The sequence below is a fragment of the Armatimonadota bacterium genome (assembly GCA_039679645.1).
Classification (GTDB): Bacteria; Armatimonadota; UBA5829; order UBA5829; family UBA5829; genus UBA5829.
Map to the genome: position 1 here is coordinate 1 of JBDKUO010000013.1, position 57,671 is coordinate 57,671.

Annotated in this window: 56 protein-coding genes and 1 riboswitch (1 of these 57 running past the window's edge); of the genes, 17 read left to right on the forward strand and 39 right to left on the reverse strand. The window is 52.1% G+C overall.

Features of this window, described 5'->3' with window-relative positions; genetic code table 11:
- The first annotated feature begins 186 nt into the window (after positions 1-186).
- Positions 187-990 (forward strand): TatD family hydrolase, encoded by an 804-nt coding sequence (locus ABFD83_02525; GenBank protein MEN6355941.1) that lies wholly within the window; start codon positions 187-189, stop codon positions 988-990.
- Positions 987-1,784, forward strand: coding sequence for a tRNA threonylcarbamoyladenosine dehydratase (locus tag ABFD83_02530; GenBank protein ID MEN6355942.1), 798 nt, complete (start codon positions 987-989; stop codon positions 1,782-1,784). Before ABFD83_02525 ends, ABFD83_02530 begins: the two co-directional genes overlap by 4 nt.
- Here the strand turns inward: ABFD83_02530 and ABFD83_02535 are convergent.
- The 3 genes from ABFD83_02535 to ABFD83_02545 all read right to left on the reverse strand — a co-directional run bounded on the left by ABFD83_02535 (position 1,728) and on the right by ABFD83_02545 (position 6,204).
- On the reverse strand, positions 1,728-2,510 hold the full coding sequence (locus ABFD83_02535; GenBank protein ID MEN6355943.1) for a L,D-transpeptidase: 783 nt from the start codon (positions 2,508-2,510) through the stop codon (positions 1,728-1,730). The genes ABFD83_02530 and ABFD83_02535 overlap by 57 nt on opposite strands.
- A gap of 264 nt (positions 2,511-2,774) precedes the next feature.
- A complete protein-coding gene (locus tag ABFD83_02540) occupies positions 2,775-3,908 on the reverse strand; it encodes a hypothetical protein (protein ID MEN6355944.1) in 1,134 nt (377 codons plus the stop codon).
- A gap of 58 nt (positions 3,909-3,966) precedes the next feature.
- Complete coding sequence (locus ABFD83_02545; GenBank protein ID MEN6355945.1) at positions 3,967-6,204, reverse strand: hypothetical protein; 2,238 nt, start codon at positions 6,202-6,204, stop codon at positions 3,967-3,969.
- Positions 6,205-6,429: 225 nt separating this feature from the next.
- On the opposite strand from ABFD83_02545, the gene ABFD83_02550 reads away from it, so the two are divergent.
- On the forward strand, positions 6,430-7,386 hold the full coding sequence (locus ABFD83_02550) for an ATP-dependent 6-phosphofructokinase (GenBank protein MEN6355946.1): 957 nt from the start codon (positions 6,430-6,432) through the stop codon (positions 7,384-7,386).
- Between the two features lie 79 nt (positions 7,387-7,465).
- On the forward strand, positions 7,466-7,882 hold the full coding sequence (locus tag ABFD83_02555) for a bacteriohemerythrin (GenBank protein ID MEN6355947.1): 417 nt from the start codon (positions 7,466-7,468) through the stop codon (positions 7,880-7,882).
- Here the strand turns inward: ABFD83_02555 and pdxA are convergent.
- The 4 genes from pdxA to ABFD83_02575 all read right to left on the reverse strand — a co-directional run bounded on the left by pdxA (position 7,879) and on the right by ABFD83_02575 (position 11,907).
- Complete coding sequence (gene pdxA, locus ABFD83_02560) at positions 7,879-8,880, reverse strand: 4-hydroxythreonine-4-phosphate dehydrogenase PdxA (protein ID MEN6355948.1); 1,002 nt, start codon at positions 8,878-8,880, stop codon at positions 7,879-7,881. The genes ABFD83_02555 and pdxA overlap by 4 nt on opposite strands.
- Before the next feature lie 118 nt (positions 8,881-8,998).
- Positions 8,999-9,544: a hypothetical protein gene (locus ABFD83_02565; GenBank protein MEN6355949.1), complete on the reverse strand. Its 546-nt coding sequence runs from the start codon at positions 9,542-9,544 to the stop codon at positions 8,999-9,001.
- A gap of 26 nt (positions 9,545-9,570) precedes the next feature.
- On the reverse strand, positions 9,571-11,034 hold the full coding sequence (locus ABFD83_02570; GenBank protein ID MEN6355950.1) for a hypothetical protein: 1,464 nt from the start codon (positions 11,032-11,034) through the stop codon (positions 9,571-9,573).
- 42 nt (positions 11,035-11,076) lie between these two features.
- Positions 11,077-11,907: a prepilin-type N-terminal cleavage/methylation domain-containing protein gene (locus ABFD83_02575; protein MEN6355951.1), complete on the reverse strand. Its 831-nt coding sequence runs from the start codon at positions 11,905-11,907 to the stop codon at positions 11,077-11,079.
- Positions 11,908-11,922: 15 nt separating this feature from the next.
- Positions 11,923-12,113: riboswitch (cobalamin riboswitch) on the reverse strand.
- 327 nt (positions 12,114-12,440) lie between these two features.
- Between ABFD83_02575 and ABFD83_02580 the strand changes: the two genes are divergently transcribed.
- Positions 12,441-12,716, forward strand: a complete 276-nt coding sequence (locus ABFD83_02580; GenBank protein MEN6355952.1) for a hypothetical protein — start codon at positions 12,441-12,443, stop codon at positions 12,714-12,716.
- A 76-nt stretch (positions 12,717-12,792) separates the two neighbouring features.
- Here the strand turns inward: ABFD83_02580 and ABFD83_02585 are convergent, their stop codons facing one another.
- Complete coding sequence (locus ABFD83_02585) at positions 12,793-13,098, reverse strand: DUF5658 family protein (protein ID MEN6355953.1); 306 nt, start codon at positions 13,096-13,098, stop codon at positions 12,793-12,795.
- A gap of 134 nt (positions 13,099-13,232) precedes the next feature.
- Between ABFD83_02585 and ABFD83_02590 the strand changes: the two genes are divergently transcribed.
- The 3 genes from ABFD83_02590 (at position 13,233) to pheA (ending at position 16,539) form a co-directional block, all read left to right on the forward strand.
- Positions 13,233-14,057, forward strand: a complete 825-nt coding sequence (locus tag ABFD83_02590) for a glycosyltransferase (protein MEN6355954.1) — start codon at positions 13,233-13,235, stop codon at positions 14,055-14,057.
- A gap of 112 nt (positions 14,058-14,169) precedes the next feature.
- Entirely contained in the window at positions 14,170-15,366 is a 1,197-nt protein-coding gene (gene prs, locus ABFD83_02595) for a ribose-phosphate diphosphokinase (protein MEN6355955.1), read from the forward strand.
- A 108-nt stretch (positions 15,367-15,474) separates the two neighbouring features.
- Positions 15,475-16,539: a prephenate dehydratase gene (gene pheA / locus ABFD83_02600; protein ID MEN6355956.1), complete on the forward strand. Its 1,065-nt coding sequence runs from the start codon at positions 15,475-15,477 to the stop codon at positions 16,537-16,539.
- A gap of 1 nt (position 16,540) precedes the next feature.
- Here pheA and ABFD83_02605 read toward each other — a convergent pair whose 3' ends face one another.
- The 13 genes from ABFD83_02605 to ABFD83_02665 all read right to left on the reverse strand — a co-directional run bounded on the left by ABFD83_02605 (position 16,541) and on the right by ABFD83_02665 (position 30,326).
- The gene (locus ABFD83_02605) at positions 16,541-17,578 is read right to left on the reverse strand and encodes a hypothetical protein (protein ID MEN6355957.1); all 1,038 of its coding nucleotides are present in this window, start codon (positions 17,576-17,578) and stop codon (positions 16,541-16,543) included.
- 1 nt (position 17,579) lies between these two features.
- Complete coding sequence (locus tag ABFD83_02610; GenBank protein MEN6355958.1) at positions 17,580-18,209, reverse strand: prepilin-type N-terminal cleavage/methylation domain-containing protein; 630 nt, start codon at positions 18,207-18,209, stop codon at positions 17,580-17,582.
- Complete coding sequence (locus ABFD83_02615; GenBank protein MEN6355959.1) at positions 18,184-18,558, reverse strand: prepilin-type N-terminal cleavage/methylation domain-containing protein; 375 nt, start codon at positions 18,556-18,558, stop codon at positions 18,184-18,186. The genes ABFD83_02610 and ABFD83_02615 overlap by 26 nt, the downstream gene beginning before the upstream one ends.
- A 16-nt stretch (positions 18,559-18,574) precedes the next feature.
- Positions 18,575-18,976 (reverse strand): type II secretion system protein GspG, encoded by a 402-nt coding sequence (locus tag ABFD83_02620; protein MEN6355960.1) that lies wholly within the window; start codon positions 18,974-18,976, stop codon positions 18,575-18,577.
- Positions 18,977-19,012: 36 nt separating this feature from the next.
- Positions 19,013-20,164: a type II secretion system F family protein gene (locus ABFD83_02625; protein ID MEN6355961.1), complete on the reverse strand. Its 1,152-nt coding sequence runs from the start codon at positions 20,162-20,164 to the stop codon at positions 19,013-19,015.
- A 287-nt stretch (positions 20,165-20,451) separates the two neighbouring features.
- On the reverse strand, positions 20,452-22,164 hold the full coding sequence (locus tag ABFD83_02630; protein ID MEN6355962.1) for a GspE/PulE family protein: 1,713 nt from the start codon (positions 22,162-22,164) through the stop codon (positions 20,452-20,454).
- Between the two features lie 114 nt (positions 22,165-22,278).
- A complete protein-coding gene (locus ABFD83_02635) occupies positions 22,279-23,628 on the reverse strand; it encodes a hypothetical protein (GenBank protein ID MEN6355963.1) in 1,350 nt (449 codons plus the stop codon).
- Entirely contained in the window at positions 23,615-24,283 is a 669-nt protein-coding gene (locus tag ABFD83_02640) for a type II secretion system protein N (GenBank protein MEN6355964.1), read from the reverse strand. Before ABFD83_02640 ends, ABFD83_02635 begins: the two co-directional genes overlap by 14 nt.
- Positions 24,283-24,846, reverse strand: a complete 564-nt coding sequence (locus ABFD83_02645) for a hypothetical protein (GenBank protein MEN6355965.1) — start codon at positions 24,844-24,846, stop codon at positions 24,283-24,285. Before ABFD83_02645 ends, ABFD83_02640 begins: the two co-directional genes overlap by 1 nt.
- Before the next feature lies 1 nt (position 24,847).
- Positions 24,848-25,447: a PilN domain-containing protein gene (locus ABFD83_02650; GenBank protein MEN6355966.1), complete on the reverse strand. Its 600-nt coding sequence runs from the start codon at positions 25,445-25,447 to the stop codon at positions 24,848-24,850.
- A gap of 2 nt (positions 25,448-25,449) precedes the next feature.
- Complete coding sequence (gene pilM, locus ABFD83_02655) at positions 25,450-26,610, reverse strand: type IV pilus assembly protein PilM (GenBank protein ID MEN6355967.1); 1,161 nt, start codon at positions 26,608-26,610, stop codon at positions 25,450-25,452.
- Between the two features lie 417 nt (positions 26,611-27,027).
- Positions 27,028-28,077, reverse strand: coding sequence for an SUMF1/EgtB/PvdO family nonheme iron enzyme (locus ABFD83_02660; GenBank protein MEN6355968.1), 1,050 nt, complete (start codon positions 28,075-28,077; stop codon positions 27,028-27,030).
- Positions 28,078-28,259: 182 nt separating this feature from the next.
- Positions 28,260-30,326, reverse strand: coding sequence for an alpha-galactosidase (locus tag ABFD83_02665; GenBank protein MEN6355969.1), 2,067 nt, complete (start codon positions 30,324-30,326; stop codon positions 28,260-28,262).
- A 332-nt stretch (positions 30,327-30,658) separates the two neighbouring features.
- Between ABFD83_02665 and ABFD83_02670 the strand changes: the two genes are divergently transcribed.
- Positions 30,659-31,078 (forward strand): ATP-binding protein, encoded by a 420-nt coding sequence (locus ABFD83_02670; GenBank protein MEN6355970.1) that lies wholly within the window; start codon positions 30,659-30,661, stop codon positions 31,076-31,078.
- Between the two features lie 44 nt (positions 31,079-31,122).
- Here the strand turns inward: ABFD83_02670 and ABFD83_02675 are convergent, their stop codons facing one another.
- From ABFD83_02675 to ABFD83_02725, 11 genes are all read right to left on the reverse strand, one after another.
- Positions 31,123-32,088: a hypothetical protein gene (locus tag ABFD83_02675; GenBank protein MEN6355971.1), complete on the reverse strand. Its 966-nt coding sequence runs from the start codon at positions 32,086-32,088 to the stop codon at positions 31,123-31,125.
- Between the two features lie 12 nt (positions 32,089-32,100).
- Positions 32,101-33,222, reverse strand: coding sequence for a hypothetical protein (locus ABFD83_02680; GenBank protein ID MEN6355972.1), 1,122 nt, complete (start codon positions 33,220-33,222; stop codon positions 32,101-32,103).
- 2 nt (positions 33,223-33,224) lie between these two features.
- Positions 33,225-35,006 (reverse strand): glutamate mutase L, encoded by a 1,782-nt coding sequence (locus tag ABFD83_02685; GenBank protein ID MEN6355973.1) that lies wholly within the window; start codon positions 35,004-35,006, stop codon positions 33,225-33,227.
- A gap of 107 nt (positions 35,007-35,113) precedes the next feature.
- The gene (locus tag ABFD83_02690; protein ID MEN6355974.1) at positions 35,114-35,647 is read right to left on the reverse strand and encodes a hypothetical protein; all 534 of its coding nucleotides are present in this window, start codon (positions 35,645-35,647) and stop codon (positions 35,114-35,116) included.
- Between the two features lie 18 nt (positions 35,648-35,665).
- A complete protein-coding gene (locus ABFD83_02695) occupies positions 35,666-35,890 on the reverse strand; it encodes a type II toxin-antitoxin system HicA family toxin (protein ID MEN6355975.1) in 225 nt (74 codons plus the stop codon).
- Positions 35,890-36,090 carry a type II toxin-antitoxin system HicB family antitoxin gene (locus ABFD83_02700; GenBank protein ID MEN6355976.1) on the reverse strand — a complete coding sequence of 67 codons (201 nt, stop codon included), beginning with the start codon at positions 36,088-36,090 and terminating at the stop codon, positions 35,890-35,892. Before ABFD83_02700 ends, ABFD83_02695 begins: the two co-directional genes overlap by 1 nt.
- A 71-nt stretch (positions 36,091-36,161) precedes the next feature.
- Positions 36,162-36,794 carry a DUF4145 domain-containing protein gene (locus ABFD83_02705; GenBank protein ID MEN6355977.1) on the reverse strand — a complete coding sequence of 211 codons (633 nt, stop codon included), beginning with the start codon at positions 36,792-36,794 and terminating at the stop codon, positions 36,162-36,164.
- 53 nt (positions 36,795-36,847) lie between these two features.
- Positions 36,848-37,249, reverse strand: coding sequence for a HEPN domain-containing protein (locus ABFD83_02710; protein ID MEN6355978.1), 402 nt, complete (start codon positions 37,247-37,249; stop codon positions 36,848-36,850).
- Positions 37,239-37,556, reverse strand: coding sequence for a nucleotidyltransferase domain-containing protein (locus tag ABFD83_02715; GenBank protein MEN6355979.1), 318 nt, complete (start codon positions 37,554-37,556; stop codon positions 37,239-37,241). Before ABFD83_02715 ends, ABFD83_02710 begins: the two co-directional genes overlap by 11 nt.
- Positions 37,557-37,627: 71 nt before the next feature.
- Positions 37,628-38,839, reverse strand: coding sequence for an electron transfer flavoprotein subunit alpha (locus ABFD83_02720; GenBank protein MEN6355980.1), 1,212 nt, complete (start codon positions 38,837-38,839; stop codon positions 37,628-37,630).
- A gap of 1 nt (position 38,840) precedes the next feature.
- Positions 38,841-39,638 carry an electron transfer flavoprotein subunit beta/FixA family protein gene (locus ABFD83_02725; protein ID MEN6355981.1) on the reverse strand — a complete coding sequence of 266 codons (798 nt, stop codon included), beginning with the start codon at positions 39,636-39,638 and terminating at the stop codon, positions 38,841-38,843.
- A 150-nt stretch (positions 39,639-39,788) separates the two neighbouring features.
- Between ABFD83_02725 and ABFD83_02730 the strand changes: the two genes are divergently transcribed.
- The 3 genes from ABFD83_02730 (at position 39,789) to ABFD83_02740 (ending at position 43,094) form a co-directional block, all read left to right on the forward strand.
- Positions 39,789-41,180 (forward strand): sodium:alanine symporter family protein, encoded by a 1,392-nt coding sequence (locus ABFD83_02730; GenBank protein ID MEN6355982.1) that lies wholly within the window; start codon positions 39,789-39,791, stop codon positions 41,178-41,180.
- 39 nt (positions 41,181-41,219) lie between these two features.
- Positions 41,220-42,371, forward strand: coding sequence for a M48 family metallopeptidase (locus ABFD83_02735; GenBank protein MEN6355983.1), 1,152 nt, complete (start codon positions 41,220-41,222; stop codon positions 42,369-42,371).
- A gap of 117 nt (positions 42,372-42,488) precedes the next feature.
- Positions 42,489-43,094 (forward strand): hypothetical protein, encoded by a 606-nt coding sequence (locus ABFD83_02740; protein ID MEN6355984.1) that lies wholly within the window; start codon positions 42,489-42,491, stop codon positions 43,092-43,094.
- Between the two features lie 34 nt (positions 43,095-43,128).
- On the opposite strand, the gene ABFD83_02745 is transcribed toward ABFD83_02740, so the two are convergent.
- Both ABFD83_02745 and accD read right to left on the reverse strand, forming a co-directional pair.
- A complete protein-coding gene (locus ABFD83_02745; GenBank protein ID MEN6355985.1) occupies positions 43,129-44,106 on the reverse strand; it encodes an acetyl-CoA carboxylase carboxyltransferase subunit alpha in 978 nt (325 codons plus the stop codon).
- Positions 44,096-44,965 carry an acetyl-CoA carboxylase, carboxyltransferase subunit beta gene (gene accD / locus ABFD83_02750; GenBank protein ID MEN6355986.1) on the reverse strand — a complete coding sequence of 290 codons (870 nt, stop codon included), beginning with the start codon at positions 44,963-44,965 and terminating at the stop codon, positions 44,096-44,098. The genes ABFD83_02745 and accD overlap by 11 nt, the downstream gene beginning before the upstream one ends.
- A gap of 185 nt (positions 44,966-45,150) precedes the next feature.
- On the opposite strand from accD, the gene ABFD83_02755 reads away from it, so the two are divergent.
- Positions 45,151-45,468 carry a hypothetical protein gene (locus ABFD83_02755; GenBank protein MEN6355987.1) on the forward strand — a complete coding sequence of 106 codons (318 nt, stop codon included), beginning with the start codon at positions 45,151-45,153 and terminating at the stop codon, positions 45,466-45,468.
- A gap of 115 nt (positions 45,469-45,583) precedes the next feature.
- Here ABFD83_02755 and ABFD83_02760 read toward each other — a convergent pair whose 3' ends face one another.
- From ABFD83_02760 to wrbA, 5 genes are all read right to left on the reverse strand, one after another.
- The gene (locus ABFD83_02760) at positions 45,584-47,677 is read right to left on the reverse strand and encodes a hypothetical protein (GenBank protein MEN6355988.1); all 2,094 of its coding nucleotides are present in this window, start codon (positions 47,675-47,677) and stop codon (positions 45,584-45,586) included.
- A gap of 45 nt (positions 47,678-47,722) precedes the next feature.
- Positions 47,723-48,808: a stalk domain-containing protein gene (locus ABFD83_02765; protein MEN6355989.1), complete on the reverse strand. Its 1,086-nt coding sequence runs from the start codon at positions 48,806-48,808 to the stop codon at positions 47,723-47,725.
- Between the two features lie 147 nt (positions 48,809-48,955).
- Positions 48,956-50,197 carry an SLC13 family permease gene (locus ABFD83_02770; protein MEN6355990.1) on the reverse strand — a complete coding sequence of 414 codons (1,242 nt, stop codon included), beginning with the start codon at positions 50,195-50,197 and terminating at the stop codon, positions 48,956-48,958.
- Between the two features lie 92 nt (positions 50,198-50,289).
- Positions 50,290-51,507: a GNAT family N-acetyltransferase gene (locus ABFD83_02775; protein MEN6355991.1), complete on the reverse strand. Its 1,218-nt coding sequence runs from the start codon at positions 51,505-51,507 to the stop codon at positions 50,290-50,292.
- Between the two features lie 86 nt (positions 51,508-51,593).
- On the reverse strand, positions 51,594-52,226 hold the full coding sequence (gene wrbA, locus ABFD83_02780; GenBank protein MEN6355992.1) for an NAD(P)H:quinone oxidoreductase: 633 nt from the start codon (positions 52,224-52,226) through the stop codon (positions 51,594-51,596).
- 162 nt (positions 52,227-52,388) lie between these two features.
- Between wrbA and ABFD83_02785 the strand changes: the two genes are divergently transcribed.
- From ABFD83_02785 to ABFD83_02800, 4 genes are all read left to right on the forward strand, one after another.
- Positions 52,389-54,071, forward strand: coding sequence for a DUF3352 domain-containing protein (locus ABFD83_02785; protein ID MEN6355993.1), 1,683 nt, complete (start codon positions 52,389-52,391; stop codon positions 54,069-54,071).
- 192 nt (positions 54,072-54,263) lie between these two features.
- A complete protein-coding gene (gene melA / locus ABFD83_02790; GenBank protein MEN6355994.1) occupies positions 54,264-55,580 on the forward strand; it encodes an alpha-galactosidase in 1,317 nt (438 codons plus the stop codon).
- 46 nt (positions 55,581-55,626) lie between these two features.
- Positions 55,627-56,946: an alpha-galactosidase gene (gene melA, locus ABFD83_02795; GenBank protein ID MEN6355995.1), complete on the forward strand. Its 1,320-nt coding sequence runs from the start codon at positions 55,627-55,629 to the stop codon at positions 56,944-56,946.
- A 154-nt stretch (positions 56,947-57,100) separates the two neighbouring features.
- A protein-coding gene (locus ABFD83_02800; GenBank protein ID MEN6355996.1) for a PIG-L family deacetylase crosses the window boundary here: on the forward strand, positions 57,101-57,671 show its 5' portion. Its footprint extends 188 nt past the window's final position; the window shows 571 of its 759 coding nt (coding positions 1-571); its start codon is at positions 57,101-57,103; its stop codon lies off the right edge, out of view.

Genomic DNA, 57,671 nt, shown 5'->3' on the forward strand with positions numbered 1-57,671 from the left:
GCGCTGGAAGAGGCACGGAATCGAGACAATCGCACATTTGCGCTCTGCAGTGCTTAATAAAAGAACTGGCAATATATTAGAGGCTGCCAAAATTGCAGCGTGATTCCGTAAATCTGACATGCACCCCCCCGCGACTGACCACTTGCCTTTCGCTTACCCTCGCTTTATACTTTACTTGATATGGACTTGCCAGGACTTATAGATTCCCACATTCATCTTACCGACTTTGATCCGGGCACCGATATCGCTGCGCTGGTAAGCCAGGCATTTGAAAATGGCGTCACCCATATGGTCTGCAACGGGACGTCGGAGGCGGACTGGACACAAGTGCAGCGGGTGGCCGAGGAGTGCCCGGGCGTTATCCCATGTTTCGGGCTGCATCCCTGGTTTGTAGTGCGCAGGTCCAAAGAGTGGCTCTCTATATTGGAGAAGCTGGTACGGGACCATAAGTGCGGAGTAGGGGAGACGGGGCTTGACCGGTGTGCGGATCTGCTGGATAAGGACGCTCAGGAAGAGGCTTTTCGCGCTCAGCTTGATCTCGCATACAGATACGATAGGCCTGCAATGGTCCACTGTGTCAGGTCCTGGGGATGGCTTATGGACGTGCTCCGTAGCACGCAGAGGCTTCCCAGAATGGTGGTTCATGCCTTTGGCGGGTCGACTGACATGATAAAGTGCCTTGCTGATATGGGCGCGTACTTCTCATTTTCGGCGACAGTGTTAAACGATAACTTCAAACGCGCTCGCACTGCACTTTTTGCTGCGCCGCCGGACAGGCTGCTTGTCGAAACTGACGCGCCGAACATGGTCCCCCCAGAGCCGTTTCGCGTTTACAGGCTCACCGGCATCAGCGGTGAGATGAACCATCCGGCGAATCTGGCGACGATCACTAACGGAATTGCCGATCTGCTCGGCGAAGAACCTGATGCGCTCAGAGAACTATTATGGAGCAACGCCCGTGAGTTTCTGGGCGATCTTATTAAACAATGACTCAGCCGAATGAACGCTTTACAAGAATAGAACTGATGCTTGGGGCAGACGCCTGCGCCAGGCTCAGGGACTCGTCCGTAACTGTGGTCGGGCTGGGAGCCGTCGGCAGTTATGCCGTTGAGGGTCTCGCTCGAGCGGGAGTCGGCAGGCTCAGGCTTGTGGACTTCGACAAGGTCTCCACCAGCAATATCAATCGTCAACTGCTGGCCCTAACATCCACGCTTGGCCAGGACAAGTGCGAGGTCGCGCGCGAACGTGTGCTGGACATTAATCCTGATTGCAAGGTCGAGGCTATCTGTAATTTTCTGGACGGCGAGACGGCGCTTGACCTCATCGGTGAGTCGCCTGACCTTGTGATAGATGCGATAGATGCGCTGAACCCGAAAGTCGAGCTGATATCGGCAGTGAGAAACAGAGAAATTCCGCTTATCTGCTGCCTTGGAGCTGCGCTCAGGTCCGATCCGACCATGATCCGCATAAATACACTCGAACATGTGCATCACTGTCCACTCGGGCGCGCAGTCCGGCAGCGGCTAAGACGGCGGGGCATGCCGATTGACTTTGCATGTGTCTTCTCTGATGAGCCCCTGCCCAGACCGCTTCCCATAGCGCCGCCTATAGAAATAATTAATGAAGACCATATAATCAGTCGAGGCAGAGCCAGAAACACTCTGGGCAGCATGCCCACCATTACCGGCATGTTCGGTCTTACTGCTGCTAATTTGGCTATCACAATGCTAGCCGCCGGGCCCGATTACCTCAACACGTGTGCCGACAGGAGTCATTGCATATAGCGCGCGGGCGTCATACTCGGTCAAGCGGTTACAGCCCGATGATGCAGGTCCGCCTAGATACTCATACATGTCGGGGCTGGTGGCGTGGATAAAATGTCCACCGAGATATCGCATCGCATACGGCATCGGGACATCAAACAGGCGCGACCAGTAGTTAGGAATCTTATCCAGCACTCTGAAGACTCCGGCATGATCATGAGGTATGTTCAAATGCCTGCCGGGCGGCATCCACAAGTAGTTGCGCGATGAGCTGGAGATATACACATGGGTGATCCCATGATTGCTCTGTATATACAGTCGCTGGTCTGATCGGTCGTGCAGGTCGAGATAAATACCGTCGGCAAATCTATAAGCCATGACTGCAGGTCGAAAAGCATAGTTGCGTTCATCTGTCGCAGCAGGCTGACCCGACTCATCATATCCATCTATTGCGATAATCATTTCGATGGAGTCGACCCATGGCACTGTCCAGTTTACTCTGCTTTCATTTGCCGGGACGTTGTCTGCGATGACTATTTCAAAATCTCCTCTTGATGTTTCTCCGAGAGGCGTTCGAGTCCCATAGGCAATTACACGTATGCTATCAATTCCGATGGCATGCCAAGTTATCGTATATGTTACACCTTCGATCATTGCCTGGCGGTTCGGACCGGTTAATGACAGCACTTGTCCAAGCCCCGGAGCCGCTGATGCAATGATCCACAATAAAATCATCACGGCTCTCATCGCTGCACCTCCTATTAATTTTACCCGGAATCGGGCATAAATGCCGAAGCAGACAGACATATGCCGAAAAGACTGAACAATTTTTTATGTTAGCCTGCTAAAAATGCGAGGTTTGGCACGATTCTTGCCGATATAAAGAATGAGAAAATCATCTTTTCTCCTTCCTTAAAGTGTTGTGGCTTATATCCGCTTTGAGAGCATACAGCTCTACAAACGGCCCGTCAGCGATATTGTTGACGGGATTTCTTTTTGTACGGGGTAGTTTTAGAATGAAAGGTTAATTCCTATATCAATGGCTGCTGCCTTGGGTGAGCCGCCGCTCAGAAAATCCGCGGATGCGCCGATGTGCCAGGTCTGCGCATATGAGCCGATCTCCAGTCGACTTTCAGAGGGGTAATAACAACAATACGGGATCCAATTGCGCTGCTGAGGCCATGCAGCGCCAAACTTTGGAAGAGTCGTATATCCCTTTTGCCAGGTCAGTCCCATAATCTTGTACGGAGTTGTATGAGTCTGGACTACTCCGAGATTTATGACACGACCCACGCCCATGCTCTTGTCTTCTTTCCAACCGGCTCCCGACATAGCGAAGTAGTCATGCAGAAAACCATCAGGGTCTTCAAATACGTTTGGAGACGACACATAGTCATCTTCTACGACGGCCTGTCTCCACGATACCTGTCCCAAAAGACCTTCCACAGACATCAGAAACCGCATCTTGTTCTTAAGATTACCGGTTACCCGGCAGTCCAAAGCCCATCCACGGCCCGAAACTCCGTCCTTGGCGGCGCTCGCTCTCAGCGTCCTTATCATTCCTGTATAGTTGTCTCCGTCAACATTGCCGACAACACTGCGTGCGAGCATGTCTGATGTCGTGATGTAGCGCGCATAGACCTCGCATGTTCCTGAAGAGCCTCCTCGCTCATAAGAAAACGCCCGCCCGAGAGCATACCAGGAGGCCTGCACTCTGTATCCATTGGCTTCCGGCTCGTATGTGCGACCTGTAGCGTCAATTGAATGAAGGTCAATCCACAACTGTCCGGCATCCCTATTGCCGTTGTATTCACTGTATTGACCCTGACCGGCAGAAAAAATCCAGTCTCCCCGGTAAACTCGAACCCATTGCGAAAGTCCCCACCTCGCATATACCGAGCTTACGTCGAGATTGCGTGGAGCGTAGTTGTCATCATTGAACTGGCCTAGAGGAATGGCGTTGTTATCGGCAAAAGCGGAAGCGGCGCATTCGGTCCGACCGGTGTCATCGAGTCCGTTAACGCAAGAAAGCAAAAGATCGTCCCGGGCGAACACATTCGGGAGAGTCATATCAACTGCAGCGACACGGACCGGCATAAATACTAGTGCGATGAAGAAAAAACTCAAATGAAAATAGTAATGCATTATACAACTCATAAATGGGATGCCGGGCGATATCAAATCGCCCGGCATTTATAGCCTGTTACTCAGGTAGATATTCGTGCGTGTCGTCGGTAAATGTGATTTTGAGCATTCCGTTTTCTTTGCTTATATCAGCAACCTTTGCGGCGTCTACAGTCACTTCTCCGACAAGTCCCGCGCCAATTGTGAATTTGACTCCGTCCTGGTTTGTAAGTTCCAGAGTCGGGTTCTTGGCATCTCCTCCGGAGTCAATTTGTGTGGAGCCGCTGCCGGTCAGATATGCGGTTCCCCAACCCAGCTTGTTCACGGTGCACGTAGCGTTTCCGCCTCCGTCAAGGTTGAACTCCAGGTTTGCTTCATAAGCGCGGTAGCTATCTCGGGTAATCTCTCCCACTATTGTGACAGATCCTTGGGCGGTATTAACCGAAGCATCGGCTGTAGGATTATCGCACTTGCCTTCAATAGTGCCTGAGAAGTCAAGTTTGGTATCCGAGTTGTTGTAACCGCCGCTGAGTTTTACGTAATCAGGCACAGCCGCATTGCCTTTGCTGCCTGTCTTTATCTGTGCGGTCGCTGTAAGACCGCCTGATACGCCTACCGTTTGCGTGCCGTTCTTGATTGTCAGCGAAAGACCTGTGGCATTAAGGCCAGTGGGAAGAATGTCGCCATCATCTGTGACACTGCTGCTCACTGTTGCGCTGATATTTCCCTTGAGTTCGACCGACTTCGTTCCTGAACTGGCAGAAATCGATGCGCCGGAAAGACTTATTGTTTTGGGAATTGACTGTGCATATCCATTGATCGTTACCACCTGCATTGTCTCACTGAAGTCTCCAGACAGCGAAGCTGTTATCGACCCGCCTGTTACTGTACAAGACGCCCCACTCATCGCCAGACTGGTCGGGTAGTCATATATAGTGGTGTCTTTCTGGGCCCCGCTTGGAACTGCTGAAAGGAAGTTGGCGACAAAATTGCCTTTGGCGTTAACCTCAGCGGACGTCAACGTGCCGTTAAACTGAATAGCGGTATAGGCAGACTTGTTCGCGCCGGTAGCGCTCACAACGCCGCTAAAGGTGATCGGAGTTGTAATCTTGCTGTCCTTGATCGAAACAGAGACGTTGGCACTCGGATTTGTCACATCCAGTATGGATTCGTCCAGCCCGACCACCTTGTAGTACATCGTGCCGTCATTTGACGATGTCTGAACCACCTGCCAAGTGGTCGAAGTTGGCTGAGTCGCCACAACAGTATATGTGACGCCGCTGTCGGTCAACTTGATTGTAATCCTGCCGGTGGCGTCATATGCAGGATTTTTTGTGATCTCGATCCATGACCAGCCCCAGGCCTCCTCATGAAGTGTCGCCTGATAGCCTTTGCCCATTTCCAGATCAGTGATGCTCTTGCTGTCGTAGTCGTAGTCGGATGTGTATAGTTCGCCAAAAAACGCAGGCATGAGCAGCTTGCTCATTCTGCTGCCGAGCTGTTCATACTTTTCTGCAACCTCGTCGAGAGGAGCATAGTCAATGGCGCTCGCACATGCGTTATAGACGGATTTCAGGTTAGGGCTTTCCTCATTCAACAGCGTTGCCCAAGGCATAGCGACCTCTTTCATCTGCTGAACGGCATTCTTTGCCTTTACCAGTGCGTTATAGATCTTCTCAGCACCTTTGGCTATCAAGCCTGCGAGTTTCTCGCTGTCCAGATTGCCTTTGGCTCCAAAAGTTTCACCGGATATCAATCCCCCGCCCAGAGAGACGTCGGCATCGGAATGAGCAGCCAGATAAGACTCGGCCTCGGCTTTCACTGCATCGAATGTGTCGCTGTCGATTACAGTGCCTGTCTTGTAGTGCGCTTCACTGATTGCTTCAGAGGCTAACGTAGTCGCTGCGTCGGCTACGTAGGTTGCATTGCCCTGAGGAACCGTCGGGATAATAGTTGACATGCGATAGTTCTTGTCTCCTATCTTTCCGGTTATTACTACCACGACACTAAGCCCGGATGTTACATTTACAGTCCCGAACCCATTACTGTCGATTGTACCGGTATTAGGTAGAAGCTCGCCCGTCGCAAAATTATAGACCTGTATGGTAGCTCCCGCATCCAGCTTTGCGTTGATTGTAGTCTCTGCGCGGCTTTCCGCTGTAGTGCTTCCTATTGCTGTATCAGCTCCGATAGTCAATGTGACTCCCGGGTTTCCCGTGAGCGGAGTCGTCGATCCGCCTCCTCCACCTCCACCACATCCGGCAATTGCCAGTGCAACAATCAGCACCAGCGCCAATTTGAATCCATACATCTTCACAAACCAGCCCTCCATTCGTAATAGTTGATCGCATTTAGCTTACTAGCGAGTTATATACATGAGTAATTGTACACATCTATTGAGAATCCTTCATGCCGCTGATCTATTTGTGAAATGCATCGTGGCGAGTGTTGTCATCTCTTTGAACGCGTAGGTAAGCCATGTCCCTTCCACTTTCTTCAGCAGGCAAGGAGGTATTATGATTCTGTTCTATAATCATCCATTATGCCTGTCAAAACGATCGGTCTTCTAACCAGTGGGGGTGATGCCCCCGGAATGAATGCCTGCATCGCCACGATTGCAGCGCGCGCGGAAAAGCTTGGCTTGGATGTGCGCGGGATATTTCGCGGGTTCCAGGGACTCGTAAACGCCGATACTATTCCCGTAGGCGTCGAGCTTGAGGGTCTTGCCAGGCGCGGCGGGAGCTTCCTGGGCACATCCCGCAACGGCAAGCGGGAATCCAAGCTACTGGATATGGGGATCGAAGAGGCAATGAAGCACTGCAGCATCGACGGCCTGATAGTCCTGGGCGGAGGCGGCACTCTTGAAACGCTGGGCAGGTTTGCCGTGGGCGGCGCCCCCGTTATCGGAGTGCCCTGCACGATAGACAATGACATTTATGGCACCGACTACGCGCTTGGTTTCGACTCAGCCGTCAATAAAGCGCTTAGAGCAGCCGATGAGATCATGGACACCGCCGAGAGCCTGTCGGAGCGCGTGTTCGTGATAGAAACTCTCGGCGGCACAGCTGGCCACATGGCTCTTGAGACCGCATACTCTGCCGGAGCCGACGCTGTGTTTGTCCACGAAGTCAAACCGGATATCAATGCCGCGGTCCTGAAGATAAAGACCAAGATGGATGCGGGGGGCACTCATGGGCTCGTTGTCCTGTGTGAAAACCTCGGCCTTGAAAGTATCACGAAACAGCTTGAAGAAGGCATCGGCAGGCGTGTAAGGGTTACGGTCCTCGGACATATTCTACGCGGTGGCAACCCCACTTACTTCGACCGCAACCTTGCCCGCCGGTTCGGCGAGACGGCATTCGACCTGCTTGTCTCCGGCGAGACTGAGAAAATGGTCGCCTGCGCCGGCAAAGACATATCATCAGTTCCTCTGAAGCAGATAGCAGGCAAAAAGAGAGAACTCGATCTGCATAAATACGATTTTGTGAATCAGCCTTAATCCACCTATAGTCTGCCGTGCTTCTTCCCGATATATCTATGGGCCTATGTGTCCAAATGCAAATATGAGGTTACGGCAAATGCCTGTGGGATGGACCCCGGAGATGTCCGTTGGGATAACCGAGATAGATGACCAGCACAAGGAATTGTTCAAGAGAGCAAATGTCTTGCTTGATGCAATAAAAGAAAGCAAGAGTGCGGATGATATCAGTAGGGTTGTTGCTTTTTTACAAAACTATATGGCCGGTCATTTCGATACGGAAGAAAAATATATGATGCGCTACGGCTGCCCGCAATATATCAGCCATAAAGCCCGGCATACGCTCTATGCAATGGAATTTTCCGGCATCAAACACAGCTTGATACACACAGATTCGGATGCTTCAGTATTGCTGGTAAAGAAGAGAATTGTCGATTGGCTTATAGACCATATCCAGCGTGAGGATATGTCTCTCGGCAGTTTTATCAATAGCATAAAACTAAAAAATGCAGCTTAAAGCTTAGCCATTTTAAGCATATCCACGGCAGCCAGAATAGCCGCTTTCATACTCACGGGGTTGGCGATCCCCTTCCATGCAATATCCAGAGCAGTGCCATGGTCGACCGACGTCCGCAGCACCGGAAGGCCGAGAGTGGCGGTAACTGTGCCATAGAAGTCCCGTGTCTTAGCGGCGATGTGCCCCTGGTCATGATAGAGCGAGATCACGCAGTCGAACTTGCCTTCGAGAGCCATGTTAAAGACCGAATCGGCTCCTATCGGCCCGCTTACCCTAATCCCCTCTTCCAATGCAAGTTGGACGGCCGGGGTCAGATACTTCTCTTCCTCGTCTCCAAACTGTCCGCCGTCGCTGGCATGCGGGTTCAAAGCCGCGAGAGCGATAGTCGGATTCACAAACCCGAAACCGGTCATGGCTTCATGGACGCGTCTGATGAACTTATGGACTCTCTCGATTGTGATGTAATCTATCGCCTGCTTCAGTGATAAATGGCGTGAGAGGAAGAATATACGCATATTCTCCGTGATAAAGAGAGTGAGCGGGTTTGGAGAGTCCAGATATGCCGCCAGCATCTCCGTGTGTCCTATATACTCGACTCCGGCAAGCCTGAGGGCTTCTTTATTTATTGGGGTGGTCGCAATGGCATCTATCTCACCCGCCAGTCCAAGTTCGCAAGCTCTCCTGACAAACGCGTTCGCGGCCTGACCCGCGTCAGCGCTGAGCCTGCCCGGCTCGATATCCTGCATGCCGGGCGTTTCGACATGCACTATCTCTATTGTCCCAAGCTCGCCCTTCGCGTCAGTCGGGGAGTTGATAGTTATGATAGGAACGCTTTTGCCAATGGCCTGGGCACAGCGCCTCAAAATGCCGGAGTGCCCGATCACGACCGGCACGCATTTCTGATAGACTTCCTCGTTTTCCAGCGCTCCAAGCACAATCTCAGGCCCGACGCCAGCCGGGTCGCCTAGCGTGATGCCTATTATGGGTTTTCTGTCCAAACCAGCCCTCCTGCAACAATTGCAATATTATACATCCATGTTCGAGCGGTGCAAACATAAACGGTGGATAGTGTGGAGTAAGTTCCAGGGTCCGTATAAACGGACCCCGGTTGTGGTGTTACTTGCCGCGGCGGCGGAGGAGCCTTGTAGATGCGGCAAGACCTATCATAGAGAACACAGCGGTCATGGAAGAGGGTTCGGGGACGCTCGGCACATCGGGTGCTCCAGCAGACCCATAACACCAGCCATCCCAGCATCCATCGGTTATGGTCCGGCCACTGGCTCCGGTACTCGCCATAGCCCATGAAGCGCCGTTTTCAGATGTCCAATAGTGCCACCAGTTGTCGCCTCCGCCATAGCCGATGCAACTGTCCTCGTTGTAACTGATCCCGTTTACAAAGGCGCCATAGCCGAAGTCTTTGATATCCAGATTGACGGCGCCTGCGGCATCGATTGCCTGAATCATATCGAAGCCCTTGTAAGTGCCGGTATCCCACTTGTAACCGAAAGCATAAGAGTGCGCCCCAAAGTCGATGACACAAACTGCGCTGTTGGAGCCGCTGCCTGCCCAATACTCAATGTCGGCAGATGCACTGCCAGACGCATACGCATTCGCCGATATGGCAATAAGCATCACAAATACTACCGTTAAAAAATTACGCATTCTCTTTTTCTCCTTTATATCTGATTTTAATTGGCTTGAGCACCTGAGCGTATCACGTCCAGGTCGTCAACGCTCCTGAGCTGCAAGATTGGAACCGAGTCTTGTCCTGATGTCTCGGATGATATGATTCCGGTCACCAGGACAAAGCTGTCCCGGCTCGGAGGGGTAAATTCCGGGTCAACAACAGTGCCCCAGTCCGGATTGGTGGGGTTTGCAGGATCTGAGCTTGCCGGTCTTACCCTTGGAGCCATACATTTGAGGTCGACACCGGAGCCGTCATCAATGATGAACGACTTCGACACGTCATCAATTTCTTCTACAGTCCCCCAGGTCTTTACCGGCATTCCGGTCGCGCCAAGGCCGGAGGTTATGCTCCTGTTTGACATACCAACGACTTTTACGTTACCGCTGGGCATCTGATCGGCACCCTGCGGTGGATCTATAGCGACGGCATTAATCGCCCTTTCGCCATTCACAGTGGTCATGTTGCCATAGATAGTGACCCTGCTGCCCGTATCAAGGACTCGACCGTAGACTCTTATCCCGGCTAGAGTGGTGCTATCTTGAGCATAACAGAATCGCCCGACTGCATATGTCCCCGCCGAAATCACTACATCTTTCAGGATCACATGTGCCGCGTCGGGCAGTTCTTTTGCTGCGCCGACCGATATGGGGCTGATCTTGTGGCTTACGCGCGTTACCGCATCCAGTTCGACAGAGTCCCCAGTTATCTTTACATAGCGAATCCACTTGCGCCCTGATTCGTCAGTCGGCAGAGGCAGGCTAGAAATGTCAAGCGCGGTCCCGCCGGCAGAGCCCTTGTACATATCAATCCCCTGCGCTACTGATTTCTCTCCAAAGTCGGCTTTTGTGCAATCGGTCGGCACCGGTTTGGTATAGTCCAGATCGTCCGCCCAGTTGTTTTCGATCCAGTCCCATGCCGATGCCTGTGTGGGCGCAAAGTCATCCGCATACGGAGAGGCGAAGGTGTACCAGTCGCCGTTTTCATACTGGCTGACGCTAACAGTCGCCTGCTCCCACTGCCCATCGGATGATATATTCATCTCCTCCATGTTAGTTGCGGGAAAGACGGTGCCGATGCTGGTGAACATACTGTTGCCGAATACGATCAGGTCCTTGCCGTCCCAGTTTTCCGGGTCGTCATAGATCGGCGGGTCGAACTCTACGGTGATCTGCCCGCCCGCCAGCACAGTGGCGACAAGAGGCTGGCCATCGGGCGAAAGATTATACGGAGCATACACCATGGACGCGTGAAACACACTGCCGGGAGCAATGGGCCAATAGCCCGCATCCTGAATAAGTGTGGTAGGCCTGCCCAGCGCCGCACCGGCATCGTTGTAAGGGACATTCGGGTCGAGATTGAATGTGAGACCTTCTGCAACACTTGTTGCCCAATCGGAAGCGCAGGCACCACACATAATTGCAGCCAATAAAACTGCTATGAACACTATTGTCGATATCAAACGCATACCTATTCTCCAAATACCAAATATAAAATACTAAATCTAAAATTAGTTGAGGTCATATGCCGAGTCGTCCGGCGAAAGCGCGCCGCACAATCTGTTGCCGGGCCGATATGTGTTGTTTGTATATGAACGGTAGTTCTTGTTGACCGCCGATACATGCCCGTCCGCCCATGCCACGGCAGCCGATCCGTTGTGCCGGAAGTTGATTGTGCCCGCTGCGAACCATTGTTTGTCACCCGGAGCACGCAGGTAATTCTGCGGCATTACCGGATTGCCGTAGCCCGCATCGGCGAAAACGGCAGTCTTAGACGAATGTCTGATCTCCTGCAGCAGACAGGGTTTTCTTGGGCGTCCGGTCACTGGATCTATGTAGGGTTGGCCGGTCGCCATATTGACATCACCGCCAATGTATGTGGCATTGTAGGCATATCCCGTATATGGGCGGGAATATGCGGTGTCGTAACCCGGAGGCAATCTGTATGAGGGGCAGGAATACAGCGCACCGCTTTTAGTATATGGCCCAAGGAGTCCGGCTTTCCATCCTGAGGAAGTGGAGCTGAAGTCCCAGGAAGACATAGTGCCGCTGCTGACCAGGTATGATGGGCATACTCTGCCGTTATTGTTGTCTGCATATAACTGCCATGCGGCAGCTATTTGTTTGAGGTTGGCGAGGCAGTCGATTCGTTTAGCGGTTTCTTTGGAGCTTGCAAAAACTGGCAGCAAGACAGCGGCCAGTACGGCGATAACGGCTATCACCACCAGCAGTTCGATCAGAGTAAATCCGCAATATATACCAAAACGGCCCCGCGGCCTGTTTCGGAAGTTGTCAGGGCCGGGAGCCTTATATGCGCTTTTTGCGCTGCTTACCGCCGACATCTTTGCCTCCGAAGATGTTCGCAAATAGCGGCAGGCAGGTCTTCTGACTTCCGGATCTTTCTACCCCGGCTCCTTCCCAGCGCCTAACAATAAGCGCCAGTGGATCAAGCCGGATCGTTCCCGGTCACAGCGGCGGGCCCGTGACGGTATTTCACCGTCTTCCCTTTTCAGCCCCGAATGGGGCAACCTTGCTCGCTAAGACTGATATTGATTTTTGTAATGAGAGTCTAGCATCGCTTGCCCCCTTCTGTCAACAGGATTTTAGATAATTTTTTCCTCACGGACCGCCACTGTCGAAGAGACTTGGAATAACTAGCGCACAATTTATGTCTACATTGTGTTGCTATATGGGAAATATGTCATTGAATGCGAAATCAGGTAGGGCGAAAGCCATGAATAGAATGATTGCGTTAGCATATATTACTATAATGCTCTGTTGTTTGCTGTTTGCCGCCGATGTTTTGTCAGCAGCGGCAACTTCGGGCAATACGATAACAACAACGGTCACTTGCACATATCGTTGCAAGTATGGTATGCAGACCGTTACCGCCAAGTGCATAATCACTGTGATCTCACCGGCGGGCTCAGGTGCGGGAGCGCGCCCGGTCTATATAACCGGCTGCTGGAGACGTGTGATAAACAATGACGGTCAAATGACCTACGTCTTTCATGAACCAAATGCAATCGGACGGCTCGTCAGAGCTTTTGTCTGGGATAACGGCGCCAAGAGGTTAGTGGATGGTATTCAAGCGGCGGATGGAACGGTTGTAGTAGACGGGAAAGCATATGAACGCGTGCCCGGAATGTAGGCAGAGATGGTGTACGATAAATAGCCGGCCGGTGTCGGTCCGGTCGGCTATCTGGGAGCGGGCAGGGAAGCAAACCTTACATATTTACGCCAAGAGTCAGGATCGTGAATGTTATCACATAGAGTCCTATTGCGCACCGGCATGCCTTGCGCGCGAAATCAGGGTTTCGCTTCTTATACATCTCTATCGCGACAACAAATGGCACAAAACTAAGCATCTTAACAAACACAAACATCCCCGGGCTTTTGTTGATACAGGCCGCCATTATCGGGTTCTGCTCTATGGCGATACCTGCCAGCACGCAATAAAGCGTCACCAGCATATCCGCCAGGCAGATTGCGACAAGTACCACACTTTCGATACTGACTCTGTACTTCACCATAACAACCTCTTTTCAATTCGACTACACTCATCATATGTTCAAAAAGTGTGCCAATTGTACCCCACACAATTACCGGTTCATGGCACGGTTCATGGCACTTGGCCAAAAGACGATTTTGCGATACAATCATATGGATGATAGCAGCGCGAAAACCGAGGGTGTCGGTTGTGATTCCGGTCTACTGCGGCACGGACGTGCATGAGCAGTTCCTCCGCGAGGCTTTGGAATCGGTTGCCGCGCAGACATACAGAAATTTCGAGCTTTTAATTGTCGATGACCTCTCGCCGCGAGATATTGCGCCAATTGTCGATAGCATCAGTGGGCTTGAGAATGTTTGCATTATAAGAAATGTTGTCAATGTAGGGCATGCCGAGTCTCGAAACACGGGCATAAGAGCGGCGAGTGGAGAATATGTCGCATTTCTTGATCATGATGACGTGTGGCTGCCGGATAAGCTTGCACGTCAAGTAGAAGTGCTGGAAGCCAACTCGGACGCTGCGATGGTCTTTTGCGATATGATCGTCTTCGGCGAGCATGCCGGACGGCTGCGAATAGATCAGCGGGTAATTCCGGAAAGGCCGACGTTTTACTGGTTTGTCGCGCACGGCAACTATACGATTTCGGCGAGCGCGGTATTGATTAAGAAGCGGGCTCTGCTGGATATAGGACTCTTCGACAGCCGTTATTCGACCTGTGATGACTTTGACGCATGGCTTAAGGTGTTGATGAGAGCGCCGATAGTGCATATACCCGAGAGCCTGGCGAAATATCGATTGCACAACTTGAATGTAAACTACGGCGTCGATAGGCTCAACGATAACAGGCTGCTGACCTTGCTCATATGGCAATATTGGCGGATTGCGCCGCTATCGGATAAGATAAGGCTTCTGCCCAGGCTTGGGCGCAAGTACATAGGCAGAGCATATTTCACGTTCTGCAGGTTCAGAAAGTTTAAGTAATAAGACGGCAGACTGAGCGGTTATTGGTTCGGGCTCTTAGCTCTCCACTCTCCGCTCTTAATCCCTCCAGGTATCCTACCTGGAGGGTAAGCGCAAGGAGAGGACAAAAGTAATGACCAGCGATACCCCGGTGCTCATAGTCGGGACGGAATCGGACAACCCTTTCGCGATAGACATTGGGGTCTTCTGCGGGCAGGCGACCGATATCGCAGATATACTGTCCCTGAAGACCTTCGCCAACAGTGAGTTTTGCCCAAGGTTCATCAGTGACGAAAAGGACATGCTCGATATCGGCAAAAAGCTCAAGGGCACAACCGTGGCCATGGTCTCCACGGTCTCAAACACCTTCTCTCGAAATGAACTGAGTATGAGAAACTTCCTGGTCGCGCGGGCAGCCAAAGACAACGGCGCCGAGAGGGTTATCCTTGTTGAGCCGGACTTGTATTTCAGTGCCCAGGACCGCGGACCTCGCCCCGATCATGGCAGTGTCGCATTTGACCGCACACAGGATGATTACAAAAAGTTCGACGGCCAGCCCTTCACCAGCAAGTTTTACGCCGAGGCTCTTGCTCTGGCGGGGGTGGATACGGTCATCACCGTGCACAACCACTCCAGCTCGGTTGAAAAGACATTCAGCAATACCATGCCCGGCGGGTTTGTGAATTTGTCCCCGGCAGAGGTTTTTGCCGATTATATCAAGTCATCCGATGTGACCCCCAGTTTACATAAAGGTAAAGGGCTATTAGTATGCGCGCCCGACGCCGGAGCGCGCGCGTTCGCGACACAGGTTCACGACAGTCTTGACATGCCGACAGCGAACCTGCTCTACATGACCAAGCAGCGCAGGGATGAGCGCAATGTGTCAGTCTGTGTGGACCCTGAATCGCCATGCGGAGCCGACTCGATAGAAGGCAAAGATGTAGTCGTGTTCGACGATATGGTGCGCACGGGAAACACGATCCGCGAGTGCTGCAAGATTCTTAAAGACGCGGGCGCAGGGCGGGTAGTATTCTTCGTCACCCACTTTTACTCCTCTCCGGAGGTGCGCGAGTGTCTGAGCGCGCCGGTCATCGACGAGATCGTTACGACTAACACCCTGCCTTGTATTCTTAATAGAGACATGCAGGGCCGTTTGAGGCGTAAGCTCACCGTGCTTAAGCTGGAAAAGTGGATATCGCGCTGCCTGCTCGATTATCTTGGTTTGGGCACTTCTCACCTGGTGTGGGAGGACTACAGCGTGGACATGTCATCGAAGAACCCGCGCTGGATGTCGATGGCCGATATGCGCGTCAAATTTCCAGTTGAATGAACAGTCCAAAAGTCCAAATGTCGAAAAGTCAAAAAGTTGGGATAGTGTTTCTATGTGAACGAACCAGTTTTGACTTTCAAACTTTTTGACTTTTAACTAGGGGAATAAATGGATATATCCGAATACCGCAAAAGAATAGACGAGATAGATAAGCAGCTTGTCGAGATGATTAACGAGCGCGCGAACTGCGCGCTGGGCATCGGCAAAATGAAGGACAAGGGTTCCAAGAGCATCTTTGCACCGGAGCGCGAAAAGCAGGTGCTCGGCGGGGTGCTCAAGAACAACAAGGGACCACTCAGCGATGCAGCCATGAGTGCTGTCTTTCGTGAAGTAATATCGGCCTGCCGTGCACTGGAAAAGCCGATCAGCGTCGCATACTTCGGGCTTGCAGGCAGCAACACACATATCGCCAGCATTCTTAAGTTCGGAGAGTCCACCGACTTCATTCCTGCAGTCACAATTCCGGATGTCTTTAGCGCAGTCGAGCATAACGAGGCCAACTACGGTGTGGTGCCGGTCGAGAACTCCACCGAGGGGATCGTCAGCCATACGCTGGATATGTTTTTGCTATCCGACCTGCGAATATGCGCTGAGATATACGCGCCTATCTCACACAATCTGCTCTCCTCCGGGACGGATATTTCTCAGATCAGGCGAGTGTATTCAATCGCGCAGGCCATAGCTCAGTGTCGAAACTGGATCGCTACCCACCTGCCGGGTGTTGAAGTTCTGGAAGTGTCCAGCACCGCAAAGGGCGCAAAGATGTGTGAAGACTACCCGACCAGCGCCGCTATTGCCTCCAGCCTTGCTGCGCGCGAATACGGCCTGAATATATTAGCCGAAGGCATTGAAGATAACCCGCACAACAGAACTCGCTTTCTGGTAGTCGGCAACTCCAAACCTTCGCCCAGCGGCAAGGACAAGACTTCCATAGTTTTCGCGGTCCCAAATAAGGCGGGTGCGCTTTACCATGCTCTGACCGTGTTTGAGAGTGAAGGGATAAATCTCACTATGATCGAGTCGCGCCCGACCAAGCAGATGCCGTGGGAGTATATCTTCTTTGTCGACTGCCAGGGTCATGAAAACGACGAAAGAATGCAGATCGCTCTGAAAAAACTCGGCGAGCAGGCGCTTTTTGTTAGAGTGCTAGGCAGCTACCCTGAGGCTGAGTAGGTTAAAGTCCCGGCAGTTTAAGACGCCTCATCACATCAATGGTGATTGTGGAATCGCCATAAACTGTCAAGCCGTGCTCGGATACGAAATTGTCACCTGACGCGGAGCCGAGTACAGGAGGATAACCTCTGATTTCTAGCGTCGCCGTGTTATCGGATTTGTGTGCGTACATTAGGGCATCTACTTCGTTTGACAGATTGTCCACTTTGACCCGAGTGGGCGACATTAAAGCAATGTATGAGTTCACGTCCGAATATTTGAGCGCTCCAACAACCGTTAATTCACCCGTTGATACTACCGTGCACATTCCGCTGTACAATCCGGATACATAGGCCTTGCCGTTGACATATATAACGCCGCCCGAAAAACCAAAAATCGGGAACGTCAGATATGTGTCGCCTGAGTATGTTAGGGTAGCGATTGAAGCATAAGAGGTGAGATCGATGTCTGGAAAAGCAATAGCAGGACTGTTCGGATACTGTGGGTAGACACTGCCCTTGGTTGATATAGTGTTGGCTGCCCAAGCGCCATTTTTAAGGTTTGTATAGACATTATCCAGTTTGACGAGATCATTTGTGCGGACTCCGCCTACCGGATTTGTGTCGGTTATAGGATCGGCGTCATCAATCTTCTTATTTACGCACAGCGCATAATGATATGGCAGCAGACCCTGCACTACACGCTTGATGGTTTGTTTGTATTTGCCGCATGTGCCTGTTGATGTCACAAGCATCATAGAAGCATCTCTGTTGCCGTCATCGGTGGCAGTGATATGGATCGTGCCGGATGTGGTCGTAACATCCGTAGTGTAGGGCAGTTTCTCACCCTGATAATGTACTTTCCAGTAAGCGTAGTCCACGCCTGCTTCAGCAAGATCGACTGCTGCCTGCTTTTTTTGTCGGCTGACTTGAGCGATATACTGGCTGCCTGATGACCTCAACATAGCCAGCCCGAGGGTCATCCCCACAAGCATCGTGGTAAGGGCCAGCACGTAAGCCGCTCCGCGCTTTCTTTTATATTTATATAAAGACGCTTTCATATCAGTTTCTCAGGCAGAATGTTGCGGTCTGCTTCAGGCTCTTTTGTGTTGTTCTGATCTTATATATCGACTCTGCAGTGACCATGACACGCGTCAGGCCGTCCCCTGTGGTTATATCAAAGCGAATGGATTTGAGCGGTGTTATTCTGCCGGGCCCGCCAATCGCATATAGACTCCACGATGCGTCCGGGGTCACGGTGGAAGTCATCGTATTAAGTATACCTGCCCATAATATATCACCATTTTTAGTGTAGCTGCCGGTTGTATCGGAGAGATAGAACACTATCCACTGCCCGCTGCGTGTTTGCGTTTTCCCATTTGTCCAGGTCGGCACATAGACCCCGTATGCTTTATCGAGCGGTAAGTTGACCGCGAGAGTGTCATATGCGGTAAAGCGCGTGGATACCTGCACTCCCATCGATTGGGTAATGTAGCCACCCAGGCGATCACAGCAGTTAGAAGTGGCAATAAGCGCGTCGGATGCGCCCTGCTGGCGTTCCCAGTCTCGCGCTGATGCGTAATAGACCTCGCAGATGCATGATATGATCATGGCTGCCACGGTTCCCGCTATCATAAGCTCGACCAGAGTAAAGCCGCGCGCGCTTTTATTTGGGGCTGATGTAGGTCTCATAGAACACCTTCTGGGTGCCGCTGCCTTCCGGCCAGGTAACTGTGACCGATGCATAGGTCAATTTTGTGGCGCTGCGCGAGCCGGAGACTGACGATACGGAAATGGAAATCTTGTTGCCGGACGGCAGGCCGGTAACGTCAGAGGAGGGCAGGGTATAACTCTGATTGCTGCGCAGACGCTCGACAGCGCTTTGCGCAGCGAGACGTCCGATAGCCATACGCATAGCGCGCTGCTGGGTCTGCCGTGCCGCGCTGCCTGCCGAGAGCACGGCAAGCAGTCCGATAGATAATAACAAAACGGCGGCCAGCACCTCGACGAGTGTAAAGCCGCCGTTTTTATAAGTGTTCATCTGACTATATCAGTTTCTACGGCGCAGTAACTGATCCGTTGGAGTGATCGTATGTGAATGCGACATTCTTGACAGGATCGTTAGGCACTTCCTGCAGATATGGGCCGTGATAGTCTGTGGTGGTCGACAACGACGCCTCGGCTGTCCCGTTCCATATCTTTGCCGTGGTTCCATCGTCCCTTATCAGATCGTTGAGTGTGGACGGATAGTAGCCGGTATCGGTATAGAAGAGCTGTACGGCGTTTCTGATAATTTTGAGATCGCTCTTCTGCGCGGACTCTTTGCTGCGCTTACCTGAATCCATAAACTTAGGCAGGACAATAGCCGCCAAGACCGCAAGCACAACCACTACGACCAGCAGCTCGACCAGAGTGAAGCCTCGACTGCCCTTCCTGACCTTCTCTAACAAATGATACATTTCAACAAACCCCCTTGTGATGCGGCCGAGCCAGGTTTATTTGACCCCACCTACCAGAGAATAGATCGGCACTATGACCGACATTGCAATAAAACCTACTATCATACCTAACACAACAATCATAATCGGCTCAATAACGGAGGTGAGGGATTTGACCTTGGCGTCCGTTTCCCGGGCATACATGGAGCAGATATACTCCAGCATAGCGGGCAGTTCGCCTGTTTTCTCTCCACTTGCCACCATCTGAAGGACCAGAGGCGGAAAAACCCCCGTGGTCCTGAGCGACTGTGACGTCGCGCTGCCTTCCGCAACATCCTTTCTGGCTTGCAGAAGGGCCTCTTTCACAATCTCATTATTGGCAGCCGCTGCCGATGTCTCCAGTGTTTTTACCATGGGAACTCCACTTGAAAGTAACGTGGACATTGAAGCGAGTACCCGGTTTAAGATAACTTTGGTGACAATATCGCCTGCAATGGGAAGTTTAAGTGCTATTTGATCCAGTTTTCGCCTGCCGATAGGGCTGGATGCATACCTGCGCACGGCGTAGACAACTCCGGCGACAGCGGGCACGATTATATACCAGTATGTTGTAGTTATGTGGCTGATATCCATCAGCGCCTTGGTCGTCCATGGCAGCTTTGCGCCCATCTGGTCGAAAAGCTTCATGAACCTGGGCAAAATGAAGGTGACCATCACAATAACAGTAATCACCGATATGGCCATAACGACTATCGGGTATGCCAGAGCGGATTTGATCTTGCGGCCTATCTCTGCGCCGCTTTCCATGTGATCGGCCAGTCTCTCCAAAGCTTGAGAGAGATTGCCGCCGGCCTCAGCCACTTTAGCCATCTCCACCGCAAGGTTCGGAAAAAGCTTGGGGTGTCTGGCAAAAGCATCGCTGAGGTTCATGCCATGGCTGATGTTGAGTGTAATATCTTCCATAGCCTCCTTAAGAGCTATCGACCGAGCCTGCTCGGTAAGTCCCTGCAGACCCTCGACCAGAGGAACACCCGCGCGCGTAAGTATGCTTATCTGCCTGATTGCGCTTGCCACTTCCTCCGGAGAAGACCTTTTCTTGAGCCTCTCATCAGCCTCAACACTCTGAGTATTGGCTGAGTTGACAGCCTTGATCTGAAGCACCTGCTCGCCTTTCTTGCGCAGAGACGATCTGGCCTGAGCCTCAGACATCGCTTCAACCCGGCTGTTTTTAACCCCGCCCGCAGGCGTTATAGCTTTGTAAGCATAGATCGGCATAAGCGGTTAAGTTGGGGCTTTGCCCCAAACCCCACAAAGGGCGCTGCCCTTTGATCCCGCCAGGAGCCGAGTGGCCCCTGGACCCCCATCTCGAAGTTGGTTACCCCCGTACGGGGGTAACCAACATCGGGGCAGAAGGTCAAGGAAACCTGGTTTCCTTGTGGAGTCCAGAGGCAAAGCCTCTGGTGGGAGTCTGAGGGTGAAACCCTCAGCTTATCTCCTTACTCGGTTGTTACACGCATAACTTCTTCGATGGTAGTCACACCCGCTTTGACTTTTTCCAGGGCGTCTTCGCGTAGTGTGCGCATACCCTTTTTCATAGCGATTTGACGGATTGCGGCGGCTGAGCTGCGCGCGATAATTGCGGATCGAATGTCATCGTCCATTCTAAGCAGTTCGTATATACCGACGCGCCCCTTGTAGCCGGTCCTGCCGCACTGCTCGCAGCCTGCGCCTTTCATTGCGCCTGAAAGCTCGGCTGCGCTTATCTCCAGTTTGAGCTGAGCCAGTAGTTCGTCATTTACGACAAATGGTGTGGCGCACCTGGTGCAGATAGTTCGCACGAGTCTTTGAGAGAGCAGACCCACCACGGATGATGCCACCAGAAACGGCTCGACACCCATATCGATAAGTCTGGCGGCTGCGCCGGATGAGTCGTTTGCGTGCAGAGTCGAAAGGACAAGGTGGCCCGTAAGCGCAGCCTCTACTGCAATCTCGGCTGTCTCGGAGTCGCGTATTTCACCGACCAATATTACGTCCGGGTCCTGCCTGACCATGGTCCTCAGGCCCGTGGCGAAGGTAAGGCCCGCCTTGCGGTTCACATTTGCCTGTACGACTCCGGTAAGTTGATACTCCACCGGGTCCTCGATAGTGATTATGTGCCTCTCGGGTGAGTTGATCGTGTTCAAAACCGCATAAAGCGAGGTCGTTTTGCCTGCGCCTGTCGGCCCGCATGCCAGGATCATGCCGTACGGCGCATTGGTCATACGTGCGAAGTCTTCAGCAACATCCGGCTGCAGACCCAGCTTATCGAGAGTTATCTGCGCTGCGCTCTTTTCGAGCACGCGGATTACTACATTTTCGCCGTGAACAGCCGGGTAGGTAGAGATTCTGAAATCATACTCCTGCGGGCGGGCGACTAGAGTAATTCTGCCATCCTGCGGTGCCCGGCGCTCGGCTACATCCATCCCGGCCATTACTTTAATACGGGATATTACCGGTGACTGCAAGTCCTTGGGCACGTTCATCACTTCATGCAAGATGCCATCGACTCTAAGCCGCACGCGTACGCGTCCCGATTCTGGCTCAATGTGTATGTCACTGGCCCTTTCGGCTATTGCGCGGGCTATCATGGCGTTCACCAGTCTTACTACAGGCGCGCCGCCCGCCAGGTCTCTTAGCTCGGCAACGTTGGCGTCGGTCTCCTCGGGCTCGTCCTCGCGGATTTTGACTTCTGCATCGGCGTCCTTAATAGCCTCTACAATAATATCGCTGATATCTCCCGCTGCGCCGAAGCACTGGAAGATAGCCTCGAGTATATCATCCTCGACTGCGATCAGAGGGATAGGCTCAAGGCCGGTCATCTGGGCTATATCGTCAATTGCCTGGACGTCCAGCGGGTTGGCCATGGCTACTTTTATGACATCCTGCGTGCGCTCGACCGGGACGGCCTTGTATCGAAGAGCCATTGTATGTGGGATGAGCTTGGCGACATCCGCATCCATCTCCGGGCCGGAAAGCTCGACATACTGAATGCCGTGCTGAATGCCGACGCAGCGTACGCGGTCCCGCTCGGAGATCATCTGCAGCCGCACCAAAAACTCGCCTATATCCTCGGCAACGTCGGTGCGCATCGCAAGCGCCGCGTCCATTTCTTTCGCCGTTATAACGCCCTGCTCAATGAAGACGGATGTGAGTGAATTGTCTATTGCCATATAGGTGTTGGGTGTTAGGGAAGGGAGCGCCTTCCCGTCACATCAACCTGCGCGTTTATGCTTCGCGGGCGAATGCCCCGAAGACCGGTTTTTTACACACAGAGAACTAACTGCTTAAACCCCCTCCACAATCTTTGGTGTAAGGAAAATCACTATTTCAGTGCGCTCCTTGGTCTTCTTTGAATGCCGGAAGACCGAGCCTATTATCGGCAGGTCGCCCAGCAGCGGGACTTTGGAGTAGTTTTTGATATCGTTATCCTGCAAAAGCCCGCCTATTGCCAGGGTAGAGCCGTTTTTGACTGAGACGGTGGTCTTAGCCTCTCGTGTGCTGATCTGAGGGTAATCCTTGAGATATCCCGTGACCAGGCTAACCTGAGGGTAGACGGTCAGCACTATTTCGGAGTCGCCCGCGATTTTGGGCGCTATCTGCAGATAAATGCCGACCTTTTCTTCGTCTTTGTCATATATCGGGATGCCGTTGTCGTTGTAGCCGGTAAGTTTCGGGAAGAGAATCCTGTCGCCGATAAGGATCTCTGCGTATTCATTGTCCAGAACGGATATATTCGGCTTTGCCAGCAGAGTGGCACTTCCATTCTTGATCAATGCGGATACTGTGGCGGTAATGTTGGTAGCTTCTTTGGAAAACTTGCCGAACCAGATACCGGATGTGCTGGTATCTTCGGTAAGCCCGACCTCGTTCCACGCCCATTCTGTCCCAAGCTCTTTACCTGATGTCTCAGCGATCTCGGTAATGGAGACGTCAATATTTACCTGCTTGCGCGGCATATCGAGCTGGGCAAGTATGCCCTTTGCCTGCTCTATATCGCCGGGCTCTCCCATCAGCACCAGCATATTGGAATTGCTCCTTACACTCTGCGATGAGGATGAGCCGGAGGTCGATGTTGTCGAGCTTGATGAACTGCCTGTGCTGCTGCCCATTGACGTGCTTGTGCCGGAATCGGACGACTCCAGTGTCGGCGTGATCATATTCGGTCCCTCGACCGCAGTTACATTCGGCAAAAGTTTGGTTACAACCGTGACCAGATCGGCGGGTTTGCTGTGTTTGCACTGCCAGAGAAGTGTCTGCCGTTGGGCAGGCGCCTGAGCGGGCGCTGGTTTGACGAACTTCTCCTTGGCCGCGACCAGATATGTCTGGCCGCTCTTCTCCCAGGCAAAGCCGTGTACTGTGGCCAGATTATCGAGTATCGAGTCAATTGTCATCTGCTTGAGGTGCACTGAAACATCACCCATAATATCCGGGCTGACCACTATATTTGCGCCGGACCTGCGCGCAAGGGCTTCGAGCACGTATTTGATGTCCGTGCCGCTGGAGTCGATGTCATAAACTCCGGCTTCCGCCCCCGGTTTAGCAGCGACACTCTGCGCATGGCAAAATGATGTCCTTATCAACATCAGGCTTATAATTGCTGTAGCTATTAAAATGCTTTTCTTACTTAGCATCATTTCCCACACTCTCCACTCTCTGAGCCCCGCTGGGCTTTGCGCTTCCCATCAATCTTTTGGCGACAATCGTAGCCTTGCCATCGGAAAGCGTTACCCGTTCAGGCTCTATTGAGACTACTTTGAACCCGCCTTCGACTCTGTCACCTATATCGACCACTTGAGCCTGAGACTGGTCGATTTCAATCACTGCGCTGCTGCCTTTTGGGCCGCTTATGGTAGCCATCAGCTCAAATACAGGCAGCGTTTCTTTCGCTGCCTCAACTTGCGCGGCGGCGGGATGCTGCGGCGCAACCGTTATGGGGGCAATCTTTTCATTTCCTAGTTCAACGTCACCCGGCCTCCATGGGCTGATCCTGACATTTGCCGGTGCAAATCTGCCTGATAAGTTTCTGTCCACTATATTTTCACCCTGCTTGGCAGAGGCGACATATCCGGGGCGTGCAAACGGGTTGCGCGAAGTTTCGCACTCGATACTAGGCATAACAACCGCCTGTGCTCTGCCCGCGATTGGAGCATTTGTCTGTGCCCGGGCTATCGGCGGCGGAGGAACCTTATGCGAGACTCGAAATGCCGTGACGCCAATAGCCGCAACCAGCATAACCAGAAGGGCTATCACCGTCTTTGTTTGGCTGGGGTCTGTCTTGATAAAAGCCATCAGCTTGCGTTTGCCTTTTCATAAACGGTCAAAACCAGATTAAAGCTTACTTTACCTGTGCGGCTGTCGGAGGTCTCGATTGAAAAAGATTCGAGCTGGACCGGCATACCAGGGTTTTTGAGCCTGTCGAGCAGGCAGGTGAGCGAAGTGAACTCTCCACTGCCCTGAACGCGCACTTTGCTTGCATTCCAGTTTCCCAGCTTTACGTTTCCTAGAGTGATCTGAGATGCAGCAGGCGGACCTTCAGGGACGATAGACTCCACGCTGGCTCCATCCAGTTTTGCCCATTGTGAAAACGTCAGCGCAAACGACTCCACTCCTCCCATGCCCGCAAGAGGCTCCGATGCATCGCGTTTGTGCTTATTATCGGCCTCGCGCTTTGTGCTTATCGCGGCGCTCTTTTCTTTTTGGAGAGCTTTGTTCGCACTCCATATCTCGCGCATGCTAAGCGCACTGGTTGCAATTAAATAGCCGCATATGATCAGCGCAACAATTCCGGCGCCTATACGTGCTTTGCCTGCCCGGTCCACATTTTCGAGTGTGTAGAACTTTGCGCTGATCATACTAATGATTCTCCCCGACACTGGGCACCTTACCGGCGCTTGTCGCCGCTTGTGAAATATTGGTCTTGAGCTTCAGTTCCAGCGAAAAGTCTACATATGGCGACGCGCCCGTGCCGGATATCTTTGTGCTGGTGAGCCGCACGTCTTTGAAACCGGCACTGTCACGCAGCCTGGTTATAAACTCAGTCATAGATTCAAACGAGCCGGCCTGGCCGTCAAGGGTCAGCTCCACATCTTTTTGAGAGTTTTCTATCCTGCTGAGCCATACGTCTTTGGGCACGCAGTCTATTATGGTGTCGAGCATGCCCAGACACTTCTCGCTTCCGCCGGCAAGCTGTTTCTGCCAGTCGCGCTGGCCGAGCCTGAAGTCGACCGCTGCGGTAGATCGCTTGATCGCGACACATTTTGACTGAACCGCTGCCAGCTCAGACTTGACGTGTGTGGCCCTGTTGCGGATAGTCTGGCGGCAGGCCTGAGACGCCGCGGCGATGCACAGCGTTATGCCGACAAAAACCGCAATCGCCTGCAGATGGCGGTTCAAATGCGTCCGGCAATAGCCGCGCTCGACAATCCTCGACTCAGCCAGATTAAATGGTCTCATAATCAAGCAGCCGCTTTCATCTCCACGTTAGCCTCCAAAGGCCTTTTCTCCCAATAGTCAGCAGTAGTAAGGCCCATGGCGGTGGTATATAAAGTGGCGCTTTCGCCGATATTGCTCACGCCGCCTCCCTCATCTGCTACAGAAAAGCCCGTAAACGGGTTTACTATGCCGTTTATCTCGATCCCCTGTTCCAGAAGACATGGCCCAAGCCCTTTAAGCAGAGCGCCGCCGCCGCTCATAGTGGTCGCGCCTATCATGCCCAGATAACTTCCCTCAGCGTATTGGCTGGTAAAAAACCTCAGTGACCTTTGAATCTCTCTTGCAAGCCTGCCGACAACCTGCTCGCAATGCACTCTTATCTCGCCGCTGCTTGTCGAAACAGCCAATGTTCCATCCTCGCTAATGTGCGCGCCCGGCGTTAGTTTTATCTTTTCAGCCTCTGCCCAGCTCACCTGTGCATGTTCGGCTATGCGCTCTGTGAAGTCGTTGCCGCCTACGGGCACGGTGCGGGCAAACTCAGGCGCTCCGCCGCGGATAACGGCCATGGTGGTGCTTCGAGCGCCCACGATGACATGCGCTTTGGGCTGGCCGCTCCATAGAGGGCTTGACGATTTCGCCCGTGCACTTGCGCTTCTTACCGCTGCAGCAACACCGATATCCACCGCCACAGGTTCCAGACCGGAGCTTTCGGCGATGTTGAGCATCTCGTCCACCATTGATGATGATGCAGCCACCAGCAGTGTGAAATACACATTCCTCGAACCCATGCTCTTCTGTGAGAGCACTCGGTAGTCAATAATCACATCATCGGCGGCAAAAGGGGCTCCCCGGGCGGCTGTGCTCTGTGCGGTCTGCTCCAACTCCTCTTCGTCTGCGGCCTCAAGGTGGAGCCACTTCATATAGACGGCATGCGGGGCAAGAGCCAGCACTACTTTGCGAGATTCAAACTTGGCGGATGCCCAAAGGTTTTTCACGGCACCCACTATGGCCGAAGGCTCGGGCAGGTCCTGCTTTGATAGCAGGCCGGGTATTGCGGCGCTGCCCGCCGACCGGATTACAGTCTCGGAGCCGCGCTCAATCACTTCGACACCGCTTACAGTGTGGCTGCCGATGTCGAGACCTACCCTGTTTGTGAAATCAGACTTTTTTTGATGACCGAGCATGCCGTTTGCCTAATACGTACGAACGCGCTCCCTTCAGCATCATGACTAAAGGGATACCAATTATAGTATCGGCAGGTGAACGCCCGGTCTTGATGAGGAACGTCTTTACTAAGCCGTCGCATGCATAAGAGGCGTAAAGAAGTGCTGCAGCGAGCTGCCCATTGGGATCAAATATGGTCCCAATGAAAAATCTGTTGGGATCAATTTTGATCCGAATGGAGATCAAAAATGAACCTTGAAGGGATCAGAAATGATCCGAACATGTAATGTAATAAGAATTCTTTCTCAAAATATAGAGAAAAATTCTTTTCTTTTTTCTCCTTCGGACAATAAAGAACTCCTTGAAGCCGAAGGCGGCCGGGTTCCGACATCCTACTGCCGGAACTCACGCCGTAGTTGCGCCAGCGCCGTTAATGGCTATGCTTTACGCCTTCTCAGCCCGAAAAGCGATATCAGACCACCAGCACCCAATATGACCGATGCCGGTTCAGGAACCTGAGGAGATGTATAGACATTGGAGACACGGAAACCTAAGTGACTGTATTCGGAAATCTGGTTTATGTGTTCGCGTTCCGATGCCCACAGGGCGTAGTCATAGGAACTAAACGAACTACCGCGACTACCACGATAAACGCAGCCCTCGATAAAAGCACAAATTGATTCATTCCACTCGCATACATTGCCACCCTGGTCGAAAGTGCCGTAAGCGCTCTCGGAGTTCTCGAACTCTCCAATTTCAGTTCGCCAGTAGGGGCTGTCTAGGGTGAAGTCATTTTGATAGAAGTTGGCGTTGTTGCCGCCATCAGGGTCAGAGATATCGTTACTGGGTATGGTGGGGATATCGCTCTGCATCGGATAATCCCAGTAACCGGCGTTCGTCCCGCCACCCTTATAATAAGCGGCCTTGTACCACTCGTCCTCATTGGTCACAGCCCATTTCCAGTCAGTGTTGCGCAGAATGTCGCGGCCGTCACTGCCGTTGTAGCCATTAAGCGTATATGCGCCGGTCTCGGTATCGCCGTCCCCCTGGCCGTTGTGCAGCCAGTTGGCAAATCGACAAGCATCCCAATAGCTTACATAGTTTACCGGCCTGTTTGCCCAGTATGAAGTTACACTATAGCTGTAGCTGTCCGAATCGCTTGTGCGCTGAATTTTGCAGCCGCGATCAGAGGACCACATATCAGTGTTGTACAAGCCATATGGATCAGACTTTGCCTTATGGTTCAAAAAGTCACAATACTGGGCGGCAGTTACTTCGTATTTCCCGATGTTGTAGGTATATGATACTGATCCGCAGATTCTATCGGGACCGTATCCGCCTGCGCCTGCGCCGGAAAGCTCGCTGTTATTGCCCGGATCGCCGACTGTAACCGTTTCCATGTTTGTAAGCCCAAAAACATCAGCATTACAGGCAATACTCAAGCCCAGCAGCGCAATTGCCGCTGTAACTGCGCATAGTTTTCTCATCTGCTCTTCTCCGGGATTTGCTAATTTATAATGCAGAGTAACTGATGTGGTCTACCCCATCCGCAAACTTGCTAAACCTGATCTTTTGAGAGAGCGGATTTTCCTTAAGAGGATTTTTCTGTTTGCCTCCAGGAAAGATTCCTGGAGGCATATAAATGTTTAGAGGTATAAAGAAACGCTGGCTAGATGTCCAGGTTCACGCCTATATATTTCACTTGAAGCCCTGACAACTCTATCTCTGGGGCGGAATCGAGCTTGGTCGAGCCGATAATCTGGCCGGAGGTAAGATCGCTCCAGTCTGTGAGGGCATGCTTCTTCTCTGATGAAAGCTCCAGTTCCGGAGCATCAAGCGGGACTTTTACCATAAGGTCATCTTCGGTTGGGTTGATGAGCACAATGAAACCGGTCCCATCGATGATATGGCCCGAACCGTCCACGCTCTTGCCGTCCGGGAAACCGAGCACATGCTGATAGGTGTCGAAATATCTCTCGAAACGCTTTCTGAAGGCAAAGAGCTTAGCTAAGAACTCCATAAATTCCGGTCGAGCCTGTTTCAGATCGATACTGCCGCCCGCCTGAGCCAGGCCTATTGCTATCATGCTCATCTGGGCGTGAAAGAGTTCATGGAGCGGGCGTTTGGTGAGGTTATCTTCACCTGCTTCGTGCCAGTTAACGCCGTGCCAGCCTCCCCGGATCGCATGGAACGGATGCTCCCAGGTCATCTGATACATCTGCTGCCGCTGGACAAGCTCGGATTGCACAGTAGGAAAGCTATGGGTGTCGGCGATCTGCTCCTGGTCGAGTGCGCAGAGCCTGTGGTTATCTACCGGCAGGCTGAAAGCCGAAATTACAAGATCGGGTCTAGATTTATGAGCCTCATCACAGATTTCTGCTAAACGCTTGCGAGACTTGATCTCAAGCTCATTTTGATCTCTATGATCGTGATTGCGAGAGGAGCAGACCGGTATGTTCCAGTCGTTGCCGTCCCAGCAGACCGTCCGTGTGTTCATCTCATTAACGAGCGCAAGGAACCGCTCGCGCACGTAGTCGTAATAATCGGACATCACACACAGTGAGAGCGCCCCTGATCTGCCGGAGGTCGAATTAGGGACCGTCCACTCCGGGTGTTCGTCTTCAACGGAAGACCGCCAGTAACTGCAGGTGAACGGGTTTATCCAGTAGCCCATATCAAGGCCTACTTCGCTTGCGCGCTTGGCTATCTCCGAAATGCCATTGGGGAACTTGCCCGCATCCCCGCGCATCGGCCAAATGGCTTCCCAACCCAGGTCGAGCTGGAGCGCATCATAAAAGCCAGCCTGTTTGATCAGGTCGATGTAGTCGATCAGGAGAGTGCGGTCATAGTTGGACAGAATCGGACAATTGCCTTCACGCGTCACCAGCCATGTGTCCCATGCGACCGGCATGCTCTTTCCCTTAACCGCGCACCAGTTGTCCGTGAGGTGCCGGTTATATCTTTTAAACCCGATCTCAGGCGGGCCTGCGTATCCGCCGATTATCGCCGCACCTGTAGTGACACCTTCGGTGATCGGTACGCAATCGTGATGTTTCATCACCAGCCCTGTCGGACGATGAAACGACTCCTCGCCGGTGAGCGACTCGGTAAAGAAATACAGACCCTCGCCGTATCCCCAGTAACTGAGCACGGCACGAGAGGTATCTCCAAATGCAAATGAAAAATTAGGCTCGGCGGTATTTACAGCATCGGGTTGGATATGGACGTTATCCTCATGGCCTGCATACGTCTTGGGGTAACGCGACAGGGGGGTGACCCCCTCGACCATCTCACGGAACCCCATGTTCTCAATGGTCACGCAGCGAATAGTCCAGCCTTCGAGTTTGCAAGGGTGCACCTTGATCCACTTTCGCATGAAGTCTACATCTGCTTTAGCTTCGTAGAAGACCGATACTTCCAGAGGCACATCGTTAACTTCGGCTTCCAGGCGTACCTCGACAGTCTTGATTTCGTCGCTCCAGTCGGGTGTTTCGCAGCCCTTAAACTCAAAGTCCTTAAAGTCGAGGGTTACAAGCTGCCCTTCGCCGGAGATAGTGATCTCAAACTCGGCTTTAGTCTCCTCCAGATATTCCTCGACATTCAGCATATTGACCAGGCTGGTTGTCCCGATCTTGCCGGATATAACATGCACCCTGCGCTGCATCCAGCCGTTGCCGATCTCGAGGACCATGCCTCCCGGTATTTCTTGCACGAACCCAATAGCTTTATCAGTCATAATAATGCTCCCCTGTAAAGTTGACCCAAAGGGGCGCAATCTCCTTCTTGTTGGATGCGACCTATTCATAACGGGCACAAAGCGCCCATCACTGTCATTCCTCACATTCGGAATGACCGGCTGCGGTAAGCTGCTCTCCGGGGGTATTTTCAAAGATGCGTTTCATCTAGCGGCTGAGTGGGTATCAATCGTTGCATGAGTTGCCTGCTCGCTAAGCAATTTACGCTTAGTAAATTGCACGTATTGGCCTAGAAACCGGTATATTCGAGGCGTATTCGTTAATACAAGTTCAAGGCCGTATGTTACTTAGGAGTCGACAACGAGGCAAGGATATGGAAGAGAGCTTATGTAAGTCTTTGGAGTTCAAAATACCTGCCGATACCCGCTACGTTGCAATAGTCAGACGCGGTGTGCGCAGTCTCGCCCAGTCCGTCGGCTTCTCATGCGAAGAGGTGACGGATATGGAGGTCGCCGTATCTGAGGCGGTCACCAACTCGGTTACGCACGGAAGCCCGGACTCGGATGTGGATGTGGTTGTAGTAAGGTGCCAGGCCACCGGCAAGTGTATGGTTGTGGAGGTTGAAGACGAGAGCCCGGCTGAGTCGATACCCTCTCCGATGCTCACAGCCGGCTCATGCGACGAGCATGGCAGGGGACTGGCAATTATGCGCGAGTTGGTAGACGAGCTCGAAGGCAGCCGCACCGAGCACGGTATGAAGGTAAGGCTGGCAAAACAGAAAGCAAACTGCTAACTGACGTGACTTCTGGCTCTTAACTCTCCACTCTCAGCTCTCGACTATTTCTGAGGCGGAGCCGGCAGATTGTCCTCAGATTTTTGTTTCGGCTTGGCGTATTTTGAAGAATACAGCGGTGCGCACGCCGCCGACCTCACGATAACCTGCGTCTTGACCCCGTCTTTTTCCTGGACCTTATCCGCACCGATAGCGGTTATAGTAAACATAACCCCTGTGGAACCTTTGAATATTCCTGCGGGAATTGTTACCGATGTTACATCAGGCCCAAGCAGAGCTTTTTGCTCAAGCATTTTAGTGATCTCGTCATGAGAGAGGGCGGTGTCGATATTTACGTCCGCGCCGGACTTGGAACCGGCAGCCCAAGCGATGGTCTCTTCTTCGTTCCCGCCATAGGCGGCCACCCAATATGCCAGGGCGCCGGGCACGGCTTTCCATTCCAGTTTGATCGACTTTTCGATATCGATGTCCTTGCCCGGGTCGGCAAGCTCAATGGGCGCAAGGAAGTTCTGCGCATCGTCGAGTGTGACGGCTGTTGAGCCGGTATAGTTGGTGGTGAGTTTATAGGTTCCCACGGCGGAAGCGTCATCGCTTATGGGCCCAGTTTCAAAACCTTTGCCGCGGCCCGGCCAAAGAGCTGCAGTTTTGTAGTCCGGCTGCCGGGTCTCGTCCGTGGTTGCCATCTGTTTGATGCTCGGCTGGCCGGTCCCAACAGTCTCGGATGAGCCCCAATAGGTTTTTACAGTTATCTGATCCGCGCTTTGAGCCTGGCTCGGCTGTGTGAATGGAGTGACCTGCATTCGCGCTGTCTTTGAAAGCTTGAGCCCTTCAGGAAGCGTTACACTTGCTTCAGGGCCTGCTGCCGAGCTATTGGAGTAAAGCTCCATGCTTATGCTTCTGACAGCCGGGCTTGCCTCATCAACACCAGGTGTCGGCGTAAAAGCGGGCACACCGGGAAAGACCATCCTGGATGTGGTTATGGCTATAATAAACAACGTGCTTAGCGCCATTGCAACTCCTTACTACGTCTCTATGATTTCAACATTCGCTCTAGGTACTGAGACGATTTTCCCGCCGCCAAGTTCCGCTTCAAGAACGCGCACCACTGCTCCCGATTCTACTTCGACCAGCTCCGGCGGCAGTTTTGTTACTGTACCCAGCGCGCCGAAATACGGCTCGCGAATGATTCGGACCGTGCTGCCGATCTCCAGTGTCTGGCTGCCGGACTCGGTCTCTCTACGCTCCGAGGGCTCATCTAGTGGCGCAACCACTTCGGGCCGTATAACTCCGGCTCTTATCTGTGTCGCGCCGTTAATGGAGACTGTGCGTCCTTCGAGAGACTTCAAGAGTTTATATGTTCTTTCGGCCATCTGAATCGAACCGAAGCCTTCGGTGAGTATCAGGGTGGTTGCGATATCTTCCTGACCGGTAATCGCAACGCCAATGTCATGGCCGAGGTAATCGATCAGGTCCGTATCGACTATAGCGCCCACGACTATCCCGTTTACACCGATACTCGCCGCTTTTTTGAGCGCGCCTATTGTCACGCCTGCCCCACCGATCAGCACCTGACCGGCGTGACTCTCATTTATCATATCCTCGGTGAGCGCATCTGAGATAGAGTGTGACGGAACCACTATTTTACCTGTCCGCTCGCCCCCAACACCGAATATACCCTGAACCAGGGCGCCGTATGTCTGAACAACTACTCCTTCGTCGGGGATCACTTCCGAGATCGTCCCTTTTATGTAGGCATCGACTTCCACCGGCAGTGGTTTGAGACGCACGCCGACATGCCCAGTGGCACTTGTAATCAGCTCGACCGTGCCGTTAAACGGAGACTTGCATTCACTCTTAAACAGGCCGAAAAACGACTTTGTCATGGCTATGACCTGCCCGGCCTCCACCTTGTCGCCCTGCTTTACATTGAGAGCGGCAAGGGCGTCCGGCGGCTCAAGGCCGAGTATCTCGGCGACCCTGACCGTCTGCATCACGCCTGGAATCTCAGTGCGCGCGACCACAGTGCCGGAGTCAACTCTATCGCCCACGCTAACCATGACCTGGCCCTTCAGCGGCAGCCTGCGAGTTTTGTTTATTATTGTGCCCGAGCTGATCTTAAGCCCGGGAGTATATGCTGTTCCCATATTTATTCAGCCTCCATCCCTAGAGCTTTATGCCATTCAATCAGCTTCGCGATTCTTGCAGACGGATCCTCAGGCAGAGCCATCGGGCGGCCCCGGCAGTCTATAATGAGACCGACCACTCCGCCCTCGATCTTGCAATTTTTCTCTTTTCCTCTGCCCTCGCCGACATCGAGCTTTCGCGCGGGCTTTATTACGGCATCCACGCTTTCGCCTGCCGGGATCGGCACAAGCTTGAGAGAACCGAAGGCGACTTCATGGGTCTTATCGCCTATTGTAACGCTGCATGCGCTCTCACCATGCTTGATCCTGCCTATGGGCGCTATCACATGTCCGAGCTTGATAAGGCAGTCGCGCTCGAACACTTGCGCAGCCGCTTCGGGGTGAACGACGGACAAAACTCCGAGCTGAGGCATCATAAATATCGAGTCCACGGCCAGCATAGTGACACCCTCGGGCTGGTAGGCGTCTAGCATCATATATGCGGCCTCTACGCGCCTGGGGGCATGGCTCAACACGCCGCCGCTGCCTATAATCATATCCAGGCTCATCATGTTGACCAGCGTCTGGCCGGTTTCCTGCTGATCGATACTGTCTGCCATGGTCCGCACACTCTGCACACCCTTAAGGGATCGAGCAAGCGTCTTGTGGTGCTCGAAAGCGAGCCGCAGCGCCTCTCGTGAGACCGCCTGCTCTATGCGCAGATCGCGTAGAGTCTGAGGGATGGTGGTCGGGCGGATCATCTTGTTTCTAAGGCTGTTTCTAAGGCGGGCTTCATCAAAATCAAACGGCACCCATCTGCCGATGCCGGTAGTCTTCGCCTCGGCAAGCACGTTACAGATCGAATAGCTCATACCCAGGTTTGCACTTACTGTGCGGTTGTATATTCCGCCGAAGACTGAGAAGACATCTGTAGTCGCTCCGCCTATATCGGCTGCCAGCACGTTGATGTCTAACTGTTCGGCTACTGTCTGAATGATCTTGCCCACTGCGTTAGGGGTGGACATGATTCCCGAGCTGACCCAGTCACTGAGCTTGCTGTAACCCGGGGCCTGCTGCATAACGTGCTGAAGGAAGAGCTCGTGAATGGCTTCGCGCGCGGGGTCGAGATTTTCACGGTCGAGCGAGGGGCGCAGGTTATCGACCACGCGCAGGTCTACTCTCTTATCGAGCACCTCTGCGACAGGCTCGCGCGCGTCCTTGTTACCCGCGTAGATGACCGGTATGTTCATACCGATCCCGAGTCTGGGTCGGGGGTCTGCGGATACGAGCATCTCTGATAGTTCGACGAGGTGCTTCACCGTGCCGCCGTCTGTGCCGCCGCTCATCAAAATCATATCAGGTCGAAGCTCCCTGATGCGCTTGACCTTTTCAAAGTCCTTGCGGCCGTCGTCTACTGCTATAACATCTATAATAATCGCGCCCGCGCCGAGCGCTGCACGCTCCGCACTCTCCGCGCTCATAGCCTTGACCACGCCCGCGACGGTCATCTGCAGCCCGCCGCCCGCGCTGGAAGTTGATAGATATATGTCTACACCCGAGCCGTCATCCTGGGTCGGCGTTATGATATGGCTGCTTCCATCCAGAATACGCTTGCCCGCAAGCTCCTCTACCTCTCTGACGGCGTTTACTACACCCACGGTTACATCATCAAAAGGAGCCTCGACAGTAGTAGGCGCTTCACCTCTCACTACAAGCCGATACTCATCACCCTGTTTTTCAATTAAAATTGCTTTGGTTGTTGTGCTGCCACAGTCGGTGGCCAGTATGCTTTTGATCTGCGTCATTGATCACCATGTTTTGTTTGCAGTGAATATGTACAGATTCTACCATTTGTAGGTGTTTGGGGCAATGGGTTTTGTGCTTGAAATAAGATATTGAGGGTTCAAGGGGGTTACTGCGATTTAGGCCATCGCCCGAGTGCTTTCAAAATCTTGGGCCAGTCGGTGCGGCCTGGATTCTCCCGATACGAGTGTCCGATTGTACGAAACACCTTATGCGCCCACTGGTGCTGGTCTTCGCTCCCTTGCGATTCCAACATCCATAAAGATTGTGCATACTTTTTCCTCTCTTCGCTACTGGACAGGCACTTTAGCACAGCGATCATTGCCTCGTCAGGCACATACCAACGGGTCTGGAAATTTGCAGAGTAGTCTCTATGTATGCCGATATTGCTTTTGCACAGGCTGACCCAGTGATGAACATGATGCGGATCGACATGCTTTTTCCAATAGGCAGCCAGAGGTCCTTCTTGCGTTTTGACCGGTAAGTTGAATGATGCGATTTTCGTGCGTGATTCGACTGCTCCGCAATATGGACAGCGGTAACGAGTCCATTCCCATGTATAGGAAATACATGTTATGGCAATCAGACCAATTAAGAGAACAAATGGAGTTAAGAGCTTCTTGGTCATGTCCTTATCATTCAACAAAGACCTTACAGATATTTACACTTTCCACTCTTTTTCAGGTATCCCGGCATTAATGAAAATATTGCGCAGTGTTCCCAATGGTAAGTCACGACCAGCGTGCTCAGGCACGATAACCTGTACTTTACGCTCCGAATTACGCCATTTACGGTGGCTGCCTTGCTGAGAGACAAGCTCAAATCCATAACGATGAAGAATCTCTTCAACGTCACGGCATTTAATTCTGCGTATGCGTTCTCCCATTAGGCTGCTATCTCAGTAATTATCGCTTCCGAAGAGACCTCGATTGGGTCCTGCTGAAGATAAAGGGCAATGGCCTCGCGGATATTCACCAGGGCTTCTTCCTGTGTTGTCCCTGCCGAAACGCATCCAGGCAGTTCCGGGCACCAAACCGCCCAGTCGCCGGTCTCGGTGTCTTGTTCAAGCACTACTCGCCATTTCATTATTGCTACGCCTCCATGACTCGTTCGCTGTGGGTATTTTACCATGACACTGATAGTAAACGCCTAATCCTCTAATGGGTTTTGTCTCTCTTAGCTATCTTTTCCAATTCTTTGTCGGGAAGGCCATCATACAGTTCATTAATATGTTTCGGCTGAGCTATCATAATTTCGGCAATCAGATTTACAAGGCCGAATAGTTTGCTTACTGTTTCGGAGTCGTCCAATAGGTCCAGCTTTCCAGGATGGACCGCGTTGTTTCCAACAACTCTCACTATATCAAGCGCCTTTTGCACTTGTTCGGGCAGACCTTTATTTACAAGGTTCTTTATGTCTTCATTTATGCTTGTTCCATTCTCGCCTAAGTGTTTGCAGAGCTTTTCTATTGCGAGGCGAAGCAAGGCTGCAGCGCTTCTCGGGGATATTCCGGCAATTGAGCGGGCTTCTTCATAATCAGCCAGTATATCAGGCGGAAGATCGCTGTTCGGCAGAGGAGCTGTTCCACAGAATGGATCTATCGTCTGCCAATTACCATTGATGCATCGCCATATTGTATCCATATAGCAATGGCTGCAATTTGAAAACCTTATGTCTTCCTTCCATGTATTATGGCCATGGACATCTGCCCAGTTTTGTTTTGCATATGCTCCACAAAACGGGCAGTTAAAAGCATCCTTATTGTATTCAGGCGGTGTAAAAGGTGTCATGGTAGACCTCCCCAGCCATACTTGGTAATCACTAGACTATCCGACTATACTCATTAGGCAGAATCAACAATATGCCCGGCCCACTCCATCACACATTTTGCAATATCAACAGCCTCATCATACTCTTCTTGAGCAATCTCTGGATTTGCCCCGGGGTATCGAAGCTGAACAGCATATATTGTCAAATCGGCTGCTGCGTCTAGCTCGTCAGGCCAATCAATGCCTTGCTGCTTTATGAGAGTAATCAGCCGGGCAATAACATGTGTCAGTGGGTATTCACATCCAAGATGCACAAGCACTGCTTTCAGGCTCTTTTCGACTGCCTGCTGAGCATGAAAGCAGAGAGTCTGCGGCAAAACCCCTTGAATATTTGCCTCGGACGCGACCGCAAGATCGCTGGCTGCATGCCGGAGCCAATCCTTTGCGCTGCCGGGTTCAATAGGGTTATGCGGCATAGATCTGTCTCCCATCGCGAAGAGCGCTGCGATAAACGAGGCTGACATTCTGACCATAACGATTCAAGTCAGATTCCGTGGTTACTACCAGATCGACTGGGAGATCAAAGCCGATCAGGTTGCGATATATGAGGCGGGCAATCGAGTTTGTGTTTTGGCCTTCCGGGACCACAATGAGGACGTCAAGGTCACTATCCGGTTTCATCTCGCCGCGTGCGCCGGACCCGAACAAAAGTATCCGGATAGGCTGTGTTACAGCAACTATCCTATCAACCAGTTCGCTCAATACTTTGCTCGAAGGCTGCATAATGACCTCGATTTTGGGTGACGATTCGGAAATCGCCACCCGGAAAGTGTAACTATCTAACTATCAAACCATCACACCTTGCAAGCAGCAGGCGCGCCTCTCATCTGCTTGATCTTTTTAGTGAGCAGAGGCAGTATTTCGAGCACGTCGCCTACAAAGCCGTAGTCCGCAATCGAGAAGATCGGGGCATTGGGGTCTTTGTTTATGGCGATGATGGTGTCGGAACTTTTCATGCCGACCTGGTGCTGCACAGCGCCGCTGATCCCGCAGGCAATGTAGACCTTGGGGCAGACAGTCTTGCCCGTCTGGCCGACCTGGTGCGCATACGGTATCCAGCCGGCATCGACTGCCGCGCGGCTTGATCCCACTGCTGCGCCTATCTCATCAGCAAGCTCGCGCAGTATCTGGAAGTTCTCCGGGCAGCCGAGCCCGCGTCCGCCGGAGATGATGATATCGGCGTCCACGAGATTGACCTTCTCGCCCACGCTCTCGATGAAGTCGAGCACCTTGCTTCTGGAGTTGAACAGGTTCGACTTGGGAGCAAGGTTTACTATCTCAGCCTTGCCGGATGTGCGCTTTGCGCTTGTAGGAAAGACTTTGTGCCGGACGGTGCTCATCTGCGGCCTGGTATAAGGGCACAGGATCGTAGCCATGATATTTCCACCGTATGCGGGTCGCGTCTGGTGCAGCAGACCATCTTCGCCGATTTCGAGACCGGTGCAGTCTGCGGTCAGGCCGGTGTATAGATTGATCGCCACGCCGGACATGAAGCTGCGGCCTGTTGTGGTCGCGCCTGCAAGGAAAATCTCGGGCTTTAGCTCGCGGGTTACGTCTGTAAGCACCCGGCAGTAGCGCTCGGCATCGTAGTTTTCAAGCTCGGGAGCTTCATATACGTAGACTTTGTCCACAGGGTAGCTCGCGAGGTCTTCTACGGCCTCTGAAATGTTGTTTCCGAGGATCACTACGGCCAGTTCGGTCTTGCGGGCATCGGCGAGTGTGCGGCCTATATTTATAAGCTCGAAGACAACCGGGGCCACTTTGCCGTCTCGCTGCTCACCGAAGACCCACACTCCCTTATACTTGGAGAGGTCCTCGGTAGCCTGCTTCTCTATATCGATAGAGATGGCTTTAAACCGGCAGGTCGAGACGCACGCGCCGCACATAGTGCAACTTTCTATGGTAATGGTAGCGAGCTTGTCCTTTACCTCTATCGCATTAGTTCCACAGCTCTTCGCACACAGCGAGCAGCCGTTACATTTGGACGCATCAACTGAAATGGACATCTCACACTACCTCCATGCACTTAAGCACATCATAAAGCTTATCGGCGAGTTCGGCGCTCTCGCCCTCATATGTTTCGCCGCCGCCTCTGCACGGCGGGGTCATGATCTTAACGACCTGCGTAGGCGAGCCCTGCAGACCGACTTTATCAGCCGGAGCATTTATATCAGCAGCGCCCCATTTGGTGATTTCGGCCTTTTTGGCGGCCATCTTGCCGCGCAGGCTGGGGGTTCTAGGCTCGTTAATTTCTTTCACGACCGTGAGCACAGCCGGGAGCTTGACCTCGCAGACTTCATAGCCTTCTTCGATCAGTCGCTTGACTTTCATCTTTTTGGAGTCTATCTCCTGGATCTGGGCGACATACGCTACCTGGGCATAATTTGCATGCACCGCTATCCCCGGTCCGACCTGACCGGTGTCGCCGTCGATGGCCTGCATTCCGCAGAAAACCATATCCGGCGCAAGTTTCTTCACGGCCATAGCGAGCGCGAACGACGTGCACCATGTGTCCGAACCGGCAACCGCTCGGTCGCAGAGCAGCACGGCATCGTCCGCTCCAAGCGAAATCGCCTCGCGCAGAGCATCCTCAGCCTGGGGAGGACCCATCGAGATAACTGTCACCGTGGACGCATCGCCCGCGGCAGTCATTTTTTCTTTAACACGCACGGCTTCTTCGAGGGCATAGAGGTCAAACGGGTTGATCTGGGTTTCAACGCCTTCGCGCACGAGGGTGTTGGTCTCCGGGTTGATCTTAACCTCGGTGGTGCCGGGCACTTGCTTAATACAGCAGCAGATCTTCAATGGAAATCACCTTATAATGCAGTTTTTGGTTGTGAGATTTGTGTTTTGAGCTAACTCTCACATACCGCGATCACCCGGTGTAATACCGGGTTCATTCGATATTGTATAATGTTTTGTCGCCTTATGGCAAATCACAAGCGCGGGGGCTATATGAAATCAGTCGAATGCTTTATATGTTACCTGAACGACAATTACCTCTGGGGACCGCCTATGCTGGTCCTGTTGCTGGGCACGCATTTGTTTCTTACGATCAGGCTGCGTGGGATTCAGCGATATATTCCGCTGGCCATCAAGCTGTCTTTCGGCAGATCGAAGGAGGGTGAGGGTGACGTCAGCCAGTTCGGAGCGTTGATGACCGCGCTGGCTGCCACAATCGGCACGGGCAATATCATAGGCGTGGCTGCAGCAGTTGCTGCAGGCGGGCCGGGAGCCGTGTTCTGGTGCTGGCTGACCGGCGTGCTGGGGATCGCTACCAAATACAGCGAGGCTCTGCTGGCTGTAAAATTCAGGGTGCATACATCAGACGGCCATATGCTCGGCGGGCCGATGTATGCCCTGGAACGCGGACTCAAGATGAAATGGGCAGGTGTGCTTTTTGCCGTGTTCACGGCAATTGCGGCGTTTGGGATAGGCAATATTGTTCAGGCAAATGCGCTTGCGCAGCGCGCTCACAGCGCTTTCGGCGCACCATATTGGGTCTCGGGGATAGTAATGACTGTGCTTACCGCTATTGTGATCCTCGGCGGTATAAAGTCCATCGCAAATGTTTGCTCGGCTCTGGTACCATTTATGGCGATCTTTTATATAGTAGGCAGTCTGATTATTCTGGCAACGGGAGCTTCGCAGATACCACACACCCTCGCGCTGATTTTTAAATCGGCATTTACCGGGCAGGCGGCTGTCGGCGGGTTTCTTGGGGCCACAATAATGATTGCAGCAAGGTGGGGAGTCGCCAGAGGACTCTTCTCAAATGAATCCGGACTTGGCTCGGCGCCAATAGTAGCGGCTGCGGCCCAGACGAAAAACCCCGTCCGGCAGGCGCTGGTTTCATCTACCGGCACGTTCTGGGATACGGTCGTGGTATGCGCTATCACAGGTCTGGTGCTCGTAAACACCGGCGTCTGGAAAATGCATTTCGATGGAGGCGCAGGCGCTCTCACGGAAGCGGCGTTCGGCACTGTCCACAGTTTGGGACCGATTGTGCTCACTATAGCCCTTGCGACATTTGTGTTCTCAACGATACTGGGCTGGTCATACTATGGCGAGAAGGCACTGGAATATCTGGTCGGTCGAAAAGCGATTTTGCCGTATCGAATAATTTGGGTCGGCCTGGTTATGTTCGGCTCCGTATCTACGCCGACTCTTGTCTGGGGGTTCGCGGATGCGGCAAATGCCCTGATGGCCCTTCCCAATCTGCTCTCGCTCCTGCTGCTGAGCGGTGTGGTTGTGGCTGAAACGCGAAAGTATTTGTGGGAAGGTGATCTGGATGAAGTTGCACCTGTATCAATTGAGCAGAAGGAAAAGGATGTGTTGATGAAGTAAGCAAAAAGATAGAATGTCTATACAACAGGTGAGAACAACATGTCAACAAAAGTAAAATGCGAAAACATGCCAAACCCACCGGCAATATTGGTCTATATTTCATTGTTGTTCGTGCCTGGGGTATATATATTGCTTTTAGGCTGCGCTGCTGCAATGCTTGGCGGCACGGGCTTTGTTTGTTACTGGGTGTTTACCTGGATGACGTCCGGCCATCGCGTTCCGGTAAAATTGCTCGGGATTGTTATACTCCTTATGATCGGCGCGCTGATGGGATGCTGGGCGGTTGTCAGGGGAATAGCAGCCACAATATGGAGCAAACCACAATTTGAACCGGCGCTTATAGTTCCACTGAATAAAGAGCCCGAACTCGGCAAGTTTATTGCAGGTCTTTGCTCGGCTGTGGGAACCGGTCTCCCCGATTATGTGATGATCCATGCCGAACCGACATTTTACGTGTGCCAGTCCAAAATCGAGACATTGAACGGGCGGGCAAAAGGCAGGATTCTTGCGATCGGACTTCCGTTGGTTGCCGGATTGACAATAAATGAACTACGGGCCATTCTTGCGCATGAGTTTGCTCATTTCTCCGGCGGAGACACGCTTTACAGCTCTAGAGTGGTTCCGGTTTATAGCGGAGCAGTTACGGCATGTGCGACGATGACAGAGTGCATTAACGAAAGTGATTCCATGTCTCAAGCGCTGCCGATGATGGCTCCACGTTTCCTGCTGGATATCTACCTGAGGCTGTTCCACCTGATTAACATGACAATTTCGCGCACACGTGAAAAAAGAGCCGACATGATTTCAGCATTAACTTGCGGCAGCCAGAGTTTCAAGATAGCCTTAATGAAAACTGCGGGGTTGATGCCCACTTTCTGGGATGAGTCGGCAAAGAAGATTGTCATGGAAAACAACCCCGATAACTGCAGTTATTACACTGCTTTTCGATCTTCTCTTCCCAAGCTGACAGATTTGGCCAATGCGCACTACAAGCACCGCCTGATTGAAGTCGAGAATAAATATGACTCCCATCCGATTCTGCAAACCAGGCTCGAGTCAATACCTGATATTGTCGAGCGTTATACCGACAAAGGAAGCTCAAGCAGATTGCTCATAAACTTGGAAGAATACGAACAGAAACTTGGTGAGTTTTACAAAATAGCGAGCGCTGCCCCAATGCACAATACGTAAATATAACAATATGGTTCGATTGTGTTATCGAATATTGAAATGTAACCTCATACATGTTATGATACTGGATTATTAGCCGCCCTGCTAAGCACGAGGGAGCAACATGGAGGCAACTCGATGATTAAATGTCCGAAGTGCAATTGGGAAAATAGAGATGATGTCGTTAAGTGCGTGCTCTGCGCATATGACTTTAATTCCGCTGCAGTTGCATCTCCACCACTCGACCCTGTTATGAACCAACCGGCAGTTGCAACATACCAGCCACAGCCTAATCCAAACACCGCTGTAAAATTGAGTGTCTACGACGCTGCTATCAAATCCGGCGGAAACTGGTTTTACTGGATTGCCGGACTCTCACTTATCAATACAGTAGTCGCTCTAGCTGGAATGGATTGGGGATTCGTCATCGGTTTGGGATTTACACTTTTATTGGATATGGCAATCAGAGAATATGGAGGGTATGCAACAATTATCCTTTTGCCGATAAACCTGATTATTGTAGGCATGTATGTAGTGTTCGGCTACTTCGCCTGCCGCCGGGCCAGATGGGCCTTTATCACAGGAATTATTCTGTATGGTCTGGATACGCTGCTTGTGATTGTTGCGCGTGATTGGCTTATGATTGCGTTTCATGCTTTTGCGCTCTTTTGCGTAGGCCGAGGTCTTCAGGCGGTTTTAATGGCTAGAAAGGCCGAGGCAGCCGACAACGTCGGGGTAATGTAAAAAAAGCAGTCGGCCTCAGCCGACTGCCTGCTTTTTATTGTTCGGATGGTTCCATATAGAGCCCCATGCTTGTGAACTTCTTATAGCGCTCATCCAGGAGCTTGGGGATTTTAAGCTTTTCGAGCTGGTCCAGATGCTTGATGAGCGCAGTCTTTATGTTTCGCGCGGCAAGGTCTACATTTCTGTGAGCTCCGCCGGGCGGCTCAGCGATAATCTCGTCTATCACACCGAGTCTCAAAGCGTCGCTACTGGTTATCTTCAGAGCTTCGGCCATCTCTTTGTGTTTGGTCGGGTCACGCCAGAGTATCGCCGCGCAGCTTTCAGGCGGGATAACGGAGTAGATTGCATGCTCGAGCATCAGGACCCGGTCGGCAACTGCAATGCCGAGCGCGCCACCGCTTCCGCCTTCACCGAGCACAACAGAGATCACCGGCGTCTCCAGCGTCGACATCTCCATCAGGTTGCGTGCGATTGCCTCGCTGATGCCGCGCTCTTCCGAGCCGACACTGCAGTCGGCGGCAGGCGTATCCACAAGGCAGATAACCGGTCTCTTAAACTTTTCTGCCAGTTTCATCAGTCTGAGCGCTTTTCGGTAGCCTTCGGGCTTGGCGCTGCCGAAGTTGCGATACTGGCGGTCCTTCAGATCGCGCCCCTTTTGATGGCCGACAAACATAACCTGCCTGTCTTCGAGTGTGGCGATCCCGCCGACCATTGCGTGGTCGTCCGCAAAGAGCCTGTCACCTGAAAGCTCGGTATAATCATCGAACATCACTCTGACATAATCAAGCGTATAAGGCCGCTTCGGGTGACGAGCAAGCAATACCCTGTCCCAGGTGCTCAGGTTCGCGAATATCTCGGCCAGCAGCCTGTCACGGTCTTTTTCAAGGATCGCTATATCTGCCGACCTGTCCTCACCGCGCTCCATAGTGAGCCGTCTGATCTCAGCTATTTGGGTATCCAGCTCGGTTATCGGTTTTTCAAAATCAAGCACATTCCATTCGCTAGGCGGCATCTTCTTTCTCCTTAAAGCCGCAGAACTGCAGCACCTTTATGAGCGTGGACTTAAGCTCCCTGCGCGGCACAATTCTGTCGATCATGCCGTGTTCGAGCTGGAACTCGGATGTCTGGAAGTTGTCCGGCCGATGGATCACACCCGCCTGCTGTGCGACCCGCGCGCCCGCAAAACCGACCAGCGCCCCAGGCTCAGCGAATATAAAATCACCAATTGATGCATAGCTGGCATGCACGCCCGCGGTAGTCGGGTCTGTGAAGACGACAATATACGGCAGCCCGGCTTTGCTCAGCCGCGCGCACGCGGCGGCTGTCTTTGCCATTTGCATCAGCGAAAGAATGCCTTCCTGCATCCTTGCGCCGCCCGAGGTAGTAAATTGGATCACAGGCAGCTTGTTTTCTATGGCGTGCTCTATCACTCGAACGACCTTCTCGCCGACGACGCTTCCCATACTTCCGCCCATAAACCTGAAGTCCGCCACTCCTAGCGCCACTTCGATACCGCATATCTCGCCCGTTCCGGTAATTATCGCCTCGCTGAGGCCGGACATCATTTTGCCCTTGGCGACTTTGGTCTCATACTCAGGAAAATCAAGCGGATTGATGGCTGTAAGGCCGGCGTCCATCTCAACAAATGTACCGTCGTCTATTGTAATCTCAATACGATCAACGGCCCCGAGTTTATAGTGATATCCGCACTTGCCGCAAACGCGCAGATTTTTTTCCAGTTCTTTGTTAAACAGTATTTCGCTGCACTTCGGGCATTTCGTCCATAACCCGTCCGGCAGCGCGTCAACGCTCTTCCTGGCTGTTTTACGCGCCGCTTTGCCCTTTAGTCCAAACCATGGTCCAGGCGTCATATCCTGCAATACCTCCCGCTCAGGTAAAGGAAGCAGGGCTTGAGCCGTTACCTCTCATTCCCTAACACCCAATACCTAACACCTAATACCTATTTGAGCTATTATAACAGATTGTCGGGTTTTCGCCGAATCAGGTGGGTAAACTTCACATGAGAAGCAGCTAATCTCGTAAAGGAAGTGTTTCGATGAAAACGGTATATGTATTTGCCTTCATGGCTTTTGTGGTCTTGATTGCGTCTTCAATGGCGGCAATGGCAGCCGAGTGTAGAGCATGCTACGGTCAACCAGACTTGAGCACAGTCTGCCCGACCTGTCAGGCTCCTGCCTGGAACAGAACCCAATGCGAAATTGGAGCGGGCCCATGCAATACATGTCCGCCAACTGTAGTCAGAGTTGATCCTTGGGTAAGGTGCGGAGCATTCTGCGCAGCGGGTCAGATTCCTCCAGGCTGGCCGTATGGCTGGAACGCGCCGTATTGGCTCAGGCCGAACAGCAATTTCTGAAAGAGGTCAGGTAACAGATAACAGGCTAGAGGCAATAGACAGTAGGCAAGATAGGGTCCTTCGAAATCCCTCCAGGTATCTTACCTGGAGGGAGCCGGAACTATGTGTGGAGGTGTTAGCTCACCAGTTTGAAGAACACCTTAACTATGACAGGGCTGAACGGCGGTATTTGAAGGTCAAGAATAAGTTTGTCTCCGACATGCTCATAGGGTGCGCCGTCTACCGTTACGTCTTCGAAGAGTCCCAGGTCGCTCAATCTCAGCGCCACCCTGCGCGAGACGTGCGTATCGGTGAGGTTGAAAGAGTTGACCACACACCTGCCCGACTCTGCAAGCAAATGGATGTGTGTCAGCTCGTCGATTCCAAAGAATCTGCCTCGACTATAGAGGTCCTTCAGCTCTTTATACTCCGCCATAGCCTGTTTATAACATGCAAAACGCTTCGGGTTGTTACCGCCGCCGCCAATGCCGAGATGCCGGATGGTGCTTGCATACCACCAGAACGCGAGGCAGTTGTCGTTGTCCCTATCCATGTTGATGTGCAGGTACAGCGGAATTTCGTAACACAAGTTATAATAAAAAAGGCTCAATGCCTTGCCGGAGAGCAGGTCTTCGAATGGGTCCCACATAAACTCGAACGCCCATGCCTCGTCGAAAGCTTCGCTGCCATGCAGATAGTACATCGGCAGGTAGCGCACTCCCCATGGCCATATCGGGTCATGCACCTCCGTCAAAATATCGGGGTGGCTCTCATGGAGCTTGCGCGAGAGTTCCAAAACCGCACGCGCATGCATGTTGGGAGTGGTGGGAACAGCATGGCCGTGATTCGGATTATAACACGCTCCGCGCCAGTCGAACTCATCAAACATTACAAAGCTCATTCCTGCATCTGCGAGCGCGCGTATTCTCTTGAGCTTTTCTTCTTGATAATCGTTGGAGCAGACGCACGGCTCGTAGAACGGCTTTTGATCATATGGCGCGTAGTAGCCGATACTGCCGTCTGCGCGGCGGCGATACAGGCCGGGATAATCGTCGCAGTAGCTGCGACCAATAGTGCGAAATGCCGTCTTGAGGCCGTATTTATCTCTTATCGTATTAATAAATTCCGTGACATCGCCCAGTCGCTCGATATCCCAAGTGGTCCCGCCTTCGCAGACCTCCCAACCCGGATCAAGATACAGCGAGTCGCAGCCTGCCTCGCGCGCCATGCCTGCCTCCCGCTCCAGGGCTTCGATTGAATAATGCTGTGCCAGAGCTTCCTTGTTGTTGTGATGCCAGCCGATGTTGTAAAGCTCGTTCCAGTGGACGGGCGGGTCGTAGTTTTCCGGCAGGCCATGCCCTTTGGAGTTCATGAACTCTCGGAACATATAGCTGCCCTGTCTCCACAGACCCTCATAGAAGTGATAGCGAGTCTTTCCGAAGATCGACTCCGCCTCTGCCTTAAGTTTGCGCGCCTCAGTCGGCTCGTTATATAGTGACGCTGACGCTCCGCCGAAAGTGAGAAATTTTCCACCATCTCGAAGTTCCGTGTCGAGCATGGAATACTCGATGGAATCGGGATTATATTTTATAATCAGAAGACCGTTCTCGCCGTCAGTCCAAGCCCAGCCTTCACTTCTGCCGCGATCCTTGTCGACGACCTCCTGAACAAGCCTCTGGACGTTATGAAACTCCGAGCACTCATATCTACCGTGATAGAGGTCATCTAGCAGATAGTCATGCTTTTTACCATCGGGCTGAAGTCTGAACGGGAGTGCGACGAGTCTGTAATCTTCAATATCTATGCCTGGCCCGCCGTAGCGGCTGGGTTTCTCCAGCCTCTTGCGGAATCCGAACCGGTAGCCGCGAAGTACCAGGTCCTTTTGTCCCAGGTTACGAAGGGTTATCTGCTCCTCCAGATACTCGCCTCCTTCGGGCAGATAAAACTTCTGCACCACTTTAACCCAAGACTGGTCGTCCGGCTTGCCCAACGTGCCGCTGATTGTCACAACCTTGCCTGCGCGCGGCGAGACCTCTTCATTGATGACAGGTGAAAAAAGACCTTCAAGGTGAACGATCTTGTCGTCATATTCCACAAAAGCCGAATATCGGTATTCACTGTCGGCAAAGCGCACGCCTGAATAGGTGTCCGTAAGCACTATTTTTTGCAGCCGGTCATCATACTCCACGTCGAGCTGGTATCGGCTGGTATGAAAGCTTTCCAGGTTCATTAATATCCTCTAGAGTATAGTATTTTGCTGGCGATTCCATGAATCTTACAATTTCGCCCCATCGTCCGCCAGGCGATTGAAGTAAGATTTCAGCGATGACTGCTCCCACTTGCTGCCCTGGAGCCGGAGCAGATACTGCCGGGCGGCTCTGTTAAAAGTAGTAAGCCCGGCCACATGCTCACTGGCGGCTTTCCTGCCAAGGCGGTCTCCAACCTTGTCCTCAACTGTCGTTACCGCGTTTATCATTTTCTGTGTGAGAGCAATCGTGCTGTCAGTCTGAGCCAACTGCTTATCCAGAGCAGTCGCCGCAGATTTCCATGCCGGAACAGCGGACTTTACATTGTCGATTGATGGGGATTTTTGGAATAAATTTACAGCCTCGATTGCTTTCCTGACCGGAACGTCGGATTGAGAGTGCATCTTTGCCAGAAACTGAGATGCCTGGATGCTGGCGTTCAAACAATGAGCCGTATACTGAGTGATGGAAACCGGCGTGCCGACTACCGGGATTCGGCTCAGAAAAGTGAGCGCCGAAGAACTGGAGACTGCTTTAAGCACCGGCTGGACTCGAGATGCGGCCGCATTGAAATCGTTCAGATATGTCCACAGCCGCGAGGATTTTACGGGTGTCTTTGCCAGGGATGAAAGAGAAATACGCGGGTCCGATATGTCCGCGTTTATTTTATCGATGGGGCTGGCCGGTTGGGTTGCAGCCGGATACGGTACTGTCGTCGACTTGCCGGCAAAGTCTAATTGTAAACCATCTGCGGTATCAGTTGCCCTGCCCCCAAAAGCTCGAACGACAGCCTTAGTGGGAACATAAAAAACGCCATCCCTAAGAATAGGACATGTCGACAGCAAAATCGTCTTACTTCCGCTCGTCGCGACAATACTGCCTGAATCCATCACAAGCGTGTTTTTGCCATTGCTCAAGCGCACGCTTTCACCGGCGTTGTGCGTTTTTACCTTTATTCCCATCCAACCGGCAATATAGTCCAGGCTGATGCAATGCTTATTATTACTGGTAAGCGCCGCGGGGGAATCCTGCGCATATACGTTAGGTGCGCATATTATAAGGCAAATTGCCATAATTGAAAATCCAAACCGGCGGATCGAATATTTCACAGACATGCTAAACTCCTAAGCGAAACAAATGCCGAAAACTAATCCCAATGAGTGTCCATCCATGTGCCTGTTTTCCCTGCACGCCAAAATACTCAATCATGGAGAAACGCGTAATACGTCCGTGAAAGGGCTGCCGTAATTCGGAATGTGCCCTTAAACCCATCCGAATAGATAGAATACCCATAGCATAGCAACGCCGACGAGAGTGGTCAGCAGAGTCACAGGAACTCCGGCTCGCAGAAAGTCCCAGAATGAAAGCTGCACATCTTTTTGCGAGCGCTGTGCCACTATCAAATTAGCTACACTTCCGAAAAGAGTCAAATTTCCTGCGAATGTGCTTGTGAGCGCCAGAAGCAGCCAGAAAAATTTCGGCTCACTCATCTTATCGATCCAATGACCGGCAATAAGCACAAACGGCACATTGGAGAATATATTGCTGCCCAAGACTGAAACCATGCTCCATTTAATCATGCTTGCAAGTCCGGTTTTAGTCCCTAAAGAACTGAGGCTGCGTTCCAGCAGTGCGTGGTCAGTCCTAACGAAACCTTCAACGACAATAAACAGCCCTGCAAAGAACAGTAAAAGTGACCAGTCTACCATCTCAAGAGTGAGCCTTGGCGGGCGATTTATCCAGACAAGTAGGAATGCGGCTGCCACGACCGCTGCAAAATCCATTGGCGCGCCCAGCATAATCGCGACAATGAACGCTACGAAGACCATAGACCCGCGGACCGCGAGTTTACGTTTTATCTCGGTCTCAGGCCTGTGTGCATATTCTCTGGGCATTTCAACATGCATTAGCTGTTTACGAAACAGCAGCAACAATAAAGCCCAGTCTATTACAAGGCAAATCAGCCCGACAGGCGCCATTCTTGCACAGAAACCGGCCCAGCTCCAGCCGGAAAACCGGCCAATTATCATATTTTGCGGGTTTCCGGTAAGGGTCATAACGCTTCCGATGTTGGAGCCTGTAGCAAGCGCCAGAAGGAATGGAACCGGCGGTAGCTCCGCCTGGATAACGACTTCCAGCAGGATAGGAGTGCCGAGCAGGCATACAGTATCGTTCAGCAAGAGTGCCGATGCAATCCCTGAAACGAATACAACCGCAGCCAGCAGAACATGTGGGTGATGGCATCGGCGGAGGACCTTGAACGCGAAGAGAGTGGGGAGATTGCTCTGTATCAAAACTGCAAGCAGGACCATCATTCCGAACAGTAAAGCTATGGTGCCCAAGTCAATGGCTGCCGCGGCTTGTATACGGGTGAGAGACCCTGTCAGGACCATCAAAACCGCTCCGACAAGCGCCGCTGTAGGACGGTCAAGCTTGCGCGTGCTGTTTTCTCCCATAGAAACCAATATGTAGGTCAGGACAAAGACCAGTGTGCCAATGTGCAACTAAAAAAACCTCAACAAAAAATGCTTCAGTAATTAATTGAAGCATTATAAGTATATCACCTGGCTGTAATCATGGTCTTTTGGTGGACTGTCTATCCCGGTTCGACCCATGATCGAAACGGCAGAAGTGAAGAGAATACGCCGGAAGCATCTACAAGAGCACGCACTGCATCTCCATCAGCCTTAATCATGCCGAGCTGCCATGCATCCACCGGGTTTAGATAGCCGGTATAGAGTTTTGCAAGCGTTTGGACGTCCATTCGCAGTTTTGCATCAGAGCCGGGTTTACCGATTGAGACCCCTCCACCCTCAGCCGTAACGCCGAACTCAAAACCATGCTTAAACACAGGATCATCTATAGAAAGCGTAAAGCTGCAGGATACGTGCTCCATCGGTTTAAGCGAAGCCATTGCCTGCTCGGGGTCTATTATCCTGAACTGAAATGATGGCCGGACTGCCGCCTCGATCAGTTTCGGATTCGGTATCTCATGGAAAAACAAGTCGTCGGCGGGAGCCGCAAATTTTATCTTTGCTTCAGGCTCAAGGGACGCAAGCAGGGCAAGCATATTTCGCCTATGCTCATTTTCATTGCTTACGATCTCGCTTACGGAGACTAACCTTTCTTCTTCGGTACGCACTGAGTATATTGCATAGCCTGAAGGCCTTCCGTCCTCCATAAGGCTGACTATGACTTTTCGTCCTGTTTCGACTGCAGAGCCGACAGCTTCATCAAGATGCACGATTCTATCCCACCAGTCATCGGTTCTGCGCGTAGAGCAGTTATAATCACGGGCATAAAAATCATAAACCAGTTTTATCGCAGCCAGATCATCGAGTGAAGCGCAGCGGGCTTTGCGCGAATCTCCGATTGCCGATAGTGCGCTTGCATCAGCCGTGTATGTCCTGATTTCACAGCCTGCCTCCCAACCGAATTTACGATAGTATTCATACGAAGCGGGCCATAGGGATGAAGTCGAAATGCCTTCTTTGCGCAGAAGCTTGACGCAATGGGTGAGCAAAGCCTGTGCGTAGCCATGACGTCTGTGCTGTGCAAGTGTGCATACCGCACCTACGGCGGAGTGGCTGATCTTCGCTTCACCGACATACACAGTCCCCGGAGTGCAGATTAGTGTGGAAACAAGCTCACCATCCACCTCGCAGACCAGGATAAATCTCTCGCCGAACAGTTCCGCGATCGTGTGAAATGAACTCTGCCATTTATCGCGTTCCTGGCCGAATACTATATATGCAATATCCGCAGCCTTTTCTACTTCCGCAGGCGTGGGGTTTCTAACAATTATTTTGGGCATATCTCAACCTCCCCCACAGAAATATTCTTCTTTCGATAATGTTCTTCCTGCGGAGAAACCGGTCGATTACGCACAAATATGTAAATTTATCTCTTTGATATTAATTCACTTCCGAGCTTGAGCATTAATGCCCGCTGTGCAGCTCTTTTTCCCAAAAATCGGGCAGCAGCCAAGTCATTTTCGGTCGGCATCTGATCTGCATCCGGTCCGCTCACCGAACTTGCGCCGTAGGGCGTGCCCGCCGAGAACATAATCGGATCGGCATAACCGGGAGCTACGATAATCATGCCAAGATGCATAAGTGGGTTGAGCATGGCAAGGAGTGTCGATTCATTGCCGCCATGAGTCGTGCTCGTGCTGACAAATACGGATGCCACTTTGTCTACCAGCGCACCCTTTACCCACAGCGGTCCGGTCCTGTCGATCACAAGTTTCATCTCCGCAGTCGGGTTTCCATAGCGCGTAGGAGTGCCGAAGAAGATAGCGTCCGCCCACACCATATCCTCATTGGTCGGTTCCTCATATGCAGCCGTCATTTCTCTGCGGGCTGCCGCCCAGCGCGGGTCTTTTGCAATGACTTCTTCAGGAGCAAGGTCCGCCGCCCTCCTGATGCGCACATCTACATCACCGACCTGCCTGGCGCCTTCGGCAATTGCTTCGGCCAGCGCGCGGGTGTTTCCATAACGTGAATAGAAAGCTATCAATACATTGATCTGCATAATTTCCCCCTTAATTGATTTTCAGGTATTATATTGCTGAGTAGTTATATACCGTTATATGCGGGCAGCGTAAACCGAATTTGTTTGATAGATGCGGATTTGTACGGAATATCGGCTTGTAGTAAGAACCGACGAGATATCCCGCTGCATGAGGAGAACCTTATGGAAGAACAATTGATCCCTGTTAGCCCAGGAGGTCGAAACAAGACCATTCCTCTTATTGTAGTGCTGCTGCTTATGGCGGCATCATGTCTTGCCGCATACTATATGATCGCGGCGTATTTCAAACCGCCGGTCGATCCGGCCATATACGTTCCTGCAGATGCCGTCTCAGCCATGACAGTCGATCTTACGCGCACAACCGAAAAAGATGCCGCATTCAAGGCCGTGCAGGCAATTTTCAAGGATGCAGGCGTTAAAGACCCAACAGTCAAGCTCTTTGAAGAAGTGAACAAGCAGTTCAAGATTGATGTTAAGCGTGATGTGTTAGCGCATCTGAATGGAACGGGTGCAGTGGCAGTGCTCCCGGCAATGATAGGCAAGCTCCCCCAATTGGTTGCTGTGATCGGAACCAGGGGAGAAAACGACTCCACAACAGTAATGACAACCCTGGGCAACAAGCTCAATGAGAACCACATGAAATTCGACCGGCTGGAGTATGACGGCTTTTACTATTACTATATTCCATTCGAGGGTCCGCGGAATCCGTACTCCATACAGACAGCAACCTATGTCGGCGCGGTAAAAAGCGGTATAGTCTATACCAACAGCGATGAGGCTTTTAAGAGAGTTGTAGACACAGTCAAAGGCCAGTCTAACCTTGCAGGCAATAAATACTTCAGGATTATGCGCAAGAAAGACGGGTCGACATTTGCATCGGTCTACTACAGCGGCGCAAGCTATTATAAGCTGATCGGCCCGGCTTTCAAGATGGCTTCGGGCCAATTTGCCCCCAATGCCGATGACACAATGAAGAGCATGGTTGAAAATAACGTTGTCGCCGTGGGCAATTTTGACGCTGGCGTGGATGGAATAAGTTTTCACCTCAAAGGCATAATGAAAAAACCAATTCCGACTGCCGGTGTCTCAATTAATAAATTGGCATCATTTGCGCCGAAGAGTGCGGCAGTAGTTTTTGCGACTGCCGGCTGCGACAAGGCATGGAAGAGTATTAAAGCGCAGTTGGGTTCCAGTCCTCAAATGGCCGTGCAAGTAAATGCAATATCCAGTCAAATCAAGCAGTTTATCGGAATCGATCCATATGCGGATCTGTTTGATCGGATAACGTCGGTCGGCGGATATTACGATCCGGCAGGACCTATCAAGCTTAACGGGTTCAGCGGCAATCTGACACTGGTCTTTAAAGTTGATAAGCCGGATGTCGTTGGCAAAGCTCTTGCCAAAATACACACGGCGGTCTCTGCATTCGGTTTTGTTCAGATCAAGCCCACGAAGGTAGCAGGTGTGAAGGCATCAATAGTCGAACTCGGGCCCACCGGTGTATTTTGCGATGCCATATCCGGCGATGGCCTGGTCCTTAACATGAGTGGCTCGAATACTGCAAGTGGGCTTAAAAGCGCCATTATGACCTCTACAGGTAAAGCACAGCCAATTACGCAGAGCAAATCGTTCCAGGCTGTAGTCAAACGCTTACCGAGAAAGGCAACTGCTATCATTTACTGTAATCCCGGCTCCATTGCGAATTTTCTTACGCAGGGCGCTCCGCCCAGGGATCGCAAAATGGTGAAGTCTGTGTCGGATAAAATCGGCGCTTTCGGCATGACAGCCGGTTCAACCGGCGCCCGGTATGAAATACGCGCAGTAATGCCCTTCAAAACGAATTGAAAGCGAGATCAATCATTTCGCGACGGCTATCTGGGTCAGGGCTGAGTCCTGGCCCAGTTTTGTGCCTCTGTAATTTGTTAAGATGCATCATATATTACAGCATTAAAAGAAGGAATCTTTGCACTCTGTTTGCAACTAAAGTAATTGGTACGGTGTGTCGTTGAAAAGTAAGTCAAATGAGGTTTTTAGAAATTGGCAAAGATAGCATTCATTGGAGCGGGAAGCTTTCTGTTCACCAGAGGTTTGGTGCGGGACATTCTGACTTTTCCCGCTCTTAAAGACAGCACCATCGCTCTTATGGATATCGATAAAGAGCGGCTGGCTTTTATTAAAACCGCTGTAGATAATATAGTCGAGGCAGGCAATTACCCGGCAAAGGTTATAGCCACAACAGACCGCGCAGAAGCGTTAAAAGACGCCGATGGGATTGTTATTACCATTCTTCAGGGCGGGGTCGATGTCTTCAGAAACGATGTCGAAATCCCAATGAAGTATGGCATCGATATAAACGTCGGCGATACGCGCGGGCCTTCCGGCATTTTCAGAGCATTAAGAACCATACCGGTGATGCTGGACATCTGCCGTGATATCGAGCGATACTGCCCGAACGCAATTGTCCTAAACTATACCAACCCAATGGCAATGCTCTGCCGCGCAATGCAGGGTGCCGGCAATGTGAAAGTAACGGGCCTTTGCCACAGCGTTCAGGCGCTGGCCGGAATACTTGCCCGATGGATCGGGGCTCCCGAGGAAGAGACTACATATCGCTGCGCGGGGATAAACCATCAGGCATGGTATCTCGACTTCAAATGGAACGGCAAGGACGCATATCCTCTGGTCCGCGAGGCTATGAAGAGGTCCGAAGTATACAACGAAGAGAAAGTCCGAAACGAGATGTTTATCCACCTCGGCTATTATGTCACCGAGTCGAGCGGGCATAGCTCTGAGTATGTCGCCTGGTTTCGCAAGCGGCCAGAGCTTATCGAAAGGTATTGCTCATCCGGCACAGGCAACTACGGCAAGCACGCTATGATCGTGGATAGGTATGCAGATGTCGAAAAGACCTGGCGGGACAATATCAAAAAAGATCTCCAGCAGCCGGTCGATCTCAACCGGGGCAACGAATATGCCGCCAGCATCTTTAATGCTACAATAGGTGACGGTGATCTCTTCGAGTTCAACGGCAACGTCCGCAATTTCGGCCTGATAGATAATCTGCCCGAAGGCTGCTGCGTTGAGGTTCCCGTGCTGGCGTCAAAGCGAGGGCTCGACCCGATGCACATTGGGCCATTGCCTGCCCAGCTTGCATTGTTAAACAATATAAGCGCGCGATGCGAAGAACTCGCGGTTGAAGGCTGCCTTGCCGGGGACCCGACTATGGTATTTCAGGCAATCCTCTTTGATCCGCTGACCTCTGCATTACTTAGCATGCAGGAGATCAAGAATATGGTCGATGAGATGTTTGAGGCTAACAAAGACTGGCTGCCGCAGTTTAAGCATATAGAGTAAGATAGCTATGGCTAAGATGTTAATATAAGTAAGGGGACTTAAGAAATTGGCAAAAATCGCATTTATCGGAGCCGGCAGTTTCGGCTTCACCAGAGGGCTGGTTCGTGACATTCTCACGTTCCCGGCGCTGGCGGACAGCACAATCGCACTGATGGACATTGATGCAGAGCGTCTGAGCTTCATCAAATCGGCAGTCGACAACATTGTCGAAGCCGGCAATTACCCGGCAAAGGTTGTAACCACAACGGATCGCGCTGAAGCTCTCAAGGGCGCCGACGGTGTGGTCATCACAATACTCCAGGGCGGAGTAGACGTTTTCCGAAACGATATCGAGATTCCTATGAAGTACGGGATCGATATCAATGTCGGCGACACCCGCGGGCCGTCCGGGATCTTCCGGGCTCTCAGGACTATTCCTGTAATGCTGGATTTCTGTAAAGATATCGAGCGCTATTGCCCGAACGCGATTGTGCTCAATTATACAAACCCGATGGCAATGCTCTGCCGCGCAATGCAGGGTGTTACCAAGGTAAACGTCACGGGCCTGTGCCACAGTGTTCAGGGCACTGCCGAGATGCTGGCTGAGTGGATCGGCGCGCCAAAAGAAGAGATCACATATCACTGTGCAGGAATCAACCACCAGGCGTGGTATCTGGATTACAAATGGAACGGCAAGGACGCATATCCTCTGATCCGCAAGGCTTTGGAAGACCCCGAAGTCTGGAACAAAGAGCAGGTCCGCAATGAAATGTTCAAGCACCTGGGCTATTATGTCACCGAGTCCAGCGGGCACAACTCAGAATACGTCGCATGGTTCCGCAAGCGGCCGGAGCTTATCGAGAAGTATTGCACGCACGGCACAAATTGGAACCCCGGCCATCATGCATATATACTTAACGAGTATCAGAAAGTAGCCGATACATGGCGCGATAATATAAAAGAGGAGCTGGCCAAGCCCATAGAACTCGAAAGAGGCCATGAGTATGCGTCTCTCATCTTCAACGCCACGTTCGGTGACGGTGATCTCTATGAGTTCAACGGCAACGTGCGTAATTTCGGCCTGATAGACAACCTGCCGGAGGGCTGCTGTGTCGAAGTCCCAGTGCTGGCTTCAAAGCGCGGGCTCGACCCGATGCATGTCGGCGCTCTGCCTGCTCAGCTTGCGCTGCTAAATAATATCAGCGCACGCTGCGAGGAGCTTGCAGTCGAGGGATGCCTTGCGGGAGACCCGACCATGATCTTCCACGCCATCCTCTTCGATCCGCTGACCTCCGCAATGCTGAGTATGGAAGAGACCAAGCAGATGGTCGACGAGATGTTCCAAGCCAATAAAGACTGGCTGCCACAGTTCAAACACTTGAAGTAGATGATATTCCAGGGCGCGGGTTTATCCCGCGCCCTATCTTTTTCATCCTCTGATGTGCTGCTAAGCTATGCCGATAACGAATTACAAAGGAATCTATCCGCAACACGTACAACCATTCATTGACGTAACCTGATTGAAAGAGAATGGACTTCTGATGAAGATAGCAATGGCAGCCGTTGCGCATCCCGATGATATCGAGCTGATGATGGCCGGCACTCTGATAATGCTCAGGGATGTGGGCTACGAACTGCATTACATGAACATTGCCAACGGCTCATGTGGATCGGTTACAATGGGGCCGGAGGAGACCGCGAGGGTCAGGACTCAGGAGTCCCGCAATGCTGCCGCTCTTATCGGCGCGACATATCATGAGCCGCTGGTAAACGACCTTGAAATTTTATACACAGACGCTCTTGTAAGCAAGCTGTGTAAAATCATTAGGGACGTGCGGCCTGAGGTTCTGTTCCTGCCGTCGCCTCAGGACTATATGGAGGATCATATGAACTCCTGCCGTCTGATGGTAACGGCTGCCTTTTGCAGAAACATGCCCAACTATCCGACAGATCCGCCTTCCGCTGCAATAGATAACGAGATGGCGATTTACCATGCTCTGCCTTACGGACTGACGGACCAGTTGAGAAGACCTATCACCCCGGATTTCTATGTGGATATATCGGGTGTAATTGAACGCAAGAAAAGTATGCTTTCCTGCCATAAGAGTCAGA

What these genes read in the sequence shown, in the direction of transcription:
- ABFD83_02530 (MEN6355942.1), top strand. Translation starts at nt 987, where the DNA reads ATGACTCAGCCGAATGAACGCTTTACAAGAATAGAACTGATGCTTGGG.
- ABFD83_02535 (MEN6355943.1), bottom strand. Translation starts at nt 2,510, where the DNA reads ATGAGAGCCGTGATGATTTTATTGTGGATCATTGCATCAGCGGCTCCG.
- ABFD83_02540 (MEN6355944.1), bottom strand. Translation starts at nt 3,908, where the DNA reads ATGCATTACTATTTTCATTTGAGTTTTTTCTTCATCGCACTAGTATTT.
- ABFD83_02550 (MEN6355946.1), top strand. Translation starts at nt 6,430, where the DNA reads ATGCCTGTCAAAACGATCGGTCTTCTAACCAGTGGGGGTGATGCCCCC.
- ABFD83_02555 (MEN6355947.1), top strand. Translation starts at nt 7,466, where the DNA reads ATGCCTGTGGGATGGACCCCGGAGATGTCCGTTGGGATAACCGAGATA.
- ABFD83_02565 (MEN6355949.1), bottom strand. Translation starts at nt 9,544, where the DNA reads ATGCGTAATTTTTTAACGGTAGTATTTGTGATGCTTATTGCCATATCG.
- ABFD83_02570 (MEN6355950.1), bottom strand. Translation starts at nt 11,034, where the DNA reads ATGCGTTTGATATCGACAATAGTGTTCATAGCAGTTTTATTGGCTGCA.
- ABFD83_02575 (MEN6355951.1), bottom strand. Translation starts at nt 11,907, where the DNA reads ATGTCGGCGGTAAGCAGCGCAAAAAGCGCATATAAGGCTCCCGGCCCT.
- ABFD83_02580 (MEN6355952.1), top strand. Translation starts at nt 12,441, where the DNA reads ATGCAGACCGTTACCGCCAAGTGCATAATCACTGTGATCTCACCGGCG.
- ABFD83_02585 (MEN6355953.1), bottom strand. Translation starts at nt 13,098, where the DNA reads ATGGTGAAGTACAGAGTCAGTATCGAAAGTGTGGTACTTGTCGCAATC.
- ABFD83_02590 (MEN6355954.1), top strand. Translation starts at nt 13,233, where the DNA reads ATGATAGCAGCGCGAAAACCGAGGGTGTCGGTTGTGATTCCGGTCTAC.
- prs (MEN6355955.1), top strand. Translation starts at nt 14,170, where the DNA reads ATGACCAGCGATACCCCGGTGCTCATAGTCGGGACGGAATCGGACAAC.
- pheA (MEN6355956.1), top strand. Translation starts at nt 15,475, where the DNA reads ATGGATATATCCGAATACCGCAAAAGAATAGACGAGATAGATAAGCAG.
- ABFD83_02605 (MEN6355957.1), bottom strand. Translation starts at nt 17,578, where the DNA reads ATGAAAGCGTCTTTATATAAATATAAAAGAAAGCGCGGAGCGGCTTAC.
- ABFD83_02610 (MEN6355958.1), bottom strand. Translation starts at nt 18,209, where the DNA reads ATGAGACCTACATCAGCCCCAAATAAAAGCGCGCGCGGCTTTACTCTG.
- ABFD83_02615 (MEN6355959.1), bottom strand. Translation starts at nt 18,558, where the DNA reads ATGAACACTTATAAAAACGGCGGCTTTACACTCGTCGAGGTGCTGGCC.
- ABFD83_02620 (MEN6355960.1), bottom strand. Translation starts at nt 18,976, where the DNA reads ATGTATCATTTGTTAGAGAAGGTCAGGAAGGGCAGTCGAGGCTTCACT.
- ABFD83_02625 (MEN6355961.1), bottom strand. Translation starts at nt 20,164, where the DNA reads ATGTCTGAGGCTCAGGCCAGATCGTCTCTGCGCAAGAAAGGCGAGCAG.
- ABFD83_02630 (MEN6355962.1), bottom strand. Translation starts at nt 22,164, where the DNA reads ATGGCAATAGACAATTCACTCACATCCGTCTTCATTGAGCAGGGCGTT.
- ABFD83_02635 (MEN6355963.1), bottom strand. Translation starts at nt 23,628, where the DNA reads ATGATGCTAAGTAAGAAAAGCATTTTAATAGCTACAGCAATTATAAGC.
- ABFD83_02640 (MEN6355964.1), bottom strand. Translation starts at nt 24,283, where the DNA reads ATGGCTTTTATCAAGACAGACCCCAGCCAAACAAAGACGGTGATAGCC.
- ABFD83_02645 (MEN6355965.1), bottom strand. Translation starts at nt 24,846, where the DNA reads ATGATCAGCGCAAAGTTCTACACACTCGAAAATGTGGACCGGGCAGGC.
- ABFD83_02650 (MEN6355966.1), bottom strand. Translation starts at nt 25,447, where the DNA reads ATGAGACCATTTAATCTGGCTGAGTCGAGGATTGTCGAGCGCGGCTAT.
- pilM (MEN6355967.1), bottom strand. Translation starts at nt 26,610, where the DNA reads ATGCTCGGTCATCAAAAAAAGTCTGATTTCACAAACAGGGTAGGTCTC.
- ABFD83_02660 (MEN6355968.1), bottom strand. Translation starts at nt 28,077, where the DNA reads ATGAGAAAACTATGCGCAGTTACAGCGGCAATTGCGCTGCTGGGCTTG.
- ABFD83_02665 (MEN6355969.1), bottom strand. Translation starts at nt 30,326, where the DNA reads ATGACTGATAAAGCTATTGGGTTCGTGCAAGAAATACCGGGAGGCATG.
- ABFD83_02670 (MEN6355970.1), top strand. Translation starts at nt 30,659, where the DNA reads ATGGAAGAGAGCTTATGTAAGTCTTTGGAGTTCAAAATACCTGCCGAT.
- ABFD83_02675 (MEN6355971.1), bottom strand. Translation starts at nt 32,088, where the DNA reads ATGGCGCTAAGCACGTTGTTTATTATAGCCATAACCACATCCAGGATG.
- ABFD83_02680 (MEN6355972.1), bottom strand. Translation starts at nt 33,222, where the DNA reads ATGGGAACAGCATATACTCCCGGGCTTAAGATCAGCTCGGGCACAATA.
- ABFD83_02685 (MEN6355973.1), bottom strand. Translation starts at nt 35,006, where the DNA reads ATGACGCAGATCAAAAGCATACTGGCCACCGACTGTGGCAGCACAACA.
- ABFD83_02695 (MEN6355975.1), bottom strand. Translation starts at nt 35,890, where the DNA reads ATGGGAGAACGCATACGCAGAATTAAATGCCGTGACGTTGAAGAGATT.
- ABFD83_02700 (MEN6355976.1), bottom strand. Translation starts at nt 36,090, where the DNA reads ATGAAATGGCGAGTAGTGCTTGAACAAGACACCGAGACCGGCGACTGG.
- ABFD83_02705 (MEN6355977.1), bottom strand. Translation starts at nt 36,794, where the DNA reads ATGACACCTTTTACACCGCCTGAATACAATAAGGATGCTTTTAACTGC.
- ABFD83_02710 (MEN6355978.1), bottom strand. Translation starts at nt 37,249, where the DNA reads ATGCCGCATAACCCTATTGAACCCGGCAGCGCAAAGGATTGGCTCCGG.
- ABFD83_02715 (MEN6355979.1), bottom strand. Translation starts at nt 37,556, where the DNA reads ATGCAGCCTTCGAGCAAAGTATTGAGCGAACTGGTTGATAGGATAGTT.
- ABFD83_02720 (MEN6355980.1), bottom strand. Translation starts at nt 38,839, where the DNA reads ATGTCCATTTCAGTTGATGCGTCCAAATGTAACGGCTGCTCGCTGTGT.
- ABFD83_02730 (MEN6355982.1), top strand. Translation starts at nt 39,789, where the DNA reads ATGAAATCAGTCGAATGCTTTATATGTTACCTGAACGACAATTACCTC.
- ABFD83_02735 (MEN6355983.1), top strand. Translation starts at nt 41,220, where the DNA reads ATGTCAACAAAAGTAAAATGCGAAAACATGCCAAACCCACCGGCAATA.
- ABFD83_02740 (MEN6355984.1), top strand. Translation starts at nt 42,489, where the DNA reads ATGATTAAATGTCCGAAGTGCAATTGGGAAAATAGAGATGATGTCGTT.
- ABFD83_02745 (MEN6355985.1), bottom strand. Translation starts at nt 44,106, where the DNA reads ATGCCGCCTAGCGAATGGAATGTGCTTGATTTTGAAAAACCGATAACC.
- accD (MEN6355986.1), bottom strand. Translation starts at nt 44,965, where the DNA reads ATGACGCCTGGACCATGGTTTGGACTAAAGGGCAAAGCGGCGCGTAAA.
- ABFD83_02755 (MEN6355987.1), top strand. Translation starts at nt 45,151, where the DNA reads ATGAAAACGGTATATGTATTTGCCTTCATGGCTTTTGTGGTCTTGATT.
- ABFD83_02760 (MEN6355988.1), bottom strand. Translation starts at nt 47,677, where the DNA reads ATGAACCTGGAAAGCTTTCATACCAGCCGATACCAGCTCGACGTGGAG.
- ABFD83_02765 (MEN6355989.1), bottom strand. Translation starts at nt 48,808, where the DNA reads ATGTCTGTGAAATATTCGATCCGCCGGTTTGGATTTTCAATTATGGCA.
- ABFD83_02775 (MEN6355991.1), bottom strand. Translation starts at nt 51,507, where the DNA reads ATGCCCAAAATAATTGTTAGAAACCCCACGCCTGCGGAAGTAGAAAAG.
- wrbA (MEN6355992.1), bottom strand. Translation starts at nt 52,226, where the DNA reads ATGCAGATCAATGTATTGATAGCTTTCTATTCACGTTATGGAAACACC.
- ABFD83_02785 (MEN6355993.1), top strand. Translation starts at nt 52,389, where the DNA reads ATGGAAGAACAATTGATCCCTGTTAGCCCAGGAGGTCGAAACAAGACC.